Origin of the sequence: Pedobacter sp. B4-66 (assembly GCF_018492665.1) — a bacterium.
Lineage (GTDB): Bacteria > Bacteroidota > Bacteroidia > Sphingobacteriales > Sphingobacteriaceae > Pedobacter.
The window spans coordinates 115343-162539 of record NZ_JAFVME010000002.1; the positions used below are offsets into that span (position 1 = coordinate 115343).

General features: G+C 36.7%; 38 protein-coding genes and 1 tRNA gene (1 of these 39 only partly in view). 18 read left to right on the top strand and 21 right to left on the bottom strand.

Going from position 1 to position 47197, the window contains the following annotated elements; genetic code table 11:
- On the top strand, positions 1–588 hold the final stretch of the coding sequence (locus J1905_RS04325) for an ABC transporter substrate-binding protein (protein ID WP_214226012.1). The gene continues 1044 nt to the left of window position 1, outside the view; the window shows 588 of its 1632 coding nt (coding positions 1045–1632); its start codon lies beyond the left edge, outside the window; it ends in the stop codon at positions 586–588.
- A 49-nt stretch (positions 589–637) separates the two neighbouring features.
- On the opposite strand, the gene J1905_RS04330 is transcribed toward J1905_RS04325, so the two are convergent.
- The 5 genes from J1905_RS04330 to J1905_RS04350 all read right to left on the bottom strand — a co-directional run bounded on the left by J1905_RS04330 (position 638) and on the right by J1905_RS04350 (position 5406).
- The gene (locus J1905_RS04330; RefSeq protein WP_214226013.1) at positions 638–3046 is read right to left on the bottom strand and encodes a TonB-dependent receptor; all 2409 of its coding nucleotides are present in this window, start codon (positions 3044–3046) and stop codon (positions 638–640) included.
- A 117-nt stretch (positions 3047–3163) separates the two neighbouring features.
- Positions 3164–3364 carry a helix-turn-helix transcriptional regulator gene (locus tag J1905_RS04335; protein ID WP_214226014.1) on the bottom strand — a complete coding sequence of 67 codons (201 nt, stop codon included), beginning with the start codon at positions 3362–3364 and terminating at the stop codon, positions 3164–3166.
- Positions 3354–3824: a hypothetical protein gene (locus J1905_RS04340; RefSeq protein ID WP_214226015.1), complete on the bottom strand. Its 471-nt coding sequence runs from the start codon at positions 3822–3824 to the stop codon at positions 3354–3356. The genes J1905_RS04335 and J1905_RS04340 overlap by 11 nt, the downstream gene beginning before the upstream one ends.
- A 70-nt stretch (positions 3825–3894) precedes the next feature.
- On the bottom strand, positions 3895–4896 hold the full coding sequence (locus tag J1905_RS04345; RefSeq protein WP_214226016.1) for an LLM class flavin-dependent oxidoreductase: 1002 nt from the start codon (positions 4894–4896) through the stop codon (positions 3895–3897).
- A 270-nt stretch (positions 4897–5166) separates the two neighbouring features.
- Positions 5167–5406 carry a hypothetical protein gene (locus J1905_RS04350; protein WP_214226017.1) on the bottom strand — a complete coding sequence of 80 codons (240 nt, stop codon included), beginning with the start codon at positions 5404–5406 and terminating at the stop codon, positions 5167–5169.
- Positions 5407–5480: 74 nt separating this feature from the next.
- Here J1905_RS04350 and J1905_RS04355 point away from each other — a divergent pair, with 74 nt between their 5' ends.
- A complete protein-coding gene (locus tag J1905_RS04355) occupies positions 5481–7007 on the top strand; it encodes a glycoside hydrolase family 43 protein (RefSeq protein WP_214226018.1) in 1527 nt (508 codons plus the stop codon).
- Positions 7008–7039: 32 nt separating this feature from the next.
- Here the strand turns inward: J1905_RS04355 and J1905_RS04360 are convergent, their stop codons facing one another.
- From J1905_RS04360 to J1905_RS04385, 6 genes are all read right to left on the bottom strand, one after another.
- A complete protein-coding gene (locus J1905_RS04360) occupies positions 7040–8578 on the bottom strand; it encodes an alpha-L-fucosidase (protein ID WP_214226019.1) in 1539 nt (512 codons plus the stop codon).
- 111 nt (positions 8579–8689) lie between these two features.
- Entirely contained in the window at positions 8690–9907 is a 1218-nt protein-coding gene (locus J1905_RS04365; RefSeq protein WP_214226020.1) for a peroxiredoxin family protein, read from the bottom strand.
- A 122-nt stretch (positions 9908–10029) separates the two neighbouring features.
- Positions 10030–10965: an NADP-dependent oxidoreductase gene (locus J1905_RS04370; RefSeq protein WP_214226021.1), complete on the bottom strand. Its 936-nt coding sequence runs from the start codon at positions 10963–10965 to the stop codon at positions 10030–10032.
- A 76-nt stretch (positions 10966–11041) separates the two neighbouring features.
- Positions 11042–12952, bottom strand: coding sequence for a hybrid sensor histidine kinase/response regulator (locus J1905_RS04375; protein ID WP_214226022.1), 1911 nt, complete (start codon positions 12950–12952; stop codon positions 11042–11044).
- A gap of 328 nt (positions 12953–13280) precedes the next feature.
- Positions 13281–14234 carry an NAD-dependent epimerase/dehydratase family protein gene (locus J1905_RS04380; protein ID WP_214226023.1) on the bottom strand — a complete coding sequence of 318 codons (954 nt, stop codon included), beginning with the start codon at positions 14232–14234 and terminating at the stop codon, positions 13281–13283.
- 7 nt (positions 14235–14241) lie between these two features.
- A complete protein-coding gene (locus J1905_RS04385) occupies positions 14242–15102 on the bottom strand; it encodes a sigma-70 family RNA polymerase sigma factor (RefSeq protein ID WP_214226024.1) in 861 nt (286 codons plus the stop codon).
- Between the two features lie 238 nt (positions 15103–15340).
- Here J1905_RS04385 and J1905_RS04390 point away from each other — a divergent pair, with 238 nt between their 5' ends.
- The gene (locus tag J1905_RS04390) at positions 15341–15820 is read left to right on the top strand and encodes an Lrp/AsnC family transcriptional regulator (protein WP_173091903.1); all 480 of its coding nucleotides are present in this window, start codon (positions 15341–15343) and stop codon (positions 15818–15820) included.
- 49 nt (positions 15821–15869) lie between these two features.
- Here J1905_RS04390 and leuS read toward each other — a convergent pair whose 3' ends face one another.
- Together leuS and J1905_RS04400 are read right to left on the bottom strand one after the other, a co-directional pair.
- Positions 15870–18668 (bottom strand): leucine--tRNA ligase, encoded by a 2799-nt coding sequence (gene leuS, locus J1905_RS04395; protein WP_214226025.1) that lies wholly within the window; start codon positions 18666–18668, stop codon positions 15870–15872.
- A 63-nt stretch (positions 18669–18731) separates the two neighbouring features.
- Complete coding sequence (locus tag J1905_RS04400; RefSeq protein ID WP_214226026.1) at positions 18732–19994, bottom strand: voltage-gated chloride channel family protein; 1263 nt, start codon at positions 19992–19994, stop codon at positions 18732–18734.
- 309 nt (positions 19995–20303) lie between these two features.
- Between J1905_RS04400 and J1905_RS04405 the strand changes: the two genes are divergently transcribed.
- The 8 genes from J1905_RS04405 (at position 20304) to J1905_RS04440 (ending at position 28536) form a co-directional block, all read left to right on the top strand.
- Positions 20304–21182: a cell division protein FtsX gene (locus J1905_RS04405; RefSeq protein ID WP_214226027.1), complete on the top strand. Its 879-nt coding sequence runs from the start codon at positions 20304–20306 to the stop codon at positions 21180–21182.
- Positions 21182–21406 (top strand): DUF3098 domain-containing protein, encoded by a 225-nt coding sequence (locus tag J1905_RS04410; RefSeq protein WP_214226028.1) that lies wholly within the window; start codon positions 21182–21184, stop codon positions 21404–21406. The genes J1905_RS04405 and J1905_RS04410 overlap by 1 nt, the downstream gene beginning before the upstream one ends.
- An 8-nt stretch (positions 21407–21414) precedes the next feature.
- Positions 21415–22209, top strand: a complete 795-nt coding sequence (locus tag J1905_RS04415; RefSeq protein WP_214226029.1) for an undecaprenyl-diphosphate phosphatase — start codon at positions 21415–21417, stop codon at positions 22207–22209.
- Positions 22209–22934 carry a tRNA pseudouridine(55) synthase TruB gene (truB, locus tag J1905_RS04420; RefSeq protein WP_214226030.1) on the top strand — a complete coding sequence of 242 codons (726 nt, stop codon included), beginning with the start codon at positions 22209–22211 and terminating at the stop codon, positions 22932–22934. Before J1905_RS04415 ends, truB begins: the two co-directional genes overlap by 1 nt.
- Before the next feature lie 2 nt (positions 22935–22936).
- Positions 22937–23800, top strand: a complete 864-nt coding sequence (locus J1905_RS04425; RefSeq protein ID WP_214226031.1) for a YitT family protein — start codon at positions 22937–22939, stop codon at positions 23798–23800.
- A gap of 11 nt (positions 23801–23811) precedes the next feature.
- A complete protein-coding gene (locus J1905_RS04430) occupies positions 23812–24747 on the top strand; it encodes a bifunctional riboflavin kinase/FAD synthetase (protein WP_214226032.1) in 936 nt (311 codons plus the stop codon).
- Positions 24748–25229: 482 nt separating this feature from the next.
- Positions 25230–27452 carry a cation:proton antiporter domain-containing protein gene (locus J1905_RS04435; protein ID WP_214226033.1) on the top strand — a complete coding sequence of 741 codons (2223 nt, stop codon included), beginning with the start codon at positions 25230–25232 and terminating at the stop codon, positions 27450–27452.
- 46 nt (positions 27453–27498) lie between these two features.
- On the top strand, positions 27499–28536 hold the full coding sequence (locus J1905_RS04440; RefSeq protein WP_214226034.1) for a DUF2157 domain-containing protein: 1038 nt from the start codon (positions 27499–27501) through the stop codon (positions 28534–28536).
- A gap of 4 nt (positions 28537–28540) precedes the next feature.
- On the opposite strand, the gene J1905_RS04445 is transcribed toward J1905_RS04440, so the two are convergent.
- Together J1905_RS04445 and uvrA are read right to left on the bottom strand one after the other, a co-directional pair.
- The gene (locus J1905_RS04445) at positions 28541–29161 is read right to left on the bottom strand and encodes a LysE family transporter (RefSeq protein WP_214226035.1); all 621 of its coding nucleotides are present in this window, start codon (positions 29159–29161) and stop codon (positions 28541–28543) included.
- 14 nt (positions 29162–29175) lie between these two features.
- Positions 29176–31977 carry an excinuclease ABC subunit UvrA gene (uvrA, locus tag J1905_RS04450; protein WP_214226036.1) on the bottom strand — a complete coding sequence of 934 codons (2802 nt, stop codon included), beginning with the start codon at positions 31975–31977 and terminating at the stop codon, positions 29176–29178.
- A gap of 271 nt (positions 31978–32248) precedes the next feature.
- Between uvrA and J1905_RS04455 the strand changes: the two genes are divergently transcribed.
- From J1905_RS04455 to recA, 4 genes are all read left to right on the top strand, one after another.
- Positions 32249–32824 (top strand): RNA polymerase sigma factor, encoded by a 576-nt coding sequence (locus tag J1905_RS04455; protein ID WP_214226037.1) that lies wholly within the window; start codon positions 32249–32251, stop codon positions 32822–32824.
- A gap of 99 nt (positions 32825–32923) precedes the next feature.
- Positions 32924–33115 (top strand): hypothetical protein, encoded by a 192-nt coding sequence (locus tag J1905_RS04460; protein WP_214226038.1) that lies wholly within the window; start codon positions 32924–32926, stop codon positions 33113–33115.
- Between the two features lie 209 nt (positions 33116–33324).
- Entirely contained in the window at positions 33325–34005 is a 681-nt protein-coding gene (nth, locus tag J1905_RS04465) for an endonuclease III (protein ID WP_214226039.1), read from the top strand.
- Positions 34006–34123: 118 nt separating this feature from the next.
- Positions 34124–35143, top strand: coding sequence for a recombinase RecA (gene recA / locus J1905_RS04470; protein WP_108207638.1), 1020 nt, complete (start codon positions 34124–34126; stop codon positions 35141–35143).
- Positions 35144–35208: 65 nt separating this feature from the next.
- On the opposite strand, the gene J1905_RS04475 is transcribed toward recA, so the two are convergent.
- Both J1905_RS04475 and tsaD read right to left on the bottom strand, forming a co-directional pair.
- Positions 35209–35424 carry a hypothetical protein gene (locus J1905_RS04475; RefSeq protein WP_250317995.1) on the bottom strand — a complete coding sequence of 72 codons (216 nt, stop codon included), beginning with the start codon at positions 35422–35424 and terminating at the stop codon, positions 35209–35211.
- A 27-nt stretch (positions 35425–35451) separates the two neighbouring features.
- Entirely contained in the window at positions 35452–36453 is a 1002-nt protein-coding gene (gene tsaD / locus J1905_RS04480; RefSeq protein WP_214226040.1) for a tRNA (adenosine(37)-N6)-threonylcarbamoyltransferase complex transferase subunit TsaD, read from the bottom strand.
- A 281-nt stretch (positions 36454–36734) separates the two neighbouring features.
- Here tsaD and J1905_RS04485 point away from each other — a divergent pair, with 281 nt between their 5' ends.
- The gene (locus J1905_RS04485; protein WP_250317996.1) at positions 36735–40979 is read left to right on the top strand and encodes a translocation/assembly module TamB domain-containing protein; all 4245 of its coding nucleotides are present in this window, start codon (positions 36735–36737) and stop codon (positions 40977–40979) included.
- A gap of 23 nt (positions 40980–41002) precedes the next feature.
- Here the strand turns inward: J1905_RS04485 and J1905_RS04490 are convergent, their stop codons facing one another.
- From J1905_RS04490 to J1905_RS04500, 3 genes are all read right to left on the bottom strand, one after another.
- A complete protein-coding gene (locus J1905_RS04490) occupies positions 41003–42214 on the bottom strand; it encodes a bifunctional 3,4-dihydroxy-2-butanone-4-phosphate synthase/GTP cyclohydrolase II (RefSeq protein WP_214226041.1) in 1212 nt (403 codons plus the stop codon).
- 162 nt (positions 42215–42376) lie between these two features.
- Positions 42377–43795 carry an LptF/LptG family permease gene (locus tag J1905_RS04495; RefSeq protein ID WP_214226042.1) on the bottom strand — a complete coding sequence of 473 codons (1419 nt, stop codon included), beginning with the start codon at positions 43793–43795 and terminating at the stop codon, positions 42377–42379.
- A gap of 30 nt (positions 43796–43825) precedes the next feature.
- The gene (locus tag J1905_RS04500; RefSeq protein ID WP_173091943.1) at positions 43826–44206 is read right to left on the bottom strand and encodes an START-like domain-containing protein; all 381 of its coding nucleotides are present in this window, start codon (positions 44204–44206) and stop codon (positions 43826–43828) included.
- 104 nt (positions 44207–44310) lie between these two features.
- Between J1905_RS04500 and J1905_RS04505 the strand changes: the two genes are divergently transcribed.
- Both J1905_RS04505 and J1905_RS04510 read left to right on the top strand, forming a co-directional pair.
- Positions 44311–44384: transfer RNA gene (locus J1905_RS04505), tRNA-Met, on the top strand.
- A gap of 262 nt (positions 44385–44646) precedes the next feature.
- Positions 44647–45225 carry a methylated-DNA--[protein]-cysteine S-methyltransferase gene (locus J1905_RS04510; RefSeq protein ID WP_214226043.1) on the top strand — a complete coding sequence of 193 codons (579 nt, stop codon included), beginning with the start codon at positions 44647–44649 and terminating at the stop codon, positions 45223–45225.
- Positions 45226–45240: 15 nt separating this feature from the next.
- Here the strand turns inward: J1905_RS04510 and J1905_RS04515 are convergent, their stop codons facing one another.
- Positions 45241–46995: a S8 family peptidase gene (locus tag J1905_RS04515; RefSeq protein WP_214226044.1), complete on the bottom strand. Its 1755-nt coding sequence runs from the start codon at positions 46993–46995 to the stop codon at positions 45241–45243.
- Between the last annotated feature and the right edge of the window lie 202 nt (positions 46996–47197).

Genomic DNA, 47197 nt, shown 5'->3' on the forward strand with positions numbered 1-47197 from the left:
ATCCCACAAGGGATGCCGGGTTTTGATAGCATAGCAGTTAAAGGCTATCATTATAATCCAGAAAAAGCTGCTGCATTGTTAGCTGAGACTGGATTTCCGAATGGAAAAGGAATGCCTCAGGTTACCCTCAGTACTTCCACTACTTATAAAGACCTTATAGAATTTATACAAGGCGAGCTTGCAGCAATCGGCATTAAAGTAAAGGTGGATGTGAGCCCTAATGCAAGCTTAAGAGATTTAATGTCTAAAAATGAGGTAAACTTTTTTAGGGGTTCCTGGATTGCTGATTATCCGGATGGAGAGAACTACCTCGCCATGTTCTATTCCAAAAATAAAGTGCCAAATGGGCCAAATTATACAGCTTACTACAATGATGATTTCGACAAACTATTTGAGCAAAGCTATTATGTTAGCGACAATGCCAAACGCTACTTACTATACCAAAAAATGGATCAGATGGTAATGGATTATGCGAACATAGTTCCCATTTACTACGATCAATCAGTAATCATGACTCAAAATAACATTAGTGGATATAGTATAAATCCACAAAATCTAATGATTCTAAAAACCGTTAAAAAGAAATAAGCCTCACCAATTAAATTGGTGAGGCTTATTTCTTTTTAACTGGCAACATTTATTGCTGCACACCACCTCCCATTCCACCTTGCTCTTCTTTTTTCAAATCATCATTTTTAATAGATTTCTTTTGAGTAAACTTAAGCTTACCGAAGTTATAGCTAAAGTTTAGACCGAAAGATCTTAGTGGATAATGAATATCAGTATTCTGAGTTGATGTTGCCGTATTGTTTACTGTTTTAATATTTAAATCACGGCTAAATGGATTCAAAACATTTAAACCAATAGTTGCTTTCTTATTAAAAATCTCCTTTTTCACAGCACCGCCATAAAAATACATAGCATCCGTTTTTCCCTGGAATGTTCTTCTTGGTGAATTAATCACGCCCCAAAGTTCGGTATTCCAACCTCCAGACAACGCGTAAGCAGATCTGGCAAAAGCAGTATAATTAAGGAAAGTCCCTGTATTTATGTTATTTTCAGCATTACTAACGTCATAAGTATTCATACCAAAATTGGCCATCAAAGTCCATTTTGGCTTTGGATTATACGAACCGAACACATTAAAACCATACGACTGACTGGTACCCACGTTTAAATACGAGGTTAAGTTTTTATTTACACCATCTTCAACGATTGGCTTGATAAAACTTTCAATAACATTTTTCGTGTTACGATAAAACACTGAAGCATTAATTACAGAACCTTTAATAAAGGTCGAATATCCCACTTCAATATTATCACTTAACTCAGGTGATAACTTTGGATTACCTTGCATTGGATTATAAACATCACTTTCATTTCTAAAAGGATTCAGATAAAACAAACTTGGCCTCTGTATTCTGCGGTTGTAACTTACTTTAACAGTGGTCATTCCCTTCAAAGTTTGCGACAAAACTAAACTAGGAAACAAGTTAAAGTAATCATTTTTAAAAGGTAAAATATTCCCCGCAAGCCCATCAATCTTAGTATACTCAGCTCTTAAACCTGCTTTAGCAGTAATTTTTTTAGTTAATTTAAATCCAAGCACTCCATAAGCAGAACCTACATTCTGATCGTAATCAAAATCTTGAGCATTCTGATCATAATCACTTAGTATATTTCTAAAAATACCTTTCAAACCGGTTTCAAGTGTTGTTGTTTTGCTAAAAGGATAAGTATAATCTGTTTGCAAAGTGTACTCATTATTTTTACCTGTGTTACCTCCAATTAAAGTAAAATCAGGCACACCTTCACTTATAAACCTATTTGAGAAATCACTGGTATTTCTTCCTCTCGAAAGCTGTGCAGACACACTCAACTCTTCCCCCTCTTTTTTACTTGTCTTTCTGTAATCAACATTCCAGTCCATGTTATTAAAACCCATGTCCATATCTCTGATATTCTGAGAAAAGACATTATTTGTTAGAATATCCGAACTACCGGGACCACCATTTGAAAACCTGTTAAACTTAACTGTAGAACTAATGTTATGATAGCTATTAAAATCATAATCAAGACCAGCACTTCCATTATAGCCAACTCTCGACCATTTAGAAAACCCATTTTGCGAAACCGTATTAGTTACCCCATCTACTACAGAACTATTAAACACCACAACTCTGGAGTTTTGTGGATAAGCATGATTTACACCTAAATTCCCTGTCAAGGACAAACGACCTGTTTTAGCATTTAGATTAAAAGCACCGTTATTTGAACGAGTACCTGCGGATGTATTTAAACTTCCACTGACGCCCTCAGCAGTTTTCTTTTTTGTTATAATATTGATAATTCCCCCAGAACCTTCGGCATCATACTTCGCAGACGGACTAGTAATTACTTCAACACTTTTTATTTGTTCTGCAGGAATCATCTTTAAAGCATCAGCCACGCTATTTGCCATTGTTCCTGACGGCTTTCCGTTAATTAAAACACGGACTGAACTTCCACGCAATTGCACATTTCCGTTAATATCAACGGAAAGCATAGGGACTTTACGCATTACATCTGTAGCGTCTCCACCTGCATTAGTGATATCAGCTTCAGCGTTATAAACCAGCTTGTCAACTTTATTTTCAATCAGAGCCTTTTCGCCAACAATAGAAACCTCCTTGAGGTTACTTTCTGTAGGACTTACATAAATAGTTCCTGCATTTAAATCTGGCTTTTCCGGACTAGTTTTAACAGTTATCGATTTAGTTTTATAGCCCATAAATCCAACCGAAAGCTTATACTGATCAGGAACAACGTTTTGCAAAACCACTTTCCCCTTTTCATCGGTTACTCCACCGTTTACTGATTTATTGTCTTCTATTTTTATTAAAGATACTGATGCGTAGTCAATAGGTTTTTTAGTAAGCGAGTCTAAAATTAATGCTGTAATGCGTCCAGTTACTTTGGGTTTTTGTGGCGCACCTCCCAAAGAAAACTGAGCATTTGCACTAAGCATCATTCCCAATCCCGCAAATAATAGTAAAATTCGTTTCATATAAATAATATTTCTTCAATTAGTCGGCGCAAGGTCGGTTTTGTTACACTTTCTATCAAGAGAAATTAGATTATCTACAAATGGGAAGCGGTGAAATACTCCTTTTTATCGGTCAAATTAATCTTCTTCTTCTAATTCAAAGATTTCTTCCACATTAACACCAAATACTCTGGACATTTTTAGCGCCAATACTGTTGACGGGACATACTTACCAGATTCAATTGTATTGATGGTCTGACGAGAGACCTGAATCTGTTCTGCAAGCTCAGCCTGAGTAATATTTTTAATAGCTCGTTGAACACGCAGGTTATTTTTCATCTTCAGACCTCTCTTTTCTTAATCTATATAAACTGTAATAAAATTTAACAATAAACACGATCAGTACAGTAAGCATATTGTATACCATAAACGCCCAGAAAGCATCGCCATATACAAACAAGTTTACCAAAAACAGAATGCCATACGATATTAACACCGCCCATTGCCAACTCCTCAGTCTGAGAAGGGAAATATACTCATCCTCATCTTTTTCCCTTGAAAAACTAATCGCAAGTAAGCCAATTAAAATTCCACTTGTCAATACGACCATAGTAAGGTTTGTATTTGCCCATTTAAACCTTTCAATATAATTCCATGTAAAACCCGGGATTTCAAAGTTCATGTCCTCATGACTTTTAGGGTAAATCAGCGTACCATAAATGTAAACCCCTGTAAATAGTAAAAAAACGATCCAACCAATTACCTTGTATTTGCTGGGAATCAATAAATAATTTTTCATGTCAAGTATTTTTTATTAAATGTAAAACAAAGCAACTTAAATGTCAAATATATTTTACATTTAATCTAGTTTACTTGAATGCCTCTGCTAACAATTCATATGAACGCAATCTTGCATTGTGATCAAAAATATGCGAAGTTGCCATAATCTCATCAACTTGTGTTTGATCTAGAAACTGTTGCAAATCCTCTTTTATCGTTTCTTTACTTCCTGTAAAAGTACAAGCCAACATTTGCCCGGCCTGCTCCTCCTCGTAGTCAGTCCAGATACCTTCCATACTTTCAACAGGAGATTGTAAAAGTCTACGCTGACCGGTTACAATTCCTCTAAACAATTGATACAATGAAGTAGCAAGTTTGTTGGCTTCGGCATCAGTATCGGCGGCAACGACATTAACGCAAGCTAAAACATAAGGTGAAGCCAAATGCTCAGAAGGTTTAAAATTTTGTCTGTATATATTTATTGCTGTGAGAAACTGTGCAGGTGCAAAATGACTTGCAAAAGCATATGGCAAACCTAAAGCCGCAGCTAATCGTGCACTATCAGTACTTGATCCTAATATCCAAATAGGGATATCAAGCCCCTCACCAGGAATTGCCCTCACACTACTTCGATGATTATCAGCAGATAAGTAAGCCTGTAATCTCAATACATCTCCCGGAAAATCCTGTGCAGCATGCATACGTTCACCTCTAATCGCGGCAGCTGTTGCTTGATCGGTACCCGGAGCTCTTCCCAATCCCAAATCTATTCTATCAGGATATAAAGAAGCCAGCGTACCAAACTGTTCTGCTATAACCAATGGCGAGTGATTTGGTAACATTATACCACCGGCACCAACTCTTATTGTTTTTGTTCCTCCGGCTATATGCCCTATCACTACAGAAGTCGCTGAACTGGCAACACTAATCATATTATGATGTTCCGCCAACCAGTAGCGGTTATACCCCCACTCTTCAACATGGCGGGCAAGATCTAAACTTTTCTTAAAGGTATCGGCTGGAGTCTTGCCTTGAATTACAGTAGCAAGATCTAATACAGAGTAAGGAATAGTATTCAGTAGTTTTTTCATATTGCTTAAAAGTAGGCTGCAAAACTACAGCCTATTTCTGCCAAACTCTGTTTCCTTATTACCTTATGACTTTAAATCCACCGAACTTACAAAAGCAGGCAACTATTTAAAACTCATCTACGTATTTATAAATATGCCTTTTAATAAAACCGAAATCACAAACATTATGAAAACATACCTAACAAATCGTGTTTGCATCTACATAGCAATAGCTGGTGTCTTTTTTTTACTTTTCTTTATCTGTAAATAGAATTAGGGAAAATAATCCGTTTACTTCAAAAGCGCAATACTAGCTTCAAGTTCTGCGATTTCATTTTGCCTTTGCTCAATTAGAGTTGTTTGACTGTTAACATCCTTATTCAGGTTTGATATCTCGAGTTTAATATCAAATGTCTGCTCTTCCTTTCCCAGGTCACTAACAAGATTTTGAACTTGTTTCAAGTTACGTTGCTGATCTGCTAAACTTGTCTTTGCCACCTCTAATGATTCAGCTAACTCCTTAATTTCCATGATTTTTCAATTAACTGACAATGTACGCATAATAAACCGTTAAAAAATTACAGTAAAATTCTATCTTGCAGGTTATGAGACTATTTAAATACCTACTACTTGTAGCTGCAACACAATTTACTGCAGCAGTACAACCATTATTTGCCCAGGAGATAACGGCAGTTATTCCAGGAGACTTTGCTGACCCTTCAATTATTCGAAAAGGAAACGAGTACTATGCCATCGGTACTTCATCCGAATGGGCTCCGCACTTTCCTATGTTTAAATCCACAAACTTAAAAAACTGGAAGCAAACAGGCTATGTATTCAAACAAGCTCCCGAATGGGCTAACGCTTCTTTCTGGGCGCCTGAATATTATTACCACAACAATACCTACTTTATTTATTACACTGCAAGACGGAAAAAAGACGGCATATCCTGCATAGGAGTGGCCACGTCCAAATATCCAGACAGAGACTTCAAAGACCATGGAATCATCATTGAGCATGGGAAAGAAGCCATTGATGCTTTCGTATTTAACGACAATGGGCAATTGTATATCACCTGGAAGGCTTATGGATTAGATGGCAGGCCAATAGAAATTCTTGGCAGTAAACTATCTAATGACGGGCTACATCTTCAAGGCGAAGCATTTACTATGATGAAAGACGATAAAGGCATTGGACTTGAAGGACAAAGCATTCTTAAAAAAGATGACTACTATTATATGTTTTACTCTGTGGGCAATTGCTGTGGTAGTAAATGCGATTATAATGTTAGAGTTGCCAGGTCTAAAACCTTTCAGGGGCCCTATGAGAACCATACCAAAAACCCTATTTTACAAGAAAATGAATGGTGGAAATGCTCTGGACATGGCACCTTTGTCAATAGTCCTGATGGCAAATTTTACTATATCTATCATGCTTACAATAAATCCAGTAGCGTTTTTACAGGCAGACAAGGGATGCTTGCAGAGCTTACCTGGTCAGGAAAAAATGAATGGCCTGAATTCAAAGAGCTATCCTCTGCTTCAAGCAATCCATCTAGCAATAATTTCAAAGCTAACTTTACAACAAAAAGTCCATCTGTAGACTGGCAGTGGGATTTCAGGAACTCCAATCCCAAATTCGCACAACAAAAAGGGAATCTTCATTTATCAGGCAATATTAAAAAAGATAACAATACCGGAATTGCGTTAACTATTCGCCCCTCTCTTTTAAATTATGAAATGACCACAACTATCGTAAACAACAACCATGCTTTAAAAGGGTTAGTAATTTATGGTGATGCAAATGCTGCCATTGGTATTGGGACAATAGGTAACAAAATCCAATTCTGGGCAGTGAAAGATAATAAAGAAACTGTCCTTGGTAGCACTGAGATTGCTAATCCTACCCTACCTGTTCAACTGAAGATGGTTGTAAAAGCTAATCTTACTTGCAGTGTTTATTGGAAGCAAAAATCTACGGATTGGAAAGAAATAGCTGCTGGTGAAAAAGCACATTCTATTGATTTTCTTCCACCTTGGGACAGAAGTCCTAGACCAGGCCTAAACTTCAAAGGTAGCCCTGCGGAGAATGCACAATTCTCATCATTTGAGCTTAACTATTTAGATAAGTAGCACTTTTGCACTCATTCATTGCTGAAATAGAACTATCGTTTATATAGTCCTATTTCAGCAATAGCAGGATTTAATCTTGATGAAACAATCCTTAACCTTACTTCCGAAGTAGTAACAGGTGCAAAGCGTATTAAGCGTTTATAACCAATCGTAGTACCTTCGGTAGCTACTTTCCATTCATTACCGGACTTATATTCCAGCACAAATTTTTCTACCCGCTGTCCTACCTGCAAATTTTCTTGTAACTTCAGTAAATCAAATTCCTGAGCCTTGGCAAGTTTAAATTCAAGGACAAGATTACTATCTCCAGCTTTTGTCTTCCAGGTAGTATTATCTTTCCCATCAAGCAATACACTTGTTTTCTTAATATTACTACCTTTAACAACAGCGCCTGCTAATAAATTTTCGGCAAAAGTAAGATCAAGCTGTTTTCTAAATCCCTGCAACGATTTAATATCACTATCACTAATCAAGCCTCTGGTATCCGGAGGAATGTTCAATAGCAATACGCCATTTCTTCCAACCGAACTGTAATAAATATCCATTAATTTCTCAGGAGTTTTAACATCCTTATCTTCCTCTGAGTGGTAAAACCAACCCGGACGAATAGAAACATCTATCTCGGCAGGATACCAAACCAAACTGCTTGCTTTTACAATTTTCGATCTACTTCCCAAATCATTTGCCACCATATCCCTTGGAGCAAACTCAGCTTTTTGTTGAGAGTTCTCCGCTATTTTTTCATTTTTAGCTTCTTCACCCGGCACAACACTCCATTCTGTTTCTCTTCCGTATCCACTTTCTGTCCCTACCCATCTAACATCAGGGCCCGACACAGCAATAGTAGCCTTAGGCTGTAATTTACGAATCAGCTCATACCATCTGTTATATTCGTAAACCTGTTTCTTGCCAGTAGGGCCTTCACCATTTGCGCCGTCAAACCAAACTTCATCAACCTGACCATATTGAGTTAAAAGTTCTGTAAGCTGATTAATAAAATAATCATTGTATGCCATGCTACCAAAATACTTGGAATTACGATCCCACGGAGAAAGATAAATCCCAAATCCGATACCAAATTCCTTACATGCATCGGCGGTCTCCTTTACAATATCACCATTACCCTCTTTCCAAGGACTGTTTTTCACAGAATGTTCAGTGTATTTACTTGGCCACAAACAAAAACCATCATGATGCTTAGCTGTTAAAATGATTTGTTTAAAACCAGCGTCCTTACAAACCTTTACCCATTGTTTCGCATCAAAATCCTTTGGATTAAATATCTTAGGATCTTCAGATCCATCTCCCCATTCCTTATTGGTAAATGTGTTTACCCCAAAGTGAAGAAAAGCAGTTAATTCCAACTGTTGCCATCTCAATTGTCTTGGAGCAGGCACTACATTGGCAGCTTTTCTTATTATATCCTGCTCTGTATCTCCAGGATTAATTTTAACATAGTTTTTATTCGTATAGATTTGAGCAGAACTACTACTTGATAAACCGATACAAATAATCAATTGAAGCCCTACTACCAGCCCCCAGTTCAACTTGTTAAAATAATACCTCTTCATAATATGATTAAATGAAATAATGATCAACCTCAAAGAAAGCTGGATTCCCCCTATCAATAGTTTATTCTTTTGTCAAAATGCTAAGTGATTTTGTCAAACAATCATTCAAACCTACTTACTCAACAAAGAGTTCATCACTTCTTCAAATTCCTTTTTGTACTGCACATAATATTCGCCGGTACTTGGCCCATAAAATGAAGTATTAATATGGTTAACCAAACCTTTTCTATCTAATATGATACTTGTTGGAAACACCTTAATTGCGGTTAGCTGAGGTAACGTTTTTTCTGTTTTAGCAGCATCTCCGGCTGTAACACCAGTAATTAACATTGGGTATTCAACCTTAAATTGCTGTTGAAACTTTTGTAGACTTTTTCTCGATCTTGCTTCATCAGTCGACAACTCATAAGCCAATGCAATAACCTCAACCCCTCTATTTTTATTTTTACGATAATAATCGCTCAGGAAAGCCATCTCATCCATACAGTTCGGGCACCACGACCCCATTAACTGTAATATCACAACTTTATCCTTAAATCTTTTATCATTTATTGACACAACATTACCTTCAAGATCTTTAAAACTAAAATCTAAACGACCGCTTTCGCCTTCTTTAAGAGCAGTAACCGGAGCTTCCAATTTAACATTAGAATCTTTAACGGCCGTCCATTTTTCAAAGGACTTAGCACCGCTATACAAGCTACCGATAATGCTGTCCCCTTTAATTTTAGCAGAGAAGTACATTGCATGTATTCCATCAAACGTTGAAATCAACAAAGAATCACCAATGATGGTTCCATCAAGATAACGATAGTCGCCACCAGTTGTAAGCACAGAACCACCTACCTTTTGGCCGTTTTGCGTAAACTCACCAATTGCAGGTCGTTTAGTCTGATCAGCTCTGGTAAATTCAATCTTCCATCTTCCTTTAATAGATGCATTACCTGCAACTCCTTTCGGGAAACGGCTGGCTCTTGATGATGCAGAAAAAGGCATAACTAAATCTTTAACAGATCCGCCTTTTATCCATACCCCATTTAAGCTGTCTTTATTGATAATTTTAACCCTAAACGAAGATTCAAAAACTGGCATTTTAATCAAAACCGAATCTTTAGAAATCAATGTCATTTCAGTTTTAAGTTGTTCAGTACCATTTACCACATAACAAATTGTAGTATTTCCTTGTCGCTGAATTCCAAGTTCAAACGGAATCTCCTGTCCATCTTCCCGATGCAATGAAGCTTTCCATTTTCCTTGTTGCAAATTGATCTGCGCATTGCAGAATAGAGAAAAGGCCATTAAAATGGCCAAAAAACCGTATCTTATCATATCTTTCGTTACTCTTAATCCATACAAAGGTAGTGGAATCAACCTTGCTCAGTATAAAAATATTTCATACGAAAGTAAAAAACGGACATATAACCTATAAAATCTATAAAAAAACTAGAGTATCAAACTCTCACGATGATTTTACCTTGAGTTTTTCCCGTTTCAAGGGATAAATGAGCTGCTCTCATCTCATCAAAACTAAACACCTGCGACACATGAGATCTTATAGCCCCACTTTCCAACAAGGCAGCAATTTTCTTCATATCCTCTCCATTGGATTGAACCATGATTGGATAACCAATAGCACCTACTGCTTCGGCTTTTGTGGCCACAGCATCATTCAGTCCAGATGGAATACTAATGATAGTCCCTCCCTTTTTCATCACCTTTAAAGAGTTGTCAATACTATCACCCCCAATGGCATCCAATACAAAGTCAATATTACTGGTGGTGCCTTCCAGAGTCTGACTGGTATAATCAATATGTTCATCAGCGCCTAAGCTTAAAACAAAGTCCTTTTTACCGACAGATGAAGTTCCAATAACGTAAGCACCTCCATGTTTTGCAATCTGCACAGCATAGTTCCCTACACCACCCGCAGCAGCATGAATTAAAACTCTGTCACCTTTTTTAATTTTCGCATGATCAACAAGTGCCTGCCATGCAGTTAAAGCCGCTAAAGTAGCTGCGGCAGCCTCTTCATGAGTAATTTTAACAGGTTTTAATGCAAGATGACTTGCGGGGGCAGATACGTACTCTGAATAAGCCTTACCGTGTCCAGGAAAATTTATCATTCCAAACACCTCATCACCCTCATTAAACAAGTCAGATTTTGATGCCACAACTACTCCTGATACATCCCAACCCAAAATTATAGGATGCTCATCTTTTAACTTTTCGGCACGCCCTTTTCCAGAACGCGTTTTAACGTCAACAGGATTTATACTAATTGCCTTTACCTGTATAAGAACCTCACCGTCATTTATTGATGGCATGGGTAACTCTTCGTAAACAAGATTATCGACACTGCCAAAATCCTTTAATACTATGCTCTTCATTTTAGGAACTGATTAATAATGCAAATTACAACAATATTCTCTGTTTCCGATGGAAGCACACGGCTAACTTAGAATATTAACTAATTTGAAGATGCAGTCTAATCTTAGCATGCAATTCTGTAGGACTAAATGGTTTTGCAACATAATCATCAATGCCCGCTTCCAAAATCTGCTTGCTAATTTCAGTCAGCAGCGATGCGGTTAAAGCAATAATTGGAAGTTGCTTAAACTTATCATCAGCAATTGAGCGTATAACCTTAGTAGCTTCAAAGCCATCCATTTTTGGCATTTCCAAATCCATTAATACAAGATCGTAATGATTTTCTATAACTTTCTCAACAGCTTCAGTCCCTGTCCATGCACAATCTATATGGAGCCCCCACTTTTGCATAAATTTACTGGCTACAATAACATTTATCTCATTATCCTCAACCAAAAGAACCTTGTAGCCGGCAAGGCTCGAGAAATTAAAAGGTGACTCGGGCAAATTCACGTTATCGCGCTTCTTTTTACTTTTCTTAAATTGTAGGTTAAAGGAGAAGCTTGATCCAACTCCAATTGAGCTCTTAACAGAAATTTCATTTCCCAACATCTCTATTAACCGTTTTGTTATTGCCAAACCTAAACCCGTTCCACCAAAAACTTTGGTGGTATTGGTACTTTCCTGAGTGAAACTCTCAAATATATAATCCTTATTATTTGCGTCTATACCAATCCCTGTATCAGTTACAACAAAATTAATATCAACTAAGTTTCCTAACAAACTATTTAATGAAAGGTCAAGAATAACGCTTCCATCATTTGTAAATTTAATTGCGTTGCTTACCAGGTTATTTAATATTTGCATTAGCCGTATCGGATCTCCAACTATCATTGCCGGCAAATCTGAATCCACCTTTATTTTAAATTTCAGCCCCTTTTCTTTTGCCTTTAAATAATGAGTCTCCTTAATGCTGTTCACCAACTCAATTAAATTAAAATCTATCTGCTCAAATAACATCTTCCCCGATTCGATTTTATTATAATCCAGCACATCATTTATCAGATCTAGTAGACTCTCACTTGAAACCTTTAAAATCTTCAAACTATCTACCTGTTCAGGTTTAGGGTTTTCCTGTAAAAGCAAATTAGTTATTCCAATCACCGCATTCATTGGGGTTCTTATTTCATGACTCATATTAGATAAAAACTGTTGCTTGGCCATAGCCGCGTTCTCTGCTATCTGTTTTGCCTTTAACAATTCCTTTTCTACTTGTTTAATTTCGGTAATATCTGTTACCGCTCCTACAACCCTAACCGTTTTGCCATTTTCAACTATTGGAATACCAATACTTCTAAAGCACTTCTGCGTACCTTTTGGCATAATTTCAATGTCATAAGACATTTGATTTTCGATTGCATTCTTCATCCCCTCTCTAATCAGCTCAGCACCATCATCTTCGTATAAAATTGCAGCATCATTTAGGGAAGTTGTTTCCTCATTAATCCCCAATAGCAGCTTCATATTTTTAGTCCGATAAACGAGATCCGACGCTACATCATATTCCCAACCGCCGGTCTTACTTATCTCTTCTCCTGTATTTAGCAAATCCACTGTTTGCCCCAATTTAATTTTAGCTTTTCGAAGTTCCTCCTCTACACCATTTTGTTGAGTGATATCTAAAAGGGTCCCAATAACTCCTCCTTCATCGAAAGGATCAGGACTAAGCATAACATCAAGGAATATTATTTTTCCTTGAATTTCCATATTTGTGATAAATTTAAGCGATTCACCAGCCAATGCGCGTCGCATTCGTGTACCTGCAGCAGGATACAACTCAAATATATTTTTACCTACTGATTCATTATCCTTAACACCAAATACCTTCAATCCTAGCCCTACCGATCTGGTAAATATTCCGTCTTTATTAATCCTAAAAATGACAACGGGCACGTTGTCTATTAACATCTGAAAAATATGAGTTCTCTCTTCTATTGATTCTTGCATTGTTAGCAGCTCGCAAATAACAGTTTTTTATATCCACCCTATTGCAATTTGCCCGCCAAAGTTTTATAAGCACAAAAGCCAGCTTTAAAAGCTGGCTTTTGTATCATTCATGTATGCTGTGCCTGCCCTTCGTGGATCACCCACTCACAGGACTTTTTGTCAAATCAGATTTAAATTATTTCATGTATCTAATTTAACGAATCTTCTTTATCCTTTTAACAAATGTTATAAACAAATTAACATCTTATCATCATAAAAAAAGCAGGGTATCCATCCGAACACCCTGCTTTTGAACCTAAATTAACCAATTACGAATAATTGTTTATCATTATGGATATACCTCAATATTGCTAAGCATATCTTTTACCATTCTCTTTAAATCATATGCAGGCTTCCATCCCCAGTCTTTAGTGGCAACACTGTCATCAATGCTTTGAGGCCAGCTATCAGCAATCTGCTGACGGAAATCAGGAGCATAAGCAATCTCAAAACCAGGAACTTCCTGCGCAATTGCTTCATAAATTTCTTTTGGAGTAAAGCTTAAAGCACTCAAATTGTAAGCTGTACGTACAGATAATGACTCCGCAGGAGCATCCATCAATTCCAAAGTTGCACGTATTGCATCATGCATATACATCATTGGCAATGCAGTATCTTCATTCAAAAAGCAAGTATACTTTTCGCCTTTTACAGCGCTATGAAAAATATCTACTGCATAATCAGTAGTACCACCACCGGGAGCACCGGTATAGCTAATCAAACCGGGATAACGTACACTACGCACATCAAGTCCATATTTTTCAAAATAATACTTACACCAATACTCACCCGCAGCTTTACTGATTCCATAAATTGTACTTGGCTCAGTAACACCTTGCTGCGGACAGTTTTCTTTCTTAGAATCAGGACCAAACACAGCAATACTACTTGGCCAGAACACTTTCCCTACTCTATACTTAACAGATAAATCAAGGATACTTAACAAGCTGTCCATATTTAACGCCCATGCCGCCTGAGGATTACGCTCTCCACTTGCCGAAAGCATAGCCGCTAAATGATAAATCTGAGTAAATTTATTTTCAGCAATAAGGCTTTCAAGCGCTTCCTTATCCATTACATTTAATTGTATATAAGGCTGTTTTTCGAAAGAAACATCATCTTTCGGTCTGATATCAGCAGCCAATACATTTTCCTTTCCGTATCTCTCTCGTAGTTCATCAGTTAACTCTCTTCCAATTTGTCCAAGTGCTCCAATGATTAGTATATTTTCTTTCTGTTTCATTTTCATTTTATAAATATTGTCTGAGTCGCCTCACCCCCTCCTCCTTACCAAGATTATGCAATGCCTGGTATTTTATCTTTCTAACACTTTCTTTGCTAAGCTCAAACAGATCAGCAATATCTTCCAGATGCATTGCTTCGTTGCCCTGCAAACCAAAGCTTAGTTGAATTACCTTCCGCTGCCTATCCGGAAGCTGATTTAACAATTGCCTAAGGCTATATTTTAAATCCTGCGATTGCAGTATAGCATCCGGTGCATCTATTGAGGTGTCTTCAAGAAATGTCATTATACCTGGCTTATCTTCATCATCATTCTGATTATCTAAAGAAACCGTATGCCCAGGGCTGTACTGATAAGCTTTTAATCGATCAAGCGGTATCCCTGTAAAATCAGAAAGCTCCTCATCAGTGGGCAATCTTTCTAATTTCTGCTCCATTTCCATCTCCGAACGCCACAAATCCTGTATATCATTTACTTGATTCATTGGCAGTCTGATCATGCGCTTATAGTTTCCAATAGCCATCATCATCGACTGGCGAATCCACCACACTGCAAAAGAGATAAATTTAAATCCTCTACTTTCATCAAAGCGTTCAGCAGCCTTAACCAAGCCAGCGTTTCCTTCCGAAATCAAATCGGCTAGAGGCAAGCCTTGTCCTTCGTACTTTTTAGCAACTGACACCACAAACCTAAGGTTCGAGTTTACCAGCCTTTGCAAGGCAGCAAGATCTCCCCCCTGAATTTTACGCCCGAGCATCACCTCTTCTTCTGCACTTAACAATGGGTACCCGGCAATATCATTCAGATATCTCCTAAGGGAATCATGGTCACGTTTAGTAAAAGATTTTTCTATCTTGATTTCTCTCATGCTTAGCACATTGCAGCCTGTAGTTGCATGGGCTAAGTTCTATAGTTGATTTGTTATATCCTTGGATATCGTATTTATCCGGAAATTATTCATAACGCGCCCTAATGGTCAGAATTAAATTCCGCGTCCAAAAAAAACTGTAAGTAATCCCCAAATATTGTTGTCTTCCATTTGTTAATATGGGTTGAATGTTCTTTATTTGCACAGCAACTAAACTCATAAAAGCTGTCGTGGTTATATGAATCCAACCATCTTAGATCAGACAGATCTGGACATTCTTCGTCTGTTACAAAAAGACGCAAGGCTTACAAATAAAGAACTAGCCCTTAAACTACATAAGGGTAGTAGTACTATGTTCGAACGCGTAAGTCGACTTAGAGATCTGGGTTATATCACCGGAAGTGTAACACTTATAGACCGTAATAAATTTGATGAACTGTGGATTTCTTTCACTCAGGTTCAACTAAATGACCATAGTGGCGAAGCACTTATTGCTTTTCAAACTGAAGTAATCCAATTTCCCGAAATATTAGAGTGCTACCATACTACCGGAGCTTTTGATTTCCTTCTTAAAATTGTGGTTAGCGATATGTCAGGATACAATAAGCTAATTGTAGAGAAACTTGCCAAACTTAAAAACGTAGGATCGTTGCAAAGCTGCTTTGTAGTGAATGAGGCTAAAAGAGAACTGGCCTATCCGCTAAAGGATAGAATATAAAAAAGGTCCGGCTTATTAAACCGAACCTTTCATCTATTTTTAGATCAACTTAGATTACAATATTCACAATCCGTCCTTTTACAACGATTACCTTTTTAGGTGCTTTACCTTCAAGATACTTCTGAACATGCTCATCAGCTAAAACAATCTCTTCAATGGCTGCAGGTTCTAAAGTAAGACTCAAGTTCATGTTCAAACGAGTTTTTCCGTTTACAGAAATCGGATAACTAAACTCATCCTCTACCATATAAGCAGGGTTAAACTCAGGATATTTAGCATAAGACAAACTACCTTCCTCATGGCCTAATAATACCCATAGCTCCTCACAAATGTGTGGCGCATAAGAAGCAAGCACAATTACTAAATCTTCAAGTACCTGACGGTTCTTACATTTCAAATCTGTAAGCTCGTTAACAGCAATCATAAAGCTCGACACCGAAGTATTGAACGAGAAACGCTCAACATCATCCTGTACCTTTTTAATGATTTTATGCAAAGCTTTCAACTCAGCTTTTGTTGGCACCGAATCACTAACATTAAACTGCCAAGCCTCATTATGGAACAAACGCCAGAATTTGCGTAAAAACTTAAAAACACCTTCAATACCGTTAGTATTCCATGGCTTACTTTGCTCAAGCGGACCAAGGAACATCTCATACATTCTCAAAGTATCTGCTCCGTAGCTTTCAATTAGTACATCAGGATTTACAACGTTGAATTTAGACTTAGACATTTTCTCCACTTCAACACCGCAGATGTATTTTCCATTCTCCAAAACAAATTCCGCTTCAGCAAATTCAGGTCTGAACAACTTAAACTTCTCAATATTCAGAATCTCGTTTTCTACAATGTTTACATCAACATGCAATGCTGATGTTTTATAATCCTTTTTTAAACCATGAGAAACCAAAGTATTAGTACCGCGGCCATCCTCATCAATCACACGATATACAAAGTTACTTCTACCTTGTATCATCCCCTGGTTAATTAGTTTTTTGAAAGGCTCTTCTTCCTGTACATACCCTAAATCTTTTAGGAATTTGTTCCAGAAACGACTGTACAACAAATGTCCCGTTGCATGCTCAGAACCACCGATATACAAATCAACATCTTTCCAATAAGAAACAGCCTCTTTAGATGCGAAGTCCGAATCATTCTTAGCATCCATATAACGATACCAATACCAGCTAGACCCTGCCCATCCCGGCATTGTGCTCAACTCATATTCGTACTCATCATCGTAGCTCCAATTCTCCGCACGACCCAATGGAGGTTCGCCAGTTTCAGTCGGCAAATATTTATCAATCTCAGGAAGTATCAATGGCAACTCCTCTTCTTTAATTAAATATGGCAAGCCATCTTTAAAATAAACAGGAATTGGCTCACCCCAATAACGCTGTCTGCCGAAAATAGCATCTCGCATACGGTAGTTAACCTTTGCCTTACCTGCATCTTTTTCTTCTAACCAGGCATTTAAAGTCTGAGTAGCTTCAGTATAATTCATTCCGTTAATAAAACCGGAATTGATGTATTTACCTTCTTTAGTAGCATCAGCCTGATGTTCAACATCTTTTTGTGCATCAAGAATCTGAACAATTGGCAAGTTAAAATGCGTAGCAAATAGCCAATCGCGCTGATCGCCACTTGGCACACCCATTACCGCACCAGTTCCGTAACCTGCAAGCACATAATCCGCAATCCAAAGCTGAACACGTTCGCCGCTTACCGGATTAATTACATAGCTACCAGTAAAGGCACCTGATACAGTTTTAGTATCAGCCATACGGTCAAGTTCAGATTTCTTCTTGGTTTTGGCGATGTAAGCATTAATATCATCCAGCTGTGCTGGAGTAGTTAACGCAGTAACAAGCTCATGCTCTGGCGCTAAAACCAGATATGAAACACCAAATATAGTATCTACACGTGTAGTGAAAACTTCGATATGACCAGGAATTCCTTCAGGAGCATTTTCGATAGCAAATTTAACACTTGCCCCAACGCTTTTGCCAATCCAGTTGCGTTGCATTTCTTTAACCGGTTCTGGCCAGTCAATTGTATTTAAGCCCTGTAATAAACGCTCTGCATAAGCAGAAATACGCATACTCCACTGCATCATTTTTTTCTGTTCAACAGGATGCCCACCACGTTCCGAATATCCATCTTTCACCTCATCATTAGCAAGCACAGTTCCCAATGCTGGGCACCAGTTTACAGTACTTTCTCTTAAATAAGTAAGACGATATTTCAACAATTCTTCTTGTTTTTCCTCGCTGGTCATTGTTGCCCAGTCGCTAGGCAAGAAAGACTTAACCTCTTCATCGCAAACCGCCTTTACATCAGCACTGCCCGAAGCATTAAATTTTTCAATTAACGTAGTGATGTCTTCAGCTCTGTCAGTTTCAAGGTTATACCATGAATTAAACAATTGCATAAAAATCCACTGTGTCCATTTATAATATCCTGGGTCACTGGTACGCACCTCTTTACTCCAATCAAAAGAGAAACCAATTTTATCCAATTGTTCTCTATAAGTATTGATATTAGTTTCGGTAGTTAAAGCCGGGTGCTGCCCAGTTTGAATCGCATACTGTTCTGCCGGTAATCCAAATGAATCGTATCCCATTGGATGCAAAACATTGAACCCTTTTAATCTTTTGTATCTCGCAAATATATCGGAAGCAATGTAACCGAGTGGATGACCCACGTGTAAACCTGCCCCAGATGGGTAAGGAAACATATCGAGAACGTAAAACTTTGGTTTTGTTGTATCTTTTTCTGCTTTAAATGTCTGATTTTGAGCCCAGATCTTTTGCCACTTCTGTTCTATTTCTTTAAATTGGTAATCCATTACTGCTAATTCCTTTATATCCCGCGAAAATAAAGAAATTAAGGGGGTTACAGAAAAGTTTGGCTAAGAAGTTTTTATTTCCTTTTTGCGATGTACATCTGTGAGCGAAAATTTGCCAAACAAAAAGTGCTTTGGCGACTTGTTTTCCGAGGCATTATAGATACTATTAGCCCCTGATACGAGGTAAGAAACTACGCAGGCAATTACCACATAAACACCACACGAAACCCCAAAAAGCTCCATTGCCATGATGCAACAAGCTACCGGCGTTTTGGCCGCACCTGCAAAAACTGCTACAAAACCCATCCCTGCCAGCAGACCAACAGGTAGCGGAAGCCAAAATGAAAGCGCACTACCGAGGGTAGCCCCTATAAAAAAGAGGGGTGTAACCTCTCCTCCTTTAAAACCTGCCCCAAGGGTAACCGCCGTTAAAAGAATTTTCAAAGCAAAATCTTGCGGCTCTGAACTTTGCACAAAAGAATCAACTATTGTTGGTATCCCCAAACCTATATATTTATAAGTGCCCAACAGTAAAACGATACCTACAACTATAAAACCACCAACAAAAGGGCGCAATGGCGAGTATTTAATCTTCTTAAAGATCACGGATACTTGATGTGTTAACCTTACAAACAATATAGCGGCAGCACTAAAAACCAAACCTGCGAATATGCTGTAAGCAATCCCTCTTAAAGATATTCCAGGTACCATGTCAATATGGTAATGTGTATGCCCAACGCCCCATAAGCTGGTAACATATGCGCTTAAAAATGCCGTTGCCAATGCAGGAATTATTGCTTTATAGGGGATTTTAGTAAGCAATAAAACCTCAATCCCAAAAATTACACCAGCCAATGGGGTTCCAAAAACTGAAGCAAAACCGGCACTTAGACCCGCAATAAGAAGCACAGTCCGCTCTTGCTTACTTAAATGAAAGATCTTGTGAAACTGATCGGCCGCAGCTGCCGACATTTGTAAAGCTGTACCCTCCCTACCTGCAGAACCACCAAAAAAATGTGTTGCCACAGTGCCTAACAGAACCAAAGGAGCCATCCTAAATGGAATAACATCTTTGGGGTTATGAATGGTATCAAAAACAAGATTATTCCCACGCTCAATACTTTTATCTGAGTAATGATAAATTAATCCAATCGCCAATCCTCCAAGTGGCAATAGGTAAAGAACATAAGGATGTTGTGTTCTAAAATTTGTTGCAAGATCTAATGATGTTAAAAATAATGCAGACATGGTGCCTGCGACGAAACTGAGCAGAATGATGATTAATAACCACTTGCTTAACTTATAAATGAGCTTTTTATCAACCATAAGGGAAGTCAAATATAAGATATTTTTGCATTACCACCATTTGGTCAGAGTCCATGTTAAGTCCATGTCGTGTCCATGTTTTTGGGCATAAACATCGACACGGCCTGGAGCCTACTGTTTCTGATTATCGAGTTATATAGAGTTAGCCTAATACAGCTGTTTAAAAATAGTTTGACAATTATGCCTTTTCTATGAACTTTTTTTTGCTGTAATCCGTTATAAGTTTTTTACGATTTAAAAGTATAAAAGGCATATAATTTAAATTAGTTGCTTATATTTTTTATTTTCGCAAAACATAAAGACAAATACATGGAAGAATTTGAAGTGAGCGATGCTTCTAAGAAGACAAAAACCATTTATATTTCTACAATCTTCAGTATTGCATTGGTTTTATTAATGCTGGGTATGTTGGGTTTGATATTGGTACATGCAAAAAACCTTTCCAACTACGTGAAAGAAAATATTGTATTAAATATCATTGTAGATGAAGGTGCTAAAGAAACAGACGTTTTACAGTTTCAAAAAGAACTTAATGCCAATCCTGCAGTTAAGAACACGCAATACGTAAATAAAGAAATGGCAGCCAGAAACTTAACCAACGATCTGGGTGAAGATTTCGTTAATTTCCTAGGCTATAACCCTTTACTATCAACAGTTGATGTGTATTTAAAAGCCAATTATGCAAACAATAAAAGCATAGATACCTTAAAAGCAAGTATTGCTAAAAACCCTGTCGTTAAAGAAGTTATCTACCAAAGTTCATTAATTGACATGGTAAATAAGAACATCAATACTATTGGGTTAATCATTTTAGCCTTTGCTGCTATTTTGTTGATCATATCTGTTGCCCTTATTAATAACACCATAAGATTAGCCATTTATTCTCAGCGATTCCTTATTAAAAGTATGCAACTGGTTGGCGCCACAAGAGGCTTTATCCGCCGACCTTTTATTTTATTGGCAGCCTTACATGGATTAATTGCGGCATTTATTGCAATTTTAATCTTATTGGGTATATTGTACTACGCTCAAAGAGAAATTCCGGAAATTGTAATTCTTAGAAATTATACTGAATTTGGTATTGTTTTACTTGGCCTTGTTGGTGTAGGTATCTTTATTACAGCTATTAGCACCTCATTTGCCGTTAGCAAATATTTACGTTTAAAAATTTACGATCTTTACAGATAATGATAGAAAAAAAATCAACTCCTGCACATCAGGACGCAAAAACTGAATTAGTTTTCTCTAAAAAAAACTATCAGTTATTACTTATCAGCATTGCTATTGTTGTATTTGGCTTCATTTTAATGATTGGTACAACAGATATTTACGACTTCAGAAAAACTTTGCTTGCTCCTATGGTAGTATTGGCAGGTTTTGCTTTTGGAGTTTATGCCATCTTAAAAAAATAGTTTAATACATGAATTATTTTCAAGCCCTCATTCTAGCGATTATAGAAGGGCTAACGGAGTTTTTACCGGTTTCGTCAACCGGCCATATGGTTATTGCCAGTTCTTTTATGGGAATTGGAAAAGACGAATTTGTAAAGCTTTTTGAAGTTGCTATTCAACTGGGTGCTATTTTAGCCGTAGTTGTACTTTACTGGAAAAAGTTTTTTGACTTTAGTAAATGGCAATTCTACATTAAGCTAATCATAGCGGTTATACCTGCATTGTTTTTTGGCTATTTATTAAACGACTTTATAGATAACACTTTAGGCAACCCCATCTTTATTGCAGTAGTATTGCTGCTTGGTGGTATTGTATTATTGTTTATCGATAAGTTCTTTAAAAACCCGACCGTCAATCACGAGAGTGAGATTAGTAACATGACCGCTTTTAAAATTGGATGCTTTCAGGTTTTAGCGGTTGCATTTCCAGGGTTGAGCAGAAGTGCTGCAACCATAATTGGTGGTATGCAACAAAAACTAAGCAGACATGCTGCTGCAGAATTCTCCTTTTTTCTGGCCGTGCCTACCATGTGCGCTGCTACCGGCTACAAGCTGTTAAAAGGGCATGAATTGTTGAATGCTGAAAATATTAAATTATTGCTTTTCGGAAATGTTATTGCATTTATCGTAGCAATAATCGCGATAAAATCTTTCATAGGATTTTTATCAAAACACGGATTTCGGATTTTTGGCTGGTACAGAATCATCATAGGTGTTCTGCTACTGGTACTATATTTTTCGGGGGTTGAAATGAATGTATTGTAATGAGTGAGGATAAAGAAGAACAAATAGTAACAAAAACATTTCCTGAATTTAATTTTGCTGAAGGTGAGCTATTGCTCATCAATAAACCGTACAAGTGGACAAGCTTTGATGTTGTAGGAAAAATCCGCAATTCGCTAAAGCCTTTGAAATTGAAAGTTGGCCATGCCGGAACTTTGGATCCACTGGCAACTGGCTTATTGATCCTTTGCACTGGAAAACTGACTAAACAGATTGACACTTTTCAGGCCGAAGAGAAAGAGTATACCGGAACAATGGTTTTAGGTGCCACTACCCCATCTTTTGATTTGGAAACTGTTGTTGATCAGGAATTCCCGTTAGACGGAATAACTGAAGAGGCTATTTATGCGGCTACAGCTCCTTTTACGGGCGACATACAACAATATCCACCTGCACACTCGGCGGTAAAAGTTAATGGCGAACGATTGTATGTGAAAGCCAGAAGAGGCGAAGAAACAGAATTGCGTTTACGCTTTGTTACCGTTTCTGCATTCGAAATTACCCGAATTTCACTTCCTGAGATAGATTTCAGGATTGTTTGCAGTAAAGGAACTTATATCAGATCGCTGATTTCTGATTTTGGCAAGCACCTTAATAATGGGGCTTACTTATCAAAACTTACCCGCACACGTAGCGGAAACTTTTTACTTGAAAATGCTTTTGAGGTAGCAGATTTAGTTAACTATCTTAGACTTAAAAAAGAGTAGTCATGCGTGGCCAGGTAAAATCCAAAAAACTTAACATCGCTAAAAACATATTTCTAATAATATGTGGCATTGTTTCGGCTTGTTTTGGATTGAAAAGCTTTTTGCTACCCAGCGGATTTATAGACGGCGGTGTAACCGGCATATCTCTGTTAATTAGCAACTTAACAAAACTTAACCTGTCTTACCTGATTATTCTGATTAATATCCCTTTTGTTATTCTGGGGTATAGGCAAATTGGTAAAGTATTCGCCATCAAAACATCTATTGCAATATCATTACTGGCCATTTTACTGGTTGTTGCTCCTTTTAAATCCATTACTCACGACCCCCTATTGATTGCCTTTTTTGGAGGACTCTTTTTAGGTGGGGGAATTGGATTAGCCATGCGCGGTGGCTGTGTAATTGACGGCACTGAGGTATTAGCACTATACATCAGCAAAAAAAGCACCCTTACGGTTGGTAATATCATCCTGATTTTAAACATCATTATCTTCTCATTCGCTGCAATATTTTTAGGAATGGATAAGGCGCTATACGCCATCTTAACCTATCTATCGGCCTCTAACACGGTTGATTATATTGTAAATGGCATCGAGCAATATACGGGAGTTACTGTTATATCCGACAAAAACGACCACATTAAAAAGTTCATCATCAACCAAATGAAACGTGGTGTAACTATTTATAAAGGCGAAGGCGGATATGGAGTTAAAAAGGATATTGACATACTTTATACTGTAGTTACCAAACTTGAAATGAGTAAGCTGCAGACTGCAATTAGACAGATTGATCCGGATGCTTTTGTGATTCAACAGCAAATTGCCGACATAAAGGGTGGCGTAGTAAAACGTCCGGCTTTACATTAATTTATACTACCTTGAAAATATATAATCACTTTTCGGAATTTAAGAAGCTAAACAACGCAGTTGCAACTATTGGAACTTTTGATGGGGTACATTATGGCCACCAGAAAATTATTAAACGACTGTGTGAATTGGCAAAGGCAACTGGTGGTGAAAGTGTAATACTGACCTTTTTTCCACACCCAAGGTTAATCATTGATCCAGAGAATCAGGATTTAAAAATGATCAATACGATTAATGAAAAGGCTAAAATGCTGGAAAGTCTTGGAGTAGATCACCTAATCATTACTCCTTTTACCCGCGACTTCTCGAACCTTACTCCTGCTGAATATATACAGAACATTTTGGTTGATACAATTGGGATTAAGAACCTTATTGTTGGTTACGACCATCGCTTTGGCAAGGATAGAAAAGGCGGTCTTCAGGATTTAGAAACCTTCTCTAAGAACTTTAATTATAAAATTGAGCAAATACCTGAGCAGGATATTAATGATGTTGCGGTAAGCTCTACAAAAATCCGTACTGCTTTACTTGATGGCGATGTTGCGCTTGCGGCCAATTATCTTGGTTACAACTTTTCATTATATGGTAAGGTGATTAAAGGCGACAAGATAGGCCGTACCATTGGCTTTCCTACTGCGAATCTTTTTATTGAGGAAACCTACAAATTGATCCCTTCTGATGGGATTTATGCGGTTACTGTTGAAATGAGCGACGAGATTTTTAAAGGGATGGCATATATTGGTCAGCGCCCTACAATTAATGGAATGACCAGAAACATTGAGGTAAATATTTTTGATTTTAATCAGGAAATATACGGTCAGGATATTAAGATGAACTTCCTTGAATTTCTAAGACACGACGTTAAATTTACTGGCTTAGAAGCCTTAAAAGAGCAACTGCAAAGAGACAAAGATGATACTTTAGCTTATTTCAAAAAAACGTCATAAGCTCATTTTAAACCCTCATTTATTCTAAAAAAAGGCATTATTTTCGTATATTTACGACAATGAGGTCATTATTTACTCTAATACTAATAGTTTTTATTCATCTTTTTTCTTCCCATTTAGTAAGCGGGAAAGGGCTTGATGCGGAAAAAACTAAGCATAGAGACGTGAGTATTCATGCTAAAAAGAAACACTTTGTTTTTAGCAAAAAAAGCAAATCATCATTTCAAAAAACCTCGTTTGAAGATCTACCGGCTTTACAGCAAGTTGTAAATAAAACCTCTTTTGGCCTGTTTCTTATTGTTAAAAAGCAGGACATTCAGGTAGCCTCATGCCCGTTAATTGCAAATTATTACAGTTCCTTTTCATTTTCGAGTTACTCCTATATCTTTAATTTTCTGTACCCAAAACATGTTTTTTGGTAATTATAATTTAGCCCCAATACGTTAACACAATAAATTATACATTAAAAAATACGCGTTTCTATGATACATTTACCAGTATTAATTACTGATTTAGGCTTAATACTTGCAGCTGCTGGAGTAACTACACTCCTTTTTAAAAAAATTAAACAACCATTAGTGCTTGGCTATATTTTAGCAGGATTACTGGTTGGTCCACACGTTAAATTTATTCCAACTGTTACAGATAATGAAAGTATCAATATCTGGGCAGAGATTGGGGTTATCTTCTTATTATTTAGTTTAGGGCTTGAATTTAGTTTTAAAAAACTGGTAAAGGTTGGAGGCTCAGCCTCCATAACAGCCATTGTTGAGGTTGTGTTTATGCTGATCATTGGCTTTGTGGCCGGATTGGCAATGGGCTGGTCTACAATGGACAGTATATTTCTCGGGGGTATATTATCCGTGTCATCAACAACAATCATCATAAGGGCTTTTGAAGAGCTTGGGGTAAAGCATAAAAAATTTGCGGGACTGGTATTTGGAGTGCTTATTGTTGAAGATCTTGTTGCCATCTTATTATTGGTATTGCTATCTACTCTTGCTGTTAGTCAACAATTTGCTGGTGCAGAAATGTTGATTTCTATATTAAAGCTTTGTTTCTTCCTTGTTTTGTGGTTTATAGGTGGAATATTTCTTGTACCTACTTTTTTAAAGGCAACCAAGAAATTAATGAATGATGAGACCATGCTTGTGGTTTCCATCGCTTTGTGTTTATTGATGGTACTATTGGCTGTTAAAGTTGGCTTCTCTCCTGCTTTGGGCGCATTTATTATGGGCTCAATATTGGCTGAAACTACACAGGCAGAAAGAATAGAACACCTCACAAAATCTGTAAAAGATTTATTTGCTGCAATTTTCTTTGTATCGGTAGGTATGTTAATCAATCCAAGCATTCTGGTTGATTACGCTGTTCCTATTGTTGTAATTACTTTAGCCACTGTTTTAGGCAAGTTTCTAAGTTCAGGATTAGGTGCTTTGGTTTCTGGACAGCCTTTAAAGACTTCGGTACAGACTGGCTTAAGTTTGGCTCAGATTGGGGAGTTCTCTTTTATCATTGCAACGTTAGGATTAACACTTAAGGTAACCAGTGACTTCTTATATCCAATAGCCGTTGCTGTATCGGCAATTACAACTTTTACTACTCCATATCTGATTAAATTCTCTGAACCATTTTACTTCTTTTTAGAACGTAAACTTCCTAAAAAATGGGTTGAAGGCATTAACCGCTATAGTTCAAGTACAGCAGGTATAACCACTTTAAGCGATTGGAAAACGTTACTTAAATCGTACACCTTTAACCTTATTATACACTCGGTTATTCTTATTGCGATAGTATTTTTGGGTTCAAAGTACCTACAACCATTTATCACTCAAAACCTGATTAATGGCAATAATGGCATTATTGTAAGCTTGATACTTACGTTGTTTATCATGACTCCTTTCTTATGGGCACTTGCGATTAGACGAATAGAAAGAAAGGCTTATTCGCACCTGTGGTTAAACAAAAAGTATACTCGTGGGCCACTAATTGCACTTGAGATTTTACGTATTTCTTTGGCCATCTTCTTTGTCGGCATTTTAATTTATCAGTTCTACAGCACATGGGTTTCAATTGTTATTGCAATTGCCTTAATTGTATCCTGTATGTTTGTTTTCTCGAGAAGGCTACAAGGTTTTTACAACAAACTTGAAAGCAGATTTCTACTTAACCTTAACGCTAGAGAAGCTCAAAATGCCCAACCTGAGATACTACCTTGGGATACACACTTAGTAGAACTCACAGTTGCACCGGAATCAACTCTTGTTGGAAAAACCCTTATTGAGTTATCTGTAAGAGAGAAATACGGTGTCAACATTGCATTAATTGAACGTGGAAAAATCATGATCCCAACTCCGGGCAGAGATGAACGCCTTTATCCTAATGATAAAGTTTTAGTAATTGGAACCGACGATCAGCTGGCCGCAGTGAAGGAATTATTTGAAGGAAGTACAGATGAAAATGTACAATCTAGCTTCCCTAAAGAAGATATGGCTCTTCAAAAAATAGTGATCAATAGCAGTTCCCCAGTTTATGGTCAGACGATTCGAAATTCAGGTATTAGGGAAATGACTCAGGGGCTTGTTGTAGGAATTGAAAGAAATGGAGAGCGGATACTGAATCCTGATTCGACCCTTACATTTGAGAATGGTGATATCGTGTGGATTGTAGGTAACAACAAGAAAGTTCCTAACCTGCTAAAGTAATCTGTAAATTTTGATTTTACTGTAACAGAATGTACCTTGTATATCAATGAAAGTAGACCAGGAAAAGAGCGACTTTTTAGACGAAATGCTCAATCATTGGCAAGAAGAGAACCTCTTGTCGCCAGATGACGTTAAAAAGTTACGTAACAGTTATGAGACTAAAAGCTTCGACTGGCGCCGATTAGCTCAGTACTCTTTTTGGATTGCAATGGCCTGTGGCGTTATATCTCTGGGTGCTCTTTTAATTGACAACAAGATTTTAAACTATCTGGAGCACATTTTTACTGCTTCTGATGTGATGATAAGTATTTTATCGGCAGCTGGTGCAGCTGCCTTATACTACTTCAGTTTTAAAAGAAAGAAGCTCAAATCGCATCTGGTATTTAGTAATGAGGCCATGGTTTTTACCGCGGTAATGTTAACGGCCAATGCTATTGCTTACCTGGGCAAGGCTATTGACAACGGCAGTTCACACTTCTCTTTACTTATACTGGCTTCTGTGTTTATTTATGGAATACTCGCCTATATCTTTAAATCAAGATTGATATGGGCTTTCGTATTGATTTCACTAGGGGCCTGGTTTGGTACGGAAACTGGTTATTTATCTCGTTGGAACTGGTACTTTCTTGGGATGAATTATCCACTTCGCTTTGTAATTTTTGGTTTATGCCTTACCGGATTTTCTTTTCTAATTAAAGACAATAAAAAGATGGGCATCTTTTTCCAGACAAATTATGTCTGTGGTATGGTCTATTTATTTGTTTCTCTGTGGTTACTTTCAGTCTTCGGTAACTTCAGTTCATTAGAAGAATGGTATTCTGTAAAACAATTAAGTTTGTTTTATTGGGGTATACTGTCGGCCGCCTTCTGCCTGATCAGCATTTACATCGGTTTGAAATATAGAGATGATATTGCCAGAGAATTTGGCATTACCTTTTTGTTTATTAACCTTTACACACGGTATTTTGAATACTTTTGGGACAGCTGGCACAAGGCCTTATTCTTTTGTGTACTCGCCGCTTCATTCTGGTTTATTGGCCGCAGAGCAGAAAAGATCTGGAATCTCGAATTTCTAAAGAAATAGCTTATTACTTTATAAAATGTATGTACACTATTTTACATACATGATATGCCGATAAAGCAAAAAATAATATAGCAATTCCTTTATTAACTATGTAGCTACTCAGCGCGAATTTCTCTTGAATATACTGAGCAAAGCGTGCAAAGCCGTACAATGCTAAGCCGGCACCAATACCCGAGCCGACACTGAAAACAGACAAAGAAAGGTATCCAATATCTATCCATTCATGTGATATCAGATACGTACCCACAAATAACCAGTAAGGTATTTGCATTGGGTTAACAACGCCTAAAATTAAGCCGTATTTTATACTGTCTTTTTTTGAATAATCGGCTTTAGGCATCTCTTTGCGAGATTTCCAGGTAATTACGCCTAGTATCCCGAACATGAAAACCATGATAACATCAATGATATTATCGAGCTTAATTTCGCTCGATAGCCATTGTACAAAACGCATCACTCCGAAAGTAAAGAATATTTCGACAGTTGAAAACGCCATAATAAAGTATAAGGCCTGACGCAGCCCTCTCGTAATCGTTATCTGAACTACCGTTAAATTAATATTTCCCGGAGGTATGTAACCAATCATGTTCAGAATTACCCCTAAAAAGAGTGTTAAAAATAGCATGCGCGAAGATACAATTATTTCAAATGAGCTTTTAAATACTTAGCAGTATAAGATGCTTTTACTGCTAAAAGATCCTCAGGCGTGCCTTCAAAAACAACATTACCACCTTTATCACCACCTTCAGGACCAATATCTATTACCCAATCAGCAGATTTTATCATGTCCATATTGTGCTCTATTACTAAAATTGTATTGCCCTGTTCTATTAAAGTATTAAGTGCAATTAAAAGTTTTTTAATATCATGGAAGTGCAAACCGGTAGTTGGCTCATCAAATATGAACAGGGTTTTATTAGCATTATTTCCTTTGATTAAGAAGGAAGCCAGTTTAATACGCTGCGCCTCACCACCTGAAAGGGTATTAGAGGATTGACCCAAATGTACATAACCTAAACCCACATCAACCAGAGGTTGTAGTTTGTTTAATATTTTGGGCTCATTTTTAAAGAATTCTACTGCCTCTTCGATTGTTAAGTCTAAGATATCGGCTACGTTTTTATCCTGATAAGTTACATCAAGTACCTGTTGCTTAAATCTTCGGCCTCCACAAGTTTCGCATGGCAGGTAAATATCTGCCATAAACTGCATTTCTATTTTAACTTCTCCCTCACCCTGGCAAACATCACAACGACCACCCTCCACATTAAACGAAAATGCTGCAGGTTTTAGGCTCGCGGCCTTTGAAGCAGGTAAAGCTGAAAACAAAGCTCGTACATCATCCCACGCTTTTACGTAAGTTACCGGATTAGACCTTGAGGATCGGCCGATCGGGTTTTGATCGACCATTTCAACCTGGCTAACCAATTCATAATTACCGTAAATACCATCATAAGCTCCTGTTTGTTCTCCAGAGTAATTTCCTATTGCTTTTTGTACAGCAGGGTATAGTATTTTCTTTATTAAACTTGTTTTTCCTGATCCAGAAACTCCACTCACAACTGTAAACACACCCAAAGGGAATTTTACATCTATATTTTTAAGGTTGTTTTCTCTGGCACCCTTAATCAGAATATGGTCTTTCCACCCTCTTCTTTTTGCAGGAATCGAGATTTGCTCCTCACCAGAGAGATATTTTCCGGTTAAGCTATTCTTATCTTTAATGATTTGATCGTATGTACCACTGAAAACAAGGTTACCGCCATGAGTTCCAGCTTCCGGACCTATATCAATAATATGGTCAGCTGCCTTCATCATTTCCTCCTCATGCTCTACCACAAGAACTGTATTACCTACGTTTCTAAGTGAAACCAGCACCTCTATCAGCTTATTGGTATCTCTTGGATGTAATCCTATACTTGGTTCATCAAGCACGTATATAGAGCCCACCAGGCTACTTCCTAACGAAGTAGCAAGATTAATCCGTTGAGATTCACCTCCTGAAAGTGTATTAGACAGCCTGTTAAGTGTAAGATAGCCTAACCCTACATTGTTGAGATATAGCACACGACTACTAACCTCGGCCAATAAACGTTTTGCTATTTTCTCATCATTTGATGAAAGGTTTAAATTATCGAAGAAGTTAAGAATAGTTGATAAAGGCATCAAAACGATATCAATAATAGATTTATCGTTGATTTTTACATACGATGCATCTTTACGTAACCTTGAGCCTTTACAATCAGGACAAGAAGTTTTACCTCTATAACGAGACAGCATTACACGGTATTGGATTTTAAAGGTTTGCTCTTCCAGTTCTTTAAAAAAAGCATCAAGTCCTTCAAAATACTTATTGCCCGTCCATAATAATTTTTGTTCCTTTTCGGTTAATTCATTAAATGGTCTGTGAATCGGGAAGTCAAATTTAGCAGCACCTTTGACAAGCTTAGCAAGCCATTCCTTCATTTTTTCGCCTCGCCAAGGTGCAATTGCATTGTCGAAAACGCTTTTACTTTTATCAGGAATAACTAAATCTTCATCTATACCTATTACGTTTCCATAACCTTCGCACCTTTTACAGGCACCATAGGGGTTATTAAAACTGAAGAAATTTGGAGTTGGTTCGTCGAAACGAATTCCATCAAGCTCAAAACGGTCACAAAAGTTTGTTAGCTTTCCATCATGGTCTACATAACAATCTCCCTTTCCTTCGAAGAAAGCAGTTTGCACTGAATCAGCTATGCGACTCAAAGTTTCCTCTTCTGTGTTAACTACAATTCTATCAATCAGAATCTTAATTGTATTTTCGTCTTTTAATTCGAAATCTTTAAAAGATTCATCTTCAAGAATAGCTTCAATTTTGTGAACTGCATCATTATAAAAAATCCGTAAAAAGCCTTTTTGTAATAGTACTGCTAACTCTTCTTTTACTGATCTATTGTTGTGAGGAAATAAAGGACAAAATATAGTAACAGTGCTCTCTTCTTCAAGATTAGAGATGAAATCGACTACTGTAGTAACTGTGTCTTTTTTTACCACGTTGCCTGAAATAGGAGAATACGTTTTCCCAATTCTGGAGAATAACAGTTTAAGGTAATCATAAATCTCAGTTGAAGTACCTACTGTTGATCGCGGATTTGAGGTGATGACCTTCTGTTCGATAGCAATCGCCGGAGCAATTCCTTTTATGTAATCAACATCAGGTTTATTCATCCTACCCATAAACTGACGGGCATAAGAAGACAAACTCTCAACGTATCTCCTCTGACCTTCAGCGTATAGGGTATCAAATGCTAAAGATGACTTGCCTGATCCCGACATTCCGGTTATTACAACCAGCTTGTTTTTAGGAATTGCTACATCTATATTCTTTAGGTTATGAACTCTGGCACCCTTTATGATAATATTTTTGTGTGGATCTTTGTCGATTTCGTTATTCATTGATTTCGTGATAGAATACTGCTAATATACCTCAAAAAACGAATATTTGGTTTTTTGGGACATTGCAAAAATAAGGCTCTCAGACCACTTTTATTTTTTTTTAACACTTTTTCTATTGAATTCTAATAAAAAAACGCTTCTTTTGAAATAATTAACTGAACAACAACACACCACCATCATAAAAACCAATAGGAGAAATCATATCGAAACAAACATCTACTAAGTATTTTTTAGCAATAATAAGAGCAAGGGATTTAGTAAGGATACTCCTATGAAATTACAACAATATAGTGATCAGGATTTGGTGAAGTTATACCTTACCGGCAACGAAGCCGTTTTGGAAGAACTTTTAAGAAGACACAAATCAAAAATTTATACGTCAATCTATTTATTGGTTAAAGACCAATACTTAGCGGAAGATATATTTCAGGATGCCTTTATTAAGGTTATTAACACATTACGATCTGGACGTTACAATGAAGAAGGTAAGTTTTTACCTTGGGTAATGCGTATTGCGCATAACTTGGTTATAGATTATTTTAGACGTGAAAAACGAGGTCCGGTTATTACAAGTGCAGATGGCACTGATGTCTTTAATCTGCTGCAATTTCATGAAGAAAGTGCGGAGGACAGGATTTTAAGAGATCAAACTCATTTTGATTTAAGGGCAATGATTCATTTACTGCCGGATGATCAGAAAGAAGTTTTAATAATGCGACACTACGCCGACCTCAGTTTTAAAGAAATAGCTGATTTAACTGATGTAAGTATAAATACGGCTTTAGGACGTATGAGATATGCTTTGAGCAATCTTCGTAAAATGATGAAGGTTAAGGAAGTATCTTAATATCATTAAAAATAAAAAAATATAAATAATTATTGTTAGGGTTAAAATAAATTAATAACAATAGCGTTAATTAGTAAAACTAATATACGCTTATTGCTTATGATGGAAACCTCTACTTCAGTTAACAAACTAAATTACGAACAGCAAAAACAGGAAATGATTCCTGCAAATGATGTTGAACCACAGGATTTATCGTTCTATGAGAACATAAAACCGCAGTTGGACAGCTTAGCTAGAAACCCTTCTGAGACAACGATTTCGAAGATTTTAGCCTACTCAAGAGCCAAGTAATTTACAAACGGATTAAAGCTGCCAACGTTTTGGCAGCTTTTTTTTATTCTTGTAAATGACAATCATGACTATTACGCATCGATTAAAAACTTACTTTTCTCGTTCTTAAAAAGAAGAATGTCGTTAAAATAAAATTGCATGGAATACTTTCATTCGGTGACAATCGGTGCAAAATTGAAAATTAAGAGCAAAAATATATAAGTTTGCAAATGCTCAAAAAAGAAAGATATAAGCTTTTTGTGTCACATTTTTCTGTAAAGCAGCCTGATGCTGAAACAGAATTGCACTATAATAATCCATTTCAGTTGCTTGTTGCAGTTATTTTATCTGCTCAATGTACAGACAAGAGGATAAATCAGGTTACTCCTGCCCTGTTTCAACGTTTTCCGGATGCGAAAGCATTAGCCGACGTTACTCCTGACATTGTATTTGATTACATTAGAAGTGTAAGCTACCCGAATAACAAAGCAAAACATTTAGTGGGTATGGCTAAAATATTGCTAAATGATTTTAACAATGTAGTCCCATCTGATGTTGATGATTTGCAAAAAATGCCTGGTGTTGGAAGGAAAACCGCCAATGTAATTGCATCTGTAATTTACAATGCACCGGCGATGGCTGTGGACACTCATGTTTTTAGGGTTGCAAACCGAATTGGCTTGACCACCGGGAAGACTCCCTTGGCTGTTGAAAAAGATCTGGTAAAGAATTTACCTGAAGAAACGATACATGTTGCACATCATTGGTTGATATTGCATGGCAGATATGTTTGCCTGGCAAGATCTCCAAAATGTAGTATTTGCGAAATCACAAGCTTTTGCAAATATTATCAAAACAAGAATAAAATAACTAAAATATTTAGTGATTTAGAGCCGACAGCAAAAAAATAATAATTTATTTTGTTATTTTAAATTAAATAATAGTTATGTTTGCTAACATAATTAGTAATAAGAAAACCATTTTACGTTAAGAAATGTAAGCCGTTACTTTCTTACAGAATTTAATAATATGAGCACAAACGCAAACGCAGACAAATTAAAGGCATTACAGCTTACTTTAGATAAGTTAGAAAAATCATACGGTAAAGGAACTGTTATGAAATTAGGTGATAATGCTGTAGAGCCTATCGAATCTATTTCGACTGGATCTATTAGTTTAGATATTGCCTTAGGAATTGGCGGTGTACCAAAAGGAAGGGTTATTGAAATATATGGCCCTGAATCTTCAGGTAAAACAACTTTAGCAACTCATATTATTGCTGAAGCACAGAAAAAAGGTGGCTTAGCTGCTATTATTGATGCTGAACATGCGTTTGATAAAGGCTATGCAAAAAAATTAGGCGTTGATGTAGATAATTTATTGATATCGCAACCGGATAATGGTGAACAAGCTTTGGAAATTGCTGATAATCTAATCAGATCTGGTGCAATTGATGTAATTGTTATTGACTCAGTTGCGGCATTGGTACCTAAAGCTGAGATTGAAGGGGAAATGGGAGATTCAAGAATGGGCCTTCAAGCTCGTTTAATGTCTCAAGCTTTACGTAAATTAACAGGAACTATTGCTAAAACAGGATGTTGCTGTATTTTCATTAACCAATTACGTGAAAAGATTGGTGTAATGTTTGGAAACCCAGAAACAACAACCGGTGGTAATGCCCTAAAGTTTTATGCTTCTGTTCGTTTAGACATCCGTAGAACTTCGCAAATTAAAGATTCGGACGAAGTTGCAGGAAACAGGGTTAAAGTAAAGATTGTTAAAAACAAAGTTGCTCCACCTTTCCGTATTGCTGAGTTTGACATTATGTTTGGCGAAGGAATATCTAAAACCGGTGAAATCATCGATTTAGGTGTTGACTTTAACATCATCAAAAAAGCTGGTTCTTGGTTCTCTTATGGAGACACTAAACTAGGTCAAGGTAGAGATGCTGTTAAACAGTTATTACTTGATAACCCAGAGTTATCTGAAGAAATTGAAGCAAAAATTAGAGCTGAAGTTACCGGCGAAAAACTGGAAGAGAAAGCTTAAAAAATTTAAATAAAAGAAGGCGGTATTTTGAAAAATACCGCCTTCTTTTATTTAAGACCTTTTACTTACTTATAGCTTGGAGCCTGATTATTTGGATTCATACCTGGAGTATTTTTCTCCATAAAATGAGCGTCGATCTTAACAATAGCAACAATTGCTATAACCGTCATCAATACCAAAACCACAAGACCTATATAGTTTCTGTTCTTATCTTTCTTAATTAACCAGATTAAAAAGATGATTAATGGCACAAGCATTAAACCAAAGAAAACAAAACTCATCACACCCATAATTATACTTTTTATATGTTAAAACTCCATTCTAGATAAAGGTGCAACATCTTGTTCCACAAAATCCTTATTTAAATATTTAAAATGACCTGCAATAGCAATCATCGCTGCATTATCAGTGCAATACTGGAAAGCAGGTATATACACATTCCAATTTAGCTCCTCCGCTAAGGCAGTTAAACCTGCTCTCAGTCCACTATTAGCTGACACACCCCCAGCTATAGCGATCTCCCTAATTCCATATTGCTTTGCCGCTTTCTTTAACTTATTTAGCAATATGTGAACTATACTGTGCTGAACAGAAGCACAAATATCATTTAAGTTCTCCGAAATAAAGTTCGGATTCTCCTTTTCCTGATTCCTTATAAAATATAAAATGGATGTTTTAAACCCACTAAAGCTATAATTGAGATCTTTAATCTGAGGTTCTCCAAATTTATACGCCAGAGGATTTCCTCCCGCTGCATATTTATCAATAAGCGGTCCACCTGGATAAGGTAAACTTAAAATCTTAGCTGTTTTATCAAATGCTTCACCCGCTGCATCATCAAGTGTTTCGCCCACGATCTCCATATCAAAATGGCTTCTCACGACAACAATTTGAGTATGTCCGCCGGATACTGTTAGACAAATGAAAGGAAATTTAGGTTTAGGATCATCAATAAAGTGAGCCAAAATATGGGCGTGCATGTGGTTTACCGAGATTAATGGTAAATCTAACGCTAACGCAAATGACTTAGCAAATGAAACACCTACTAATAAAGACCCTAGTAACCCCGGTCCTTGAGTAAAAGCAACTGCATTTAGTTCATTTTTACTAACTTTAGCATCGCCTAATGCCTGTTGTATTACCGGAACAATATTTTGTTGATGAACCCTTGAAGCTAATTCAGGAATTACACCTCCATAATTTTGATGAATTGTTTGGTTTGCAATAACATTGGCAGTAATTTTGCCGTTGTTACATATAGCAACGGAGGTTTCATCGCAGGAAGATTCTATAGCAAGTATTACAGACACGTTTATTATTATTAAGCTACAAAATTATTAAAAAACTATTAAAAATACTTCTTTGGATCGTTGCATCAGTATTATTACTTGCTGGTGTCATTTTATTTGCAATCCAATTTAGGCCAGTTCAAACATTTGTAGCAAAAAAAGCGGCCGCATACTTATCTAAAGAGCTTAATACAACGATTTCCTTAACCGGCATATACATAAAACCTTTTAAGTATGTTGTTATAGAAAACCTGCTTGTTCTGGATCAGCAGAAAGATACTTTGCTAAATACGCCTAAATTTTTGGTAGATATCAATCGACTTTCGCTCAAAAAACGCATAGTTGACATCAATACTGTGCAAATTAATAATGGTGCCTTCTTCTTGAAGTCGTACAAAGATAGATCTACTAATCTTGATTTTATTATTGACTATTTTGATTCTGGCCCTCCCACTGTTAAAACTAAAAAGAAGCCATATAAAGTATCTTTTGATAGGGTTATATTGAATAACATGGATCTGAAGTACAAAAATCAGAGAGTCGACACCATTATAAATGGAGTTAACTTTGATGATGTTCATTTGACTAGCTTTAATGGGATCTTTGAAAAGCTAAATACTACAGATCATCTTCTTCAGGCCGACATCAAAAATCTTACTTTTAAAGAGAAGAGCGGCTTTTACCTTAAAAACCTTACTGCTTTTACTACTGTCGACACGAATGCTATAGAGTTAAAGAACTTAATGTTGGTAACCAACAAGAGTAGGTTATCTGATTACTTTCAAATGCGGTTTAATAAATACCGTGACTTTAGAGACTACGTGAATAAAGTAAGAATGAAAGCTAATTTTAAGGATAGCCATTTAGCCTCACGAGACGTTGCCTTTTTTGCTCCGGAATTGAATGATATGAACCTGGAAATTGATGTTGATGGAAAGGTTACAGGTTTAGTTAATAACCTTAAGGCAAAAAAACTATCCGTAAAAGCTGGAAAAGCAACTTATATAAAAGGTGACTTTATTGTAAAAGGACTACCAAATCTTAAAGAGACATTTATGGATCTTAAAATAGAGATGGCAGGGACAAATAAAGCCGACCTGGATGAGATACTAACAAGTACAACTGGAAAAAAGACGAAAGTGATCCCTGCTGTCATTGGAAAATTTGGGAACATCAACTTTAATGGCTCATTTACCGGATTTCAAAATGATTTTATTGCTTATGGAGAGTTTAAAACTAAGCTCGGCAGATTAGTTTCTGATGTTAACATGAAAATAGATAAGAAAGGGATTCCTTCTTACTCCGGTAATGTTAAATCATTCGACTTCAATTTAGGGAACCTGCTAGATGAGAATATGCTTGGAAAAATTTCGGCTTCTTTAAATGTACAAGGAAGAGGAACCGAAATAAAAAGTCTATCAGAAAAACTAAATGGAGATATAGAGTACATCGACTTTAATCAGTACCGATATAGGAATGTTAAAATTGACGGGACATTTGATAAAAAGTATTTTGATGGTCGCCTGAAAATTAATGACAAGAATGTTCAGCTTGTTTTTGACGGTGGAGTAAATTTAAATCCCCAATTGCCCGTCTTTAATTTTAAGGCCACAATTAACAATGCGAAGTTAAAAGCCTTAAAACTATACAAAGATTCCTTAAAGGTTGATGCTACATTTAGCACCAATTTCTCTGGAACTAACCTAAATAACATTCAGGGTAAACTTTTAATTCAACAAATTAGGTTAGATAATGTTAAAGGTATTTACAACATTGATTCCGTAGAGCTAAAAGCTGCAGGTATAGGAAAAGATAGAGACCTGACAATTCATTCGGATATCCTAGATGCCAGCTTAAAAGGACAATATAACCTGAACACCATTCCTTCATATTACAAAGCACTAGCGAAGAGGTATATCCCTTCTCTTAAAACTGTTGTTCTCCCCTATGGCGATCAAATCTTTCAGTTCAATCTGAAAATAAAAAGATTTGAACCTATTGCGGAACTTCTTGCCCCGGGCTTATCAATTGAAGATGAGGCAGTTTTTATAGGCAATTTTGACTCTCCAAACAACATTGCTACTTTAAATGGTTTCATAAAAAAACTAAAATACGATGGTATTACGGCAAACAATATTATCATTGACGAGAATACTTCTGCAAATCAGATTCAGGCAATTATAACTTCCGACAGGGTAGATTTAAATGATAGTTTGTACATTAAAAATGTCAACATCTCAAATATCCTTAGAAACGATAGCCTTTCACTCAACTTAAAACTTGCCAATTCAGATGATGCAAATCAACTGGATTTAAACGGTTTGGTAGAGTTTGCAAATGATACAACGGCTAGGGTTAGCATACTCCCATCCCAACTCACGGTGAATAATGAAGATTGGAAGATCCAGGAAAAAGTTAGAATTAACTTCCATGAAGGAAAAACAGAGATTACCAATTTTGATTTAAGCAATGGCAATCAATTACTCACGGTAGATGGAATTCTTTCGGATGATCCAAAAGATCTACTACTTGTTGGATTTAAAAATTTCAGTTTAAAAACAATAAATCCTTTTGTTAAAGCATATGGAGTTCAGTTAGCGGGTAACATCAATGGAGAAACTAAGTTATACAACATCCTAAAATCGCCTAAAATAACTGATAACATAAAAATTGATTCTTTAGCCTTTAACAGCACTTACATTGGTGATTTAACAGATACTTCATCCTATGATCGCACAAATAATGTAGCGAACATTTACACCAATATAGTCTCTTCCGACAGAGAAACTCTTCGCGTATTAGGAGCTCTGGATCTTGAGAAGAAAGAGATGGACCTGAACATCAACCTTGACAAAAGTGAATTGGCTATTTTGGAACCCTTTGTTAATGAACTTGTGTCTAATCTTAAAGGTCATATTTCTTCATCTCTAACTGTTAAAGGCCCTTTTAAAAAACCTGAAATCAACGGAGAGGTTTCTTTTGACAAGGGTGAAGTGACAGTTAACTATCTTAAAACGAGATATACATTAAACGACCGTGTAGAGGTTCAAAACAGCGTCATCGATATTAATGATTTGAAGTTGCTTGATGTTGATGGTAATCAGGCAATCGCAAATGGCACTGTTGACCTTAATAACATCAATACCCCAACCCTGGATATTGACATCGATGCTAAGGATTTCATGGCCTTGAATACTACCGAAAAAGATAACGCTATATATTATGGAAAAGCCTATGGCACCGGTACTTTTAGGTTTAAAGGCCCAACAAATAAGTTATTTATAGATATTAACGCCAAAACGGAAAAAGGTACTGTTTTTAACCTCCCTCTTAACAGTTCTGAAACTGTATCAAATAAAGATTTCATAACTTTTGTAAGCAAAGACACCACTAAGGTCGTAAAAAAAGCTACGAGTTTTGATGGTCTTACAATGAGTCTAAAACTTGAAGTTGATGCAAATAGTACAGCTAACATTTATACTACATTAGGAAATCTTAGTGGAAAAGGATACTCTAAAAACTTGGCGCTTAACATCAACAGCCTGGGTGATTTTGAGATGTCTGGTGACTATATAATTGAAACAGGAAGTTTTGATTTTACAGCTCAAGAGATCATAAACAAGAAATTTAACATTAGACAAGGTGGTACTATCCGTTGGACAGGAAACCCTACTACCGCGCAAATAAACCTAAAAGCTATCTACTCACTTCGTGCAGGACTTAGTGATTTGTATACTGCAGCTAATAGGGATGGCGGTAACAATGCTAATGAGCGCGTATTAACCGAGGTTGAAATGGGCTTAAGCGGGTCACTATTAAAACCTGACATCAAACTTGACATCTTCTTCCCTTCTAATCCTGCCATTAAAGAAGAAATGCAATCTTACTTTAATGATGACAACAACAGAAACCTTCAGGCACTTAGTTTGATCATAAGACGTAGTTTCGCTCCAGGCACAGGAAAAGAAGCGCTAGGTAAGCAATTAACATCGGGGGTTGCAAGTACGGCCACTGAGCTGTTGTTTAATCAGTTTAACAATGTTTTATCTTCACTTAATCTCGACTTCGTAGATATTAATATCCGTTCTTTAAGTGAAGCTAATGCTTCCTTCAGATTTTTTAATGACCGCATTGTTTTAAATGCCGGAATTGTAGATAAGCGCAGTACCAATGATTTATCGCCAATTGGCTTTACCAGAAATAATGTTGGCGGAGAGGTTGAGGTTTTAGCACTAATTAAAAAGGATGGCACTTTAGTGGGTAAGCTTGCCAATAAACCTCCCACTCAACAAAATACTTTCTTTAACACTGGTATTAGTCAAAACAACAATGTAACATCTTTTGGACTTATTTATAGTCAACAATTTGACAGTTTCAGGGAGTTCCTTCATAGAATAACGGGCAAATACAATCAAAATCTGAAAAAGAAAACTGAGGAAGAAATTTTGAAGAAAAAAGTAGAAGAGGAGAAAAAGTCAATCCCGGTTAATAAGCCCGCAGCAAATAAGGAAGCTGTTACTCCTGAAAAAAAGAGCAAAAAAAAGTAGGTTATAAATAACCTACTTTTTTTCTAGCCCTTCATTATTTGATGCCCCATCTTATCACGCTTAGTTTTAAGATAAAGCTCATTATGAATATTACTTTCTATTTCTATTGGAATGTTTTCTACAATCTCCAAACCATAGCCAATTAAACCGGCACGCTTGGTTGGGTTATTAGACATCAATCTCATTTTAGTGATGCCTTGTGCTCTTAGTATTTGAGCTCCAACACCGTAATCTCTTTCGTCTCCTTTAAAGCCTAATTTAATGTTTGCTTCTACTGTATCCAGGCCGGCATCTTGTAAGTTATATGAACGTAGTTTATTAACAAGTCCGATTCCTCTTCCTTCCTGATTCATGTATACGATTACACCTTTACCTTCTCTATCGATCATCTCCATAGCTTTGTGCAATTGAGGACCACAATCGCATCTGCATGATCCAAAAATATCACCGGTAACACAAGAACTATGTACTCTTGTTAATACTGGTTCATCTAAAGACCACTCTCCTTTACTAATTGCCAAATGTGTTGCACCAGTATCAATTTGAGTATAGGCAGTCATTTTGAAATCTCCCCATTGCGTAGGTAAGTTTACAGTTACCTCCTGTTCTATCAGACTTTCTTTACTTAATCTATATTCGATAAGGTCTTTTATGCTGATTATTTTAAGCTGATGTTGCGCTGCGATTTTAATCAGATCAGGAAGTCTTGCCATTTCACCATCATCCTTCATAATCTCAACTAAAACCCCCGCAGGTTCCATCCCAGCAAGTCGGGCTAAGTCTACAGATGCTTCAGTATGTCCTGAGCGTCTTAGAACCCCTCCATCTTTAGATCTTAATGGAAAGATATGTCCTGGTCTACCCAATTCAGCAGGATCAATATTGGGATCGATTAAAGCCTTAATAGTTTTGGATCTGTCGGAAGCAGAAATACCAGTTGTACAGCCATGGCCTCTTAAATCAACAGAAACCGTAAAATTAGTTTCGAAAGCGGCGGTGTTTTTTCCCACCATTAACTCCAAACCTAATTCATCACATTTTTCTTCTGTTAACGGCGCACAGATTAAACCTCTGCCGTAAGTTGCCATGAAATTTATCATTTCAGGAGTCGCATTTGCAGCAGCTGTAATAAAATCGCCTTCGTTCTCTCTATCTTCGTCATCTACAACAATAATAGCTTTACCCGCTTTTATTTCTGCAATAGCTTCTTCTATTGTATCTAGTTTGATTTCCATTTTTCTGAATATATCAATAATCAAGTAACATCATCAAGTTGCCTGATTAGTTAGTAAGATTTACAGTGCAAAGTTACAACCTTCAAATCCAATATCACGCTACAAACTATCATAAATAAGTAATGAATATTAGGTATTTACCTCAATTAGAGATTGTAAATGCTATTTTTTCTTTTTGAAAAGATTTATAAATACCTGTTTAAAATAACCCACGTCAAATAAAGCAGAATCAACAGTTGCCTTATAAGTTAAGAATGCACCTAAAGGCGACAGAATAAATATAGCCAACCACATTCCAAAGAAAGGAAGCAAAGAGCCTGTGGTAGCCGACTTTTCAGAAACCGTGGCTATAATGTGGTACAAAAGAAAAAATACTATTGCCATTACCACAGGTAATCCAAGTCCACCCTTTCGTATTATAGCTCCCAATGGAGCCCCAATAAAGAACAATAAAACACAGGAAACAGCCAAGGTAAATTTTCGTTGGTATTCCAGTTGGACCTTTATTATACTTCTGGTTCTATCTTCATAATCACCAACTCTACTGGAGGTCGCTTGTTTTACTGAGGTTGCTAAATCTAAAGCGCTTTGAACAATTGCAAGCCTCTGCTTTTCAGGAAATGTCTTTAAAATATCTCCTTTTATTTCTTTTGCCGGCACTTTAACTTTAGTGTACCCTTTCGCGTAGTTGTTTTGCCTATAGTAGTTGTTTACAGTAGCAGAGGCGAATTTATTTACGCTATCCAGCTCTTTCACTAAGGAGTCGCGTTTCTTCGTCAGACCCTTTAAATTTAGCATCTGAGTATTATTCCTAAAATCCTGTTCGTCTGTTCTGGCCATTTTAAAACTAGAAATATCAAACTTCTGGTCAGTTTCAGTAAATCGCATCCTTGTTAATTCCTGCCTTGGGTTGTTATAGGTATTACGGCCACTTGACTCTTCGTACCTTACGCCATTTTTTAGTTTCAGAAACAGGTACTTATCATTGCTATACATCTTACCTTCTTTAGCAATAATGATCTTAGCCATTCCATTTGTATTTGTATGATCATAAATCATTACATCATACAATGAAACCCCGTCGTCTCCTTTTTTGTTAACCCTGATAGAATAGCCAGGTATACTGTTATTAAAAACCCCCTCCTTAATTAAAAAGGATAGCTTTTTATTAGTTATATCCCATAAAAGCGATCCGTATTTCAAATTCGCCTTGGGTAGCATATAATCTGAAAATATGAAGGAGCTTATGGCTATACATATAATGAGGACAAAAAGAGGCCTCATCGCTTTCTGAAGCGACACTCCTGCAGATTTTATAGCAACCAACTCATAATTCTCTCCCAGTGTACCAAAAGTCATTATGGATGACAATAAAATGGACAAAGGAAGCGCCATCGACACATTTGCCGCAGAGGCATAATACATTAACTCTAATATAATGTACCATTCGAATCCCTTTCCTATTAAATCATCTACATATTTAAATAGGAAAAGCATTAACAAAATGAACATCACAATAAAGAATGTGACGAAGAAGGGCCTTATAAATGCTTTGAGTAGAAGTAAATGAATCTTTTTCAATATACAAATGTAGACAAAGCTATTGAAAAACTAGGCACCAATTACACTGTGCAGGTAGTTAATCTGATTATCCCAAATTAGTGTACGCTCGGCCAATGTATCATCAGTAGCGAAATCTGTTATAGAAAGTGCTACATCATTTGTCAATTCGTCTTGTACAATTTCCATCTCAAAATAACAGTGTGGCTCATCTTCGAGCCATTTAAACTTTACTGACTTATTTTCTTTAACACTTAGCAACTTTGCTTTCTGGACTTCATCGTCCCATGTAAATGTGTACATCTGATCTCTGAAAATCACATCATCGGCAAACCATTGAGACAACCCATTTGGCTCACTAATAAAACTAAATAAAATACGTGGAGACGACCTCAATTCATATTCTAACGTAAATTTTTTCTTTTCTGACATCGTTGAACACTTATATTCTGAATTATTAGACAATTTTTTTAATTTATATTTCTAAAGAAAAGTAATTTATTCTATATTTGCAACTCTTTAGAAAAAAGACGCCCGGCGGGGTAGCTCAGATGGTTAGAGCGCAGGATTCATAACCCTGAGGTCGGCAGTTCGATCCTGCTCCCCGCTACTTGAATAAAAGCTCACAGAAATGTGGGCTTTTTTACGTTTAAAGCCATTTAAACAGCATTTCATATAATAGTGCATTGAATTTTTCATTAATTCAATATACTAACAATAATCTATTACTTACGTAAAAACAAACTAAAATCGCTTGTCTTTGACGCATTAACTGACGCATAAGATTCAATACTTATTCCTTAAAAACAAAAAACGGGTTGCCTACAATTTCTATTTCCTTTATTTAGTAGATTTGAATTAAATGATAAATTATGGAAATTCAACACGATTCTTCAAAAGATATAGACTTAGCAGGATCTTCTGTAATCACCATGACGGAGATTTCTACTCCTTTAGGTCCGATGTTGGCCGGAGCGACTTCGGAAGGCGTCTGTTTATTAGAATTTACTAACCGAATCAGATTAGAAAAGGAATTTACTGATTTACAAAAATTGCTTAATGCAGTTTTGGTGACTGGAAGAAATCAGCACTTAAATCAATTAGAAGATGAACTCATTGAATATTTTCAAGGAAAGAGGAAAATCTTTTCAGTTCCCCTACATACGCCTGGTAATGAGTTTTCGCAAGCTGTATGGAGAACACTTCAAAAAATCCCATACGGGAAAACCTGGACTTATAAAGAACAGGCAGAAATGATGAACAATCCAAAAGCCATTCGCGCAATTGCATCTACAAACGGCAGAAATAGATTGGCAATTATAATACCCTGCCATAGGGTAATTGGCAGTAATGGGACTATGACAGGATATGCCGCCGGAGTCGACAAAAAGAAGTGGTTATTGAAGTTTGAAAGAAATAATTCAGAAATACAAGAAGGCACTTTGTTTTAACAACAAACGCATAGGCTATTTTGTCTGATACGTTGCTGCAAGTTTTAGTGCCTCATAAGCATTTGCAATACCTCCGCTAACACAAAGATCAGAGAAAGGTATACGAACAGTCTCACCTCTTTCATTCTTATACTTAACCTTCTGTAAAACCTTAGTCGCAGATTTCATTATAATCTCTCTTACCTGGTAAGGTTTAAGATCTGGATAATAGCTTAGCATTAAAGCTGAAAGACCTGATACAACAGGAGCTGCCATACTTGTTCCATCAAATTCTTCATATTTAGAACCTGGAACTGTAGAGTTAATCATAAACCCAGGAGCAAATACATCAACGTTATTTTTACCATAGTTAGAAAAAGATGCCTTCAAATTTGCATCATTTGCATAGGCACTGGCTCCAACCTCTATCCAGTTATTTGCATGTGGCAATTTGAATTTGGCAGTATCCACTACTACTTTTTTAATTATAGTATTGGCTCCTCCTCTCATAACGGGGCCTTGTGCCTGATTTTGATTTAATTTAATTGTTGCCAGTAGATCTTTCTTAATTGATTTTTTGTAAGCGATAGCTTCAGGTCCATCAAAGTATTTATTAGGATAGTTATCCTTCACATCAACATCCTCATTATCATTCCCAGCTGCATGCACAAGTAATACCCCCTTCTCTTCAGCATACTTCACGGCCTCATCAACAACTTCCTTATTCCATTTAAAGCCCTTACCAAAGCTCATATTGACAACTTTTGCACCATTGTCAACTGCATATCTGATTCCATTAGCTACATCCTTATCTCTTTCGTCACCTTCTGGTACAACTCTAATTGCCATTATACTTACACTATTGGCTACACCATTAATACCAATCGAATTGGCTCTATTAGCGCCTATAATGCCCGAAACGTGAGAACCATGTTCTGCATTGGGTCCTGCGACATCGTTATTCCCATACAATCGTTCTCTAGCATTCGTATAATCATCCCCAACCAGTTCTTTTCTTTGATCATACTTCACATTCAAATTATATTTAAGCATCACATCGTATTGCTTATATGCATCCTTCATCTCTTTGTAGAACTTATCAATACCCCCACTATCTTTAGAGCCTCCACGTATAATCTTCTTCACTTGCTCCTCATCTTCATTGTCGGCCACATATTTATCAATATCATCCAATGTAGGAATCTTTTTATTGTTTATAACAGCTACTGAATCCAGAACCTTATTTATCACACTTACAATTCCAAACGTGTAGTGAGCATCATTGTACTTTCTTCCAAATTCGGCATTCGCTTTAAGATATAAAGCATATTCTTCTTTTTGAGTACTATCCAATACGGTAGATCTTATAGTTGATACGTACTTTGGTCCATATTCCCTAAGTATCCTAACTAATTCAAGATTGTCATAAGCAAGATTACCATTTTTCGAACCTATAAAATTCCAGCCATGTATATCATCTACATATCCATTGCCATCATCATCGATCCCATTGCCTGGAATCTCCTTTTTATTAGTCCACAAAACATCTTTTAAATCTTCGTGATTTATATCAACACCGCCATCAATTACAGCAACAATTACATTTTGTTTAGGCTTTTTATCGCTTAGCAATTCTTTATATGCCTTTTCAGTACTTATTCCGAAATACCCATCAGCAACTAAGTCCAAATTATACCAATTAGGAGGAAGCTTAATATCTTTACTTTGTGAAAATGCAGATCCGCTTAAGATAAAGCTAAGTGCAAACAGCAATATATATCTTAATTTCATTAAAAGTGCTTTTATAAGATTAACGTAAAATACAATTATACGGTTTTATTGTATCTCTGATGAAGATTTAGCATTATTTAACACTAATATCATAACGAGTAGAGAACACATTTGATTACTATTGAATAGCTATTAAGAATAGTACAATCCAGTTATAAGATCAAACTGGCTATAAACAAGAAAACCCTGTAGTGATTAGCTA

Coding starts and splice junctions, on each gene's coding strand:
- uvrA (WP_214226036.1), bottom strand. CDS start 31,977: ATGAATAACGAAATCGACAAAGATCCACACAAAAATATTATCATAAAG.
- J1905_RS04375 (WP_214226022.1), bottom strand. CDS start 12,952: ATGCAAGAATCAATAGAAGAGAGAACTCATATTTTTCAGATGTTAATA.
- J1905_RS04435 (WP_214226033.1), top strand. CDS start 25,230: ATGATACATTTACCAGTATTAATTACTGATTTAGGCTTAATACTTGCA.
- J1905_RS04490 (WP_214226041.1), bottom strand. CDS start 42,214: ATGGAAATCAAACTAGATACAATAGAAGAAGCTATTGCAGAAATAAAA.
- J1905_RS04475 (WP_250317995.1), bottom strand. CDS start 35,424: ATGAGTTTTGTTTTCTTTGGTTTAATGCTTGTGCCATTAATCATCTTT.
- J1905_RS04345 (WP_214226016.1), bottom strand. CDS start 4,896: ATGAAAAAACTACTGAATACTATTCCTTACTCTGTATTAGATCTTGCT.
- J1905_RS04410 (WP_214226028.1), top strand. CDS start 21,182: ATGATAGAAAAAAAATCAACTCCTGCACATCAGGACGCAAAAACTGAA.
- J1905_RS04445 (WP_214226035.1), bottom strand. CDS start 29,161: ATGCTATTTTTAACACTCTTTTTAGGGGTAATTCTGAACATGATTGGT.
- J1905_RS04515 (WP_214226044.1), bottom strand. CDS start 46,995: ATGAAATTAAGATATATATTGCTGTTTGCACTTAGCTTTATCTTAAGC.
- J1905_RS04380 (WP_214226023.1), bottom strand. CDS start 14,234: ATGAAACAGAAAGAAAATATACTAATCATTGGAGCACTTGGACAAATT.
- J1905_RS04360 (WP_214226019.1), bottom strand. CDS start 8,578: ATGAAGAGGTATTATTTTAACAAGTTGAACTGGGGGCTGGTAGTAGGG.
- recA (WP_108207638.1), top strand. CDS start 34,124: ATGAGCACAAACGCAAACGCAGACAAATTAAAGGCATTACAGCTTACT.
- J1905_RS04405 (WP_214226027.1), top strand. CDS start 20,304: ATGGAAGAATTTGAAGTGAGCGATGCTTCTAAGAAGACAAAAACCATT.
- J1905_RS04400 (WP_214226026.1), bottom strand. CDS start 19,994: ATGGTTGATAAAAAGCTCATTTATAAGTTAAGCAAGTGGTTATTAATC.
- J1905_RS04460 (WP_214226038.1), top strand. CDS start 32,924: ATGATGGAAACCTCTACTTCAGTTAACAAACTAAATTACGAACAGCAA.
- J1905_RS04365 (WP_214226020.1), bottom strand. CDS start 9,907: ATGATAAGATACGGTTTTTTGGCCATTTTAATGGCCTTTTCTCTATTC.
- J1905_RS04335 (WP_214226014.1), bottom strand. CDS start 3,364: ATGAAAAATAACCTGCGTGTTCAACGAGCTATTAAAAATATTACTCAG.
- leuS (WP_214226025.1), bottom strand. CDS start 18,668: ATGGATTACCAATTTAAAGAAATAGAACAGAAGTGGCAAAAGATCTGG.
- J1905_RS04370 (WP_214226021.1), bottom strand. CDS start 10,965: ATGAAGAGCATAGTATTAAAGGATTTTGGCAGTGTCGATAATCTTGTT.
- J1905_RS04340 (WP_214226015.1), bottom strand. CDS start 3,824: ATGAAAAATTATTTATTGATTCCCAGCAAATACAAGGTAATTGGTTGG.
- J1905_RS04355 (WP_214226018.1), top strand. CDS start 5,481: ATGAGACTATTTAAATACCTACTACTTGTAGCTGCAACACAATTTACT.
- J1905_RS04415 (WP_214226029.1), top strand. CDS start 21,415: ATGAATTATTTTCAAGCCCTCATTCTAGCGATTATAGAAGGGCTAACG.
- J1905_RS04350 (WP_214226017.1), bottom strand. CDS start 5,406: ATGGAAATTAAGGAGTTAGCTGAATCATTAGAGGTGGCAAAGACAAGT.
- J1905_RS04425 (WP_214226031.1), top strand. CDS start 22,937: ATGCGTGGCCAGGTAAAATCCAAAAAACTTAACATCGCTAAAAACATA.
- truB (WP_214226030.1), top strand. CDS start 22,209: ATGAGTGAGGATAAAGAAGAACAAATAGTAACAAAAACATTTCCTGAA.
- nth (WP_214226039.1), top strand. CDS start 33,325: ATGCTCAAAAAAGAAAGATATAAGCTTTTTGTGTCACATTTTTCTGTA.
- J1905_RS04330 (WP_214226013.1), bottom strand. CDS start 3,046: ATGAAACGAATTTTACTATTATTTGCGGGATTGGGAATGATGCTTAGT.
- J1905_RS04440 (WP_214226034.1), top strand. CDS start 27,499: ATGAAAGTAGACCAGGAAAAGAGCGACTTTTTAGACGAAATGCTCAAT.
- J1905_RS04510 (WP_214226043.1), top strand. CDS start 44,647: ATGGAAATTCAACACGATTCTTCAAAAGATATAGACTTAGCAGGATCT.
- J1905_RS04385 (WP_214226024.1), bottom strand. CDS start 15,102: ATGAGAGAAATCAAGATAGAAAAATCTTTTACTAAACGTGACCATGAT.
- J1905_RS04500 (WP_173091943.1), bottom strand. CDS start 44,206: ATGTCAGAAAAGAAAAAATTTACGTTAGAATATGAATTGAGGTCGTCT.
- J1905_RS04390 (WP_173091903.1), top strand. CDS start 15,341: ATGAATCCAACCATCTTAGATCAGACAGATCTGGACATTCTTCGTCTG.
- J1905_RS04455 (WP_214226037.1), top strand. CDS start 32,249: ATGAAATTACAACAATATAGTGATCAGGATTTGGTGAAGTTATACCTT.